This window comes from Pseudomonas sp. GL-RE-26, from assembly GCF_019956275.1.
In the GTDB taxonomy this organism is placed as follows: Bacteria; Pseudomonadota; Gammaproteobacteria; order Pseudomonadales; family Pseudomonadaceae; genus Aquipseudomonas; species Aquipseudomonas grandcourensis.
The window spans coordinates 1-55,714 of sequence record NZ_JAHBDI010000055.1; the positions used below are offsets into that span (position 1 = coordinate 1).

Consider the following 55,714-nt stretch of genomic DNA (forward strand, 5'->3'; position numbering starts at 1 on the left):
TTCTTGACGACCATAGAGCGTTGGAACCACCTGATCCCATCCCGAACTCAGCAGTGAAACGATGCATCGCCGATGGTAGTGTGGGGTTTCCCCATGTGAGAGTAGGTCATCGTCAAGATTAAATTCCGAAACCCCAATTGCGAAAGCAGTTGGGGTTTTGTTTTTGTCCGCAGGAAAGCCACGGCTGCTGGATTTCTATGCAATCGCTCGATGCGTGGCTATCATGCGGGCCTCATTGTGAGGCGAGACCTGCATGCTGACGTTGTTAAAGCTTCTTAAAGATGGCCGATTCCATTCGGGTCAAGCATTGGGCGCCGCCCTGGGCGTCAGTCGTAGTGCTGTGTGGAAGCAGCTTCAGCATTTGGAAGCTGAGCTGGGTTTGTCTATTCATAAAGTTCGTGGGCGCGGCTATCAATTGTCCGCGCCATTAGCGCTGCTCGATCCTGCCGAGATAAGCGCTCAGGCGCATTCTTGCGCCTGGCCCGTCCAGGTTTACGACTCAATCGACTCCACGAATGCCGAGGCACTGCGCGCTATCGAGCGGGGGCAGGCGGCACCGTTTGTGGTGCTTTCGGAGCGGCAGACAGCCGGACGCGGGCGACGTGGTCGCGAGTGGGTGAGTCCATTCGCAGAAAACGTCTATTACAGCCTGGTGCTACGCATTGATGGCGGGATGCGTCAGCTGGAGGGTTTGAGTCTCGTCGTTGGACTCGCTGTCTTGCAGACGTTGCGCGAGCTCGGTATTGCAGCCGCTGGATTGAAATGGCCTAACGATGTTCTTGTAGGTCAGAAAAAGATCGCGGGAATACTGCTCGAGTTGGTTGGTGATCCTGCTGACGTGTGCCACGTGGTCCTGGGGGTGGGGATCAATGTGAACATGCAGTCCGCTGATGAGGTGGACCAGCAGTGGACATCCCTGCGGCTCGAGTCGGGCAAATTGTTTGATCGCAACCAATTGGTCGCGATGCTGGGGGAGATGCTGCAGCGATACCTGGCTCGTCACCAGGCGGGTGGTTTTTTGGCCATCCAGTCAGAGTGGGAGCAAAATCACCTGTGGCAGGGGCGAAGCGTGTCGTTGATTGCCGGCGTCAATCAGATTGATGGTGAAGTGCTTGGTATTGATGGCCAGGGCGCTTTGCGCCTGAAGGTGGATGGTGTGGAGAAAGTCTTCAGTGGTGGTGAGTTGAGCCTGAGGTTGCGTGATGATTCTTGAGCTCGATTGTGGGAATAGTTTCATCAAGTGGCGTGTGCTTGCCGCTAATGCCGGGCAGGTGCTGGGTGAAGGGGTCGTCGATTCCAATCTCGCGTTGCTGGAGGGGGTGGGGGCGCTCAAAGGGCTTGCCCTCACGTTTTGCCGGTTGGTGAGCGTCAGGACCGCAGAGGAAACCGCTGCGCTGACGTCTTTGCTCGGCGATACCTTTGATTTGCCGGTTGTATGCGCAACGCCTGCGCGAGAAATGTCAGGCGTGCGCAATGGGTATGAAGAGTTTGAGCGGCTGGGTCTGGATCGGTGGCTTGCAATGCTCGGAGGCTTTCATCTGGCTTCAGGTGCGTGCCTGGTACTCGATTTCGGTACGGCCGTGACCGCTGACTTTATCGCGGCGGATGGAGAGCACCTGGGTGGTTTCATCTGTCCGGGGATGCCGTTGATGCGCAACCAGTTGCGCACCCACACCCGCAAAATTCGTTATGGGGATCTGGCGGCCGAGCAGGCTCAGGAAAGTCTTGTTCCTGGTCGCGCGACTGTCGAGGCAGTAGAGCGTGGTTGTCTGTTGATGTTGCGCGGCTTCGTGCTGACCCAGCTCGAATTGGCGCGCAGTTACTGGGGTGAGGACTTTGTCGTGTTCCTCACCGGGGGGGATGCGAGCCTGGTTGCTGAGGTCGTGCCTCAGGCCAGGGTTGTTCCGGACTTGGTGTTTGTCGGATTGGCCATGGCCTGTCCCTTGTCCTGAGGTTTTTATGCGTTGGTTGTTTCTGCTGCTGCTTGTCCTCAATGGCTTCTACTACATCTGGAATCAACAAGAGGCTCCTTTGCGCGCGAAGGATGTCACGCCTTTGAGTCTGTATCGCGGATCTCAACAAGATATTCGCTTGTTGAGCGAAGCAAGTGACGTATCCAAGGATAAGGGGAAAGCTGTCTCGACAGACAATGGCTGCCTTTATCTGGGCGGCTATACGCGCCAGGAGGCCGCGCAGGCGGTTGAGCGTCGTTTGAGCGGGATGGAGGTCAAGTTTCAGTCTCTGCCGAAAGCTGCGGCTGAAGGGGCAGGGTATTGGGTGCGTATCGCACCGGAAAGCCGGCGTTGGCTGGACGATTTGCAGCTGCAAAACCTTTCTAAAGAATTCAATGAGTTAAAACATAAAATAATGCCGTGCGAGGGGGTTGCACCCACCGAATAGTTTGCATAGAATGGCGCCCGCTCCACAGCGAACACCGGAAACGGTTAACGGTGTGAGGCGAGGTCAACGCAGCTAAGCTCAGGTTTTTAATGAGAAAAATGCTTGACAGAAGGCTGGCATGATGTAGAATGCCGGCTCGCTTAGGAGGGGTTCCCGAGCGGCCAAAGGGATCAGACTGTAAATCTGACGTCTACGACTTCGAAGGTTCGAATCCTTCCCCCTCCACCATTTTTAGCGAGAGCTGTAAGCCTCGCGGGTATAGTTTAGTGGTAGAACCTCAGCCTTCCAAGCTGATGATGCGGGTTCGATTCCCGCTACCCGCTCCAAGTTTACAGGTTTTGCACAGTGTTACGCTCTTGTAGCTCAGTTGGTAGAGCACACCCTTGGTAAGGGTGAGGTCAGCGGTTCAAATCCGCTCAAGAGCTCCATATAACAAGGCAGATATGAAAATATCTGCCTTTGTTTTAGGTGGTAGTGGTTGCGCCTGATTGTGTTTCTGAAGGTTGCCGGTGTCGTGAATGCCGGTGTTGCAGCCAGGGTTGCCTAGTAAGTGTTGTAAAGTCTTTTTCGGGTCGGCATAATGGTCGGCCTGATTTTGTTTTAGGTCAGTAGCTCAATTGGCAGAGCGACGGTCTCCAAAACCGTAGGTTGGGGGTTCGATTCCCTCCTGACCTGCCAGATTCACTCGGTGTGTCTGGCTTTCTTTTCACAGGATCTTCATAGATGACTCCTAAAGCTGAAGCTCAAGGCTCTCGTTTCGACCTCCTCAAGTGGCTTGTAGTAGTCGCTCTGGTGGTTGTTGGCGTTGTTGGCAATCAGTACTTTTCTGCTTCGCCGATCCTGTACCGTGTACTCGCATTGCTTGCTATTGCTGCCGTAGCTGCCTTTGTAGGCCTGCAGACGGTCAAGGGCAAGTCTTTCTTTGTACTGGTTAAGGAAGCGCGTACCGAAATTCGTAAAGTCGTTTGGCCAACTCGCCAAGAAACCACGCAGACCACGTTGATCGTTGTGGCTGTTGTCCTGGTTATGGCGTTGCTGTTGTGGGGGCTTGATTCCCTGCTCGGCTGGCTTGTTTCCTTGATCGTCGGCTAAGGGTGTCCCGTGGCTAAGCGTTGGTATGTTGTGCATGCTTACTCCGGTTACGAGAAGCATGTAATGCGCTCGCTGGTCGAGCGCGTAAAGCTGGCCGGTATGGAAGATGGCTTCGGCGAGATTCTGGTTCCCACTGAAGAAGTGGTTGAAATGCGCAATGGCCAGAAGCGCAAGAGCGAACGCAAATTCTTCCCTGGCTATGTGCTGGTGCAGATGGATATGAACGAGGGTACTTGGCACTTGGTCAAGGACACTCCTCGGGTGATGGGTTTCATTGGCGGTACTGCCGATAAGCCTGCGCCAATCACCGATAAAGAAGCAGAAGCGATTCTGCGCCGCGTTGCCGATGGTAGCGACAAGCCGAAGCCGAAGACGTTGTTCGAGCCGGGTGAGTCGGTGCGCGTCAATGATGGTCCGTTCGCAGACTTTACCGGTGTTGTTGAAGAAGTTAACTACGAAAAGAGCCGGATTCAGGTCGCAGTGCTCATTTTCGGTCGCTCTACTCCGGTGGAGCTCGAGTTCAGCCAGGTCGAAAAGGTCTAGTTGAGCAAAAATCCCAACCCCGCAGCCGTAGGCTGTGGGGTTTTGTCGTCACTGGGATAAACGCGCAAGTAACCGGGGAGCCTCTCGAGGCGTTCGAACCCGTAATTGGAGTGCCTCATGGCCAAGAAGATTACCGCTTACATCAAGCTGCAAGTGAAGGCCGCTCAGGCTAACCCAAGCCCACCTGTTGGTCCTGCTCTGGGTCAGCACGGCGTGAACATCATGGAATTCTGCAAGGCTTTCAACGCCCGTACTCAGGGTCTTGAGCCAGGTCTGCCGACTCCAGTGATCATCACTGTCTACAGCGACCGTAGCTTCACTTTCGAAACCAAATCCACCCCTGCTTCGGTTCTGCTGAAGAAGGCGGCCGGTCTGACCAGCGGTTCCGCTCGTCCGAACACCGTTAAGGTTGGCACCGTGACTCGTGCACAGCTGGAAGAAATCGCGAAAACCAAAAACGCGGATCTGACTGCAGCTGATATGGAAGCAGCCGTGCGTACTATCGCCGGTTCTGCTCGTAGCATGGGCCTTAACGTGGAGGGTGTGTAATGGCTAAGCTGACCAAGCGTCAAAAGGCTATCGCCGGCAAAATCGAAGCAGGCAAGGCCTACAACTTTGTAGACGCTGCTGCCCTGCTGGCTGAGCTGTCGACTGTCAAGTTCAGCGAGTCGTTCGACGTAGCTGTAAACCTGGGTGTTGACCCGCGTAAATCCGACCAGGTCGTTCGTAGCGCTACTGTGCTGCCACACGGCACTGGCAAGACCGTTCGCGTTGCTGTGTTCACCCAGGGTCCAGCTGCTGAAGCCGCTTTGGCTGCCGGCGCTGACCGTGTAGGCATGGACGACCTGGCCGCCGAAATGAAAGGCGGCGACCTGAACTATGACGTAGTGATCGCATCCCCGGATGCAATGCGCGTTGTAGGTCAGTTGGGTCAGATCCTCGGTCCACGTGGCCTGATGCCTAACCCTAAAGTCGGCACCGTAACTCCAGACGTAGCTACCGCGGTTAAAAACGCCAAGGCTGGTCAGGTTCGTTATCGCACCGACAAAAACGGCATCATCCACACTTCCGTTGGCAAGATCGGCTTCGACGCCGTCAAGCTGAAGGAAAACGTTGAAGCCCTGATCGCTGATCTGAAGCGTATCAAGCCAGCTGCCTCGAAAGGCATTTACGTCAAGCGCGTTACCCTGAGCACCACTATGGGCCCAGGTCTGGTCATCGACCAAAGCTCGCTCGACGCGTAAGACACAGATTGGCGCAAGCGATTGCGCCAATTGAAAAATTGGGGTCCCTGCCTGGCGGGGGCTATCCAAGACCGTAGGCGACGCAAGTCTTAAACCTCAAGCCTACGCAGATGGTGCTCCCGGTTCCTTACCGAATCAGACACCAAAACGACATCCGGTTTCGACCAGATGAAACGGTAACAAGCAGGAGTTAAACCCGTGGCAATTAAACTCGAAGACAAGAAGGCCATCGTCGCTGAAGTCAACGAGGCTGCCAAAGTCGCTCTGTCCGCTGTCGTGGCTGATGCCCGTGGCGTAACAGTAGGCGCGATGACCGGACTCCGTAAAGAGGCTCGTGAAGCTGGCGTTTACGTACGTGTTGTACGTAACACCCTGCTCAAGCGCGCTGTTGCTGACACTGAATTCAGTGTCCTCAACGACGTGTTCACTGGCCCTACCCTGATTGCGTTCTCCAAAGAACATCCAGGCGCTGCTGCCCGGATCTTCAAGGAATTCGCAAAGGGTCAGGACAAGTTCGAGATCAAGGCAGCTGCGTTCGAGGGCAAGTTCCTCGCAGCTAACCAAATCGACGTACTGGCAACTCTGCCGACCCGTGACGAAGCAATTTCTCAGCTGATGAGCGTGATTCAAGGCGCTACCAGCAAGTTGGCTCGTACTCTGGCGGCAATTCGCGACCAGAAAGAAGCTGCTGCAGCCTAAGGCTCGTCAACTTCTCGCGTTTTTTGTTTTTTTCGATGGTCGCGTAGGCCGTCCCCAATATCAGGAATTAGATTCATGTCTATCTCTCAGAACGATATCCTTGAAGCAGTTGGCAGCATGTCCGTAATGGAAGTTGTTGAGCTGATCAAAGCTTTCGAAGAAAAATTCGGTGTTACCGCTGCTGCTGCATCGGCAGGTCCTGCCGCTGCTGCCGCTGTTGTTGAAGAGCAAACTGAATTCAACGTCATGCTGCTGGAAGCTGGCGAGAAGAAAGTTAACGTGATCAAGGCAGTACGTGAACTGACCGGTCTGGGCCTGAAAGAAGCCAAGGCTGTAGTTGACGGCGCTCCTGCCATGGTTCTGGAAGCAGTGACCAAAGATGCAGGCGACAAAGCCAAAGCAACTCTGGAAGAAGCAGGCGCTAAAGTCGAGCTGAAGTAAGCATCGACTTTGCGTCTCCAGCCCGAGCGTTAAGCGACAGGCTGATGGCTGGTGGCTCTTGCCACCGGCCTTTTTCCGTTATTGGCAGCCGACTGGGTCGGTGCCGATAACGTGCTGTAACCACCCGATGCGGTGGCGCAAACCATGGGGTTTGCACGATTTTCTGGCTGCTCCCGTCGGGAGGGGCCAAACAAGCAGGTGACCAAGCTGGGGAACGCTGATGGCTTACTCATATACTGAGAAAAAACGTATCCGCAAGGACTTTAGCAAGTTGCCGGACGTCATGGATGTGCCGTACCTCCTGGCCATCCAGCTGGATTCGTATCGTGAATTCTTGCAAGCGGGAGCGACTAAAGATCAGTTCCGCGACGTGGGCCTGCATGCGGCCTTCAAATCCGTTTTCCCGATCATCAGCTACTCCGGCAATGCTGCGCTGGAGTACGTCGGATATCGTCTGGGCGAACCGGCATTTGATGTCAAAGAATGCGTATTGCGCGGTGTAACTTACGCCGTACCTTTGCGGGTAAAAGTGCGCCTGATCATTTTCGACAAAGAATCGTCGAACAAAGCGATCAAGGACATCAAAGAGCAAGAAGTCTACATGGGTGAAATCCCCCTGATGACTGAAAACGGTACCTTCGTAATCAACGGTACCGAGCGTGTAATCGTTTCCCAGCTGCACCGTTCCCCGGGCGTGTTCTTCGACCACGACCGTGGCAAGACGCACAGCTCCGGTAAACTGCTGTACTCCGCGCGCATCATTCCTTACCGCGGTTCGTGGCTGGACTTCGAGTTCGACCCGAAAGACTGCGTATTCGTGCGTATCGACCGTCGTCGCAAGCTGCCTGCATCGGTACTGCTGCGCGCGCTGGGCTATACCACTGAAGAAGTGCTGGACGCGTTCTATACCACCAACGTATTCCACGTGAAGGGCGAGACCCTGAGCCTGGAGCTGGTGCCTCAGCGCCTGCGCGGTGAAATCGCTGTCCTCGATATTCTGGATGACAAAGGCAAGGTTATTGTCGAGCAGGGTCGTCGTATCACCGCTCGCCACGTCAACCAGCTGGAAAAAGCCGGGATCAAAGAGCTGGATGTGCCTCTGGACTACGTCCTGGGTCGCACAACCGCCAAGGTCATCGTGCACCCGGCAACCGGCGAAATCCTGGCAGAGTGCAACACCGAGCTGAACACCGAGATCCTGGCCAAAATCGCCAAGGCTCAGGTTGTTCGCATCGAAACTCTGTACACTAACGATATCGACTGCGGTCCGTTCGTCTCCGACACCCTGAAGATCGACTCCACCAGCAACCAACTGGAAGCGCTGGTCGAGATCTATCGCATGATGCGTCCTGGCGAGCCGCCAACCAAAGACGCTGCCGAGACCCTGTTCAACAACCTGTTCTTCAGCCCTGAGCGCTATGACCTGTCTGCGGTCGGCCGGATGAAGTTCAACCGTCGTATCGGTCGTACCGAGATCGAAGGTTCGGGCGTGCTGTGCAAGGAAGACATCGTCGCGGTACTGAAGACCCTGGTCGACATCCGTAACGGTAAAGGCATCGTCGATGACATCGACCACCTGGGTAACCGTCGTGTTCGCTGCGTAGGCGAAATGGCCGAGAACCAGTTCCGCGTTGGCCTGGTACGTGTTGAGCGTGCGGTCAAAGAGCGTCTGTCGATGGCTGAAAGCGAAGGCCTGATGCCGCAAGACCTGATCAACGCCAAGCCAGTGGCTGCGGCGGTGAAAGAGTTCTTCGGTTCCAGCCAGCTGTCCCAGTTCATGGACCAGAACAACCCGCTGTCCGAGATCACCCACAAGCGTCGTGTCTCTGCACTCGGCCCTGGCGGTTTGACTCGTGAGCGCGCCGGCTTCGAAGTTCGTGACGTACACCCGACTCACTACGGTCGTGTATGCCCGATTGAAACGCCGGAAGGTCCGAACATCGGTCTGATCAACTCCCTGGCCGCTTATGCGCGCACCAACCAGTACGGCTTCCTGGAAAGCCCGTACCGTGTGGTGAAAGACGCTCTGGTCACCGACGAGATCGTGTTCCTGTCCGCCATCGAAGAAGCCGATCACGTGATCGCTCAGGCTTCGGCCACGATGAACGACAAGAAAATGCTGATCGACGAGCTGGTAGCTGTTCGTCACTTGAACGAGTTCACCGTCAAGGCGCCGGAAGACGTCACCTTGATGGACGTTTCTCCGAAGCAGGTAGTTTCGGTTGCAGCGTCGCTGATCCCGTTCCTCGAGCACGATGACGCCAACCGTGCGTTGATGGGTTCGAACATGCAGCGTCAAGCTGTACCAACCCTGCGCGCTGACAAGCCGCTGGTCGGTACTGGCATGGAGCGTAACGTAGCTCGTGACTCCGGCGTTTGCGTCGTGGCTCGTCGTGGTGGCGTTATCGATTCCGTCGACGCCAGCCGTATCGTGGTTCGTGTTGCTGATGATGAAGTTGAAACCGGTGAAGCTGGTGTCGACATCTACAACCTGACCAAATACACCCGCTCCAACCAGAACACCTGCATCAACCAGCGTCCGCTGGTGCGTAAAGGTGATCGGGTTCAGCGTAGCGACATCATGGCTGACGGCCCGTCCACCGACATGGGTGAACTGGCGCTGGGTCAGAATATGCGCATCGCGTTCATGGCCTGGAACGGTTACAACTTCGAAGACTCCATCTGCCTGTCGGAACGAGTTGTTCAAGAAGACCGCTTTACCACGATCCACATTCAGGAACTGACCTGTGTGGCACGTGACACCAAGCTTGGGCCAGAGGAAATCACTGCAGACATCCCGAACGTGGGTGAAGCTGCACTGAACAAGCTGGACGAAGCCGGTATCGTTTACGTAGGTGCTGAAGTTGGCGCAGGCGACATCCTGGTCGGTAAGGTCACTCCGAAAGGCGAGACCCAGCTGACTCCGGAAGAAAAACTGCTGCGTGCGATCTTCGGTGAAAAAGCCAGCGACGTTAAAGACACTTCCCTGCGTGTACCTACCGGTACCAAAGGTACTGTCATCGACGTACAGGTCTTCACCCGCGACGGCGTTGAGCGTGATGCTCGTGCACTGTCGATCGAGAAGTCCCAGCTGGACGAGATCCGCAAGGACCTGAACGAAGAGTTCCGTATCGTTGAAGGTGCTACTTTCGAACGTCTGCGTTCCGCTCTGGTCGGCCACAAAGCCGAAGGCGGCGCCGGTCTGAAGAAAGGCCAGGACATCACCGACGAAGTTCTCGACGGTCTTGAGCACGGCCAGTGGTTCAAACTGCGCATGGCTGAAGATGCTCTGAACGAGCAGCTCGAGAAGGCTCAGGCTTACATCGTTGATCGTCGCCGTCTGCTGGACGACAAGTTCGAAGACAAGAAGCGCAAACTGCAGCAGGGCGATGACCTGGCTCCAGGCGTGCTGAAAATCGTCAAGGTCTACCTGGCAATCCGTCGTCGCATCCAGCCGGGCGACAAGATGGCCGGTCGTCACGGTAACAAAGGTGTGGTCTCCGTGATCATGCCGGTTGAAGACATGCCGCACGATGCCAATGGCACCCCGGTCGACGTCGTCCTCAACCCGTTGGGCGTACCTTCGCGTATGAACGTCGGTCAGATCCTTGAAACCCACCTGGGCCTCGCGGCCAAGGGTCTGGGCGAGAAGATCAATCGCATGATTGAAGAGCAGCGCAAAGTTGCCGAGCTGCGCAAGTTCCTGCACGAGATCTATAACGAGATCGGCGGTCGTCAGGAAAGCCTCGATGACTTCTCGGACCAGGAAATCCTGGATCTGGCTCAAAACCTGCGTGGCGGCGTTCCAATGGCCACTCCAGTGTTCGACGGCGCCAAGGAAAGCGAAATCAAGGCCATGCTGAAACTGGCGGACCTGCCAGAAAGCGGCCAGATGCAGCTGACCGACGGCCGTACCGGCAATAAGTTCGAGCGCCCGGTTACCGTTGGCTACATGTACATGCTGAAGCTGAACCACTTGGTAGACGACAAGATGCACGCTCGTTCTACCGGTTCGTACAGCCTGGTTACCCAGCAGCCGCTGGGTGGTAAGGCGCAGTTCGGTGGTCAGCGTTTCGGGGAGATGGAGGTCTGGGCACTGGAAGCATACGGTGCCGCTTACACTCTGCAAGAAATGCTCACAGTGAAGTCGGACGATGTGAACGGCCGTACCAAGATGTACAAAAACATCGTGGATGGCGATCACCGTATGGAGCCGGGCATGCCCGAGTCCTTCAACGTGTTGATCAAGGAAATTCGTTCCCTCGGCATCGATATCGATCTGGAAACCGAATAACACGTGACGCGAATCGAGAGCGGGGCAGGATTGCCCGCTCTCTGCTCCGCCAGGAGGAAAGGCCTTGAAAGACCTACTGAATTTGCTGAAAAACCAGGGTCAAGTCGAAGAGTTCGACGCCATCCGTATCGGATTGGCATCGCCTGAGATGATCCGTTCGTGGTCGTTCGGTGAAGTTAAAAAGCCGGAAACCATTAACTACCGTACGTTCAAACCTGAGCGTGACGGCCTGTTCTGCGCCAAGATCTTTGGCCCGGTAAAGGATTACGAGTGCCTGTGCGGTAAGTACAAGCGCTTGAAGCACCGTGGTGTGATCTGCGAGAAGTGCGGTGTTGAAGTCGCGCTGGCAAAAGTTCGTCGTGAGCGCATGGCGCACATCGAACTGGCCTCGCCAGTTGCCCACATCTGGTTCCTGAAATCGCTGCCGTCCCGTATCGGCTTGCTGATGGACATGACCCTGCGTGATATCGAACGCGTTCTCTACTTCGAGAGCTACGTCGTTATCGATCCAGGCATGACCACCCTTGAAAAAGGTCAGCTGCTGAACGACGAGCAGTACTTCGAAGCGCTGGAAGAGTTCGGCGACGATTTCGATGCCCGCATGGGTGCCGAAGCTGTCCGCGAACTGCTGCACGCTATCGACCTGGAGCACGAGATTGGTCGCCTGCGTGAAGAGATTCCGCAAACCAACTCCGAAACCAAGATCAAGAAGCTGTCCAAGCGTCTGAAGTTGATGGAAGCCTTCCAGGGTTCCGGCAACCTGCCAGAGTGGATGGTGCTGACCGTTCTGCCGGTTCTGCCGCCAGATCTGCGTCCACTGGTCCCGCTCGATGGCGGTCGCTTCGCGACTTCCGATCTCAACGATCTGTATCGTCGAGTGATCAACCGTAACAACCGTTTGAAGCGCCTGCTGGATCTGTCCGCTCCGGACATCATCGTGCGCAACGAAAAGCGTATGTTGCAGGAAGCTGTCGACGCACTGCTCGACAACGGTCGCCGTGGCCGCGCTATCACCGGTTCGAACAAGCGTCCTCTGAAATCCCTGGCTGACATGATCAAGGGTAAGCAGGGTCGTTTCCGTCAGAACTTGCTCGGTAAGCGTGTTGACTACTCCGGCCGTTCGGTAATTACCGTAGGTCCGACCCTGCGTCTGCACCAGTGCGGTCTGCCGAAGAAAATGGCTCTCGAGCTGTTCAAGCCGTTCATTTTCGGCAAGCTGGAAATGCGTGGTCTTGCTACCACCATCAAGGCTGCCAAGAAGATGGTCGAGCGCGAGCTGCCAGAGGTCTGGGACGTTCTCGCTGAAGTGATTCGCGAACACCCGGTACTTCTCAACCGTGCACCGACCCTTCACCGTCTGGGTATCCAGGCGTTTGAACCGGTACTGATCGAAGGTAAGGCTATCCAGCTGCACCCTCTGGTCTGCGCCGCGTACAACGCCGACTTCGACGGCGACCAAATGGCCGTGCACGTACCGCTGACGCTGGAAGCCCAGCTCGAAGCGCGTGCGTTGATGATGTCGACCAACAACATTCTGTCGCCAGCCAACGGTGAGCCAATCATCGTTCCGTCGCAGGACGTTGTATTGGGTCTGTACTACATGACTCGTGAAGCGATCAACGCCAAGGGCGAAGGTCGTGTGTTCGCGGATCTGCAGGAAGTTGACCGTGTGTTCCGTGCCGGCGAAGCCGCACTGCACGCCAAGGTTAAAGTCCGGATCAACGAAACCGTCAACGACCGTGATGGCGGCAGCGTGAGCAACACCCGTATCGTCGACACCACTGTCGGCCGTGCTCTGTTGTTCCAGGTTGTGCCAAAGGGTCTGTCGTACGACGTCGTCAACCTGCCGATGAAGAAAAAGGCGATCTCCAAGCTGATCAACCAGTGCTATCGCGTGGTTGGTTTGAAAGAGACTGTGATCTTCGCTGACCAGTTGATGTACACCGGTTTTGCTTATTCGACCATTTCCGGCGTTTCCATCGGTGTTAACGACTTCGTTATCCCGGATGAAAAAGCCCGCATCATCAATGCTGCTACTGATGAAGTGAAAGAGATCGAAAGCCAGTACGCCTCCGGCCTGGTAACCCAGGGCGAGAAGTACAACAAAGTGATCGACCTTTGGTCCAAGGCGAACGACGAAGTTTCCAAGGCGATGATGGCCAACCTCTCGAAAGAGAAAGTCATCGACCGTCATGGCGTCGAAGTCGACCAGGAATCCTTCAACTCGATGTACATGATGGCCGACTCGGGTGCGCGGGGTTCCGCAGCACAGATTCGTCAGCTGGCCGGTATGCGTGGCCTGATGGCCAAGCCGGACGGTTCCATCATTGAAACGCCGATTACTGCGAACTTCCGTGAAGGTTTGAGCGTACTTCAGTACTTCATCTCCACTCACGGTGCTCGTAAGGGTCTTGCGGATACCGCGTTGAAAACGGCTAACTCCGGTTACCTGACTCGTCGTCTGGTAGACGTTGCACAAGATCTGGTTGTAACCGAGATCGATTGCGGCACCGAACACGGTCTGCTGATGACTCCGCACATTGAAGGCGGTGACGTTGTAGAGCCGCTGGGTGAGCGCGTATTGGGTCGTGTTATCGCCCGTGACGTATTCAAGCCAGGTACCGAGGACGTCATCGTTCCTGCCGGCACCCTGGTAGACGAAAAGTGGGTCGAGTTCATCGAGCTCAACAGCATCGACGAAGTGATCGTGCGTTCGCCGATCAGCTGCGAAACCCGCTTCGGTATTTGCGCCAAGTGCTACGGCCGCGATCTGGCTCGTGGTCACCAGGTGAACATCGGTGAAGCGGTCGGCGTTATCGCTGCCCAGTCCATCGGTGAACCGGGTACCCAGCTGACGATGCGTACGTTCCACATCGGTGGTGCGGCAAGCCGGACCTCCGCAGCCGACAGCGTTCAGGTGAAGAATGGCGGTACCGTCCGTCTGCATAACCTGAAGCACGTTGAGCGAGTGGATGGTTGCCTGGTTGCTGTGTCCCGTTCCGGTGAGCTGGCCATCGCTGATGACTTCGGTCGTGAGCGTGAGCGTTACAAGCTGCCGTATGGTGCCGTGATTTCGGTTAAAGAAGGTGACAAGGTCGAAGCTGGCGCCATCGTGGCCAAGTGGGATCCGCACACTCACCCGATCGTTACCGAAATGAAAGGTACCGTGACCTACGTGGGCATGGAAGAAGGCATCACGATCAAGCGTCAGACTGACGAATTGACCGGTATGACCAACATTGAAGTACTCGACGCCAAGGATCGTCCAGCTGCCGGTAAGGACATCCGTCCTGCCGTGAAGATGGTCGACGACAACGGCAAGGATCTGTTGCTGCCAGGCACTGACGTTATCGCTCAGTACTTCCTGCCAGCCAACGCCCTGGTCGGTGTGGCGGATGGTGCGAAGATCGCGATCGGTGATGTTATCGCTCGTATCCCGCAAGAGACTTCGAAAACTCGCGACATCACCGGTGGTCTGCCGCGTGTTGCCGACTTGTTCGAAGCCCGTCGTCCGAAAGAAGCGTCGATTCTGGCTGAAGTCAGCGGCACCATCGCGTTCGGTAAAGAGACCAAGGGCAAGCGCCGTCTGGTTATCACCCCGAACGACGGTACCGATCCGTACGAAGAGCTGATTCCGAAGTGGCGTCACCTGAACGTGTTCGAAGGCGAACAGGTAAACCGCGGCGAAGTTATCTCCGACGGTCCAAGCGATCCACACGACATCCTGCGTCTGCTGGGTGTGAGTGCGCTGGCCAAGTACATCGTCAACGAGATCCAGGACGTTTACCGTCTGCAAGGCGTGAAGATCAACGACAAGCACATCGAGACCATCCTGCGTCAGATGCTGCGTAAAGTTGAGATCGCTGAATCCGGCGATTCCAGTTTCATCAAGGGCGACCAGATGGAATTGACTCACGTACTGGTAGAGAACGAGCGTCTGAGCGGCGAAGACAAGTTTGTCTCCAAGTTCACTCGCGTTCTGCTGGGTATCACCAAGGCATCGTTGTCCACCGAATCGTTCATCTCGGCGGCTTCCTTCCAGGAAACCACTCGCGTACTGACCGAAGCGGCGGTAACCGGCAAGCGCGATTACCTGCGCGGCCTGAAGGAAAACGTGGTCGTGGGTCGTCTGATCCCGGCTGGTACCGGCCTGGCTTATCACAGCGAGCGTAAGCGCCGCCGTGAAGCAGACAAGCCGTTGCGCGTAAGCGCCAGTGAAGTGGAAGCTGCACTGACCGAAGCGCTGAACTCGAGCGGTAACTGAGTTCTGCGGTAAATGAGTGTGAGGCCCTGGTCACTCCGTTCATCGAATCGAGACAATTTGTCGAGATTGGATGAGCGGGGAGGGCGGGGCCTTGCCTTGACTGGGGACAAGATCCTCTTTAGACTCTTGTACCCCTAAATTTGGCGGGAACTCGTTCCTGCCATTTTGCTTTTCTTGCAAGACAATAGCGTCGCAAGACAACAGTGGAGCTAGTAGATGGCAACTATCAACCAGCTGGTACGTCAGCCGCGTAAGCGTATCGTCGAGAAATCCGACGTGCCTGCGCTGCAGAACTGCCCGCAACGCCGTGGCGTGTGCACCCGTGTGTACACCACCACGCCGAAAAAACCTAACTCGGCACTGCGTAAAGTATGCCGTGTGCGTCTGACCAACGGTTTCGAGGTTTCCTCGTACATCGGCGGTGAAGGCCACAACCTGCAAGAGCACAGCGTGGTACTGATCCGTGGCGGTCGTGTAAAAGACTTGCCAGGTGTTCGTTACCACACCGTTCGCGGTTCGTTGGATACTTCCGGTGTTAAAGGTCGTAACCAGGGTCGTTCGAAGTACGGTACCAAGCGTCCGAAGTAATCGGCCGTTTTGCAGTTTTTCATTTTATTGAGTCGATAAGAGTAAGGTCGGGCACGCATCCATAGGAGCTGTCCCGGGCTAACCTGAAGACCGTTTGAGGGCTTATCAATGCCAAGACGTCGCGTAGCAGCCAAGCGTGAGATTCTGGACGATCCGAAATACGGAAGCCAAATCCTCGCCAAATTCATGAACCACGTAATGGAAAGCGGCAAGAAAGCCGTTGCCGAGCGTATCGTTTATGGTGCCCTGGATACCGTGAAGGCTCGTAAGGCCGGCACCGATCCCCTGGAACTCTTCGAAAAAGCACTCGACGCCATCGCTCCGCTGGTCGAAGTGAAGTCGCGCCGCGTTGGTGGTGCTACTTACCAGGTTCCGGTCGAAGTTCGTCCTTCCCGTCGTAACGCTCTGGCAATGCGCTGGTTGGTAGACTACGCCCGCAAGCGCGGCGAGAAGTCTATGGCTCTGCGTTTGGCTGGCGAACTGTTGGACGCTGCCGAAGGCAAAGGTGCTGCAGTTAAGAAGCGTGAAGACGTTCACCGTATGGCTGAAGCCAACAAGGCTTTCTCGCACTACCGCTTCTAATTTTAGCGTCACTAATTTTGCGAGGGCTTTATGGCTCGTACAACACCGATTAATCGCTACCGTAACATTGGTATCGTTGCACACGTGGATGCTGGTAAAACCACCACCACTGAGCGCGTCCTTTTTTACACTGGCAAAAGTCACAAGATGGGCGAGGTGCATGACGGCGCCGCGACCACAGACTGGATGGTGCAGGAGCAGGAGCGTGGTATTACCATTACTTCTGCTGCCATTACCGCCTTCTGGCAGGGTTCCGCCAAGCAGCACAAAGACCAGTACCGTTTCAACGTCATCGATACCCCGGGCCACGTAGACTTCACTATTGAAGTTGAGCGTTCCCTGCGTGTACTCGACGGCGCGGTCGTTGTGTTCTGCGGTACTTCCGGCGTTGAGCCTCAGTCCGAAACCGTATGGCGTCAAGCCAACAAGTACGGTGTTCCACGTATCGTTTACGTGAACAAGATGGACCGTGCTGGTGCTAACTTCCTGCGCGTGATCGCTCAGATCAAGCAGCGTCTGGGTCACACTCCGGTGCCTATCCAGTTGGCTATCGGTTCCGAAGACAACTTCCAGGGTCAGATCGATCTGATGACCATGGAAGCGGTTTACTGGAACGATGCCGACAAGGGTATGACTCCTCGTCGTGAAGCCATCCCTGCTGAACTGCAGGAACTGGCTGAAGAGTGGCGCAACAACATGGTTGAGGCTGCGGCCGAAGCCAGCGAAGAGCTGATGAACAAGTACCTTGAAGGTGAAGAGCTCACCATCGAGGAAATCAAGGGTGCTCTGCGTCAGCGTACTATCGCTGGTGAGATCGTCCTGGCTGTTTGCGGTTCTTCCTTCAAGAACAAGGGTGTTCCCCTGGTTCTCGACGCCGTTATCGACTACCTGCCGGCTCCAAGCGACATTCCTGCCATCAAGGGTACTGACCCGGATGACGAGGAAAAGCAAATGGAGCGTCATGCAGACGACAACGAGCCGTTCTCGGCTCTGGCGTTCAAGATCGCTACCGACCCATTCGTGGGTACCTTGACTTTCGTCCGTGTTTACTCGGGCGTGTTGGCCTCCGGCGACGGCGTGATCAACTCGGTCAAAGGCAAGAAAGAGCGCGTGGGTCGTATGGTGCAAATGCACGCAAACGCCCGTGAAGAGATCAAGGAGGTACGCGCTGGTGACATCGCGGCCCTGATCGGCATGAAGGACGTCACCACTGGTGAAACCTTGTGCAACGCTGACAAGCCAATCATCCTGGTTCGCATGGACTTCCCGGAGCCGGTTATTTCGGTTGCCGTTGAGCCTAAGACCAAGGATGACCAGGAAAAAATGGGTATCGCTCTGGGCAAACTTGCTCAGGAAGACCCGTCTTTCCGCGTCAAGACTGATGAAGAGACTGGTCAAACGATCATCTCTGGCATGGGCGAGTTGCACCTGGACATCCTGGTTGACCGGATGCGCCGTGAGTTCAACGTCGAAGCCAACATCGGTAAGCCTCAGGTTTCGTATCGTGAGCGCATCACGAAGAATTGCGAAATCGAAGGCAAGTTCGTTCGTCAGTCCGGCGGTCGTGGCCAGTTCGGCCACTGCTGGATCCGTTTTGCTCCTGCTGACGAAGGTCAGGAAGGTCTGCAATTCGTGAACGAAGTAGTGGGTGGTGTGGTTCCTAAGGAATACATCCCGGCTATCCAGAAGGGTATCGAAGAGCAGATGAAGAACGGCGTAGTTGCCGGCTATCCGCTGATCGGCCTGAAGGCTACCGTGTTTGATGGTTCTTACCACGACGTCGACTCGAACGAGATGGCGTTTAAGGTGGCTGCTTCCATGGCGACCAAGCAACTGGCCCAGAAGGGCGGTGGTGAGTTGCTCGAGCCAATCATGGCGGTAGAGGTTGTTACGCCTGAAGACTATATGGGTGACGTGATGGGCGACCTTAACCGTCGTCGCGGCATGATTCTGGGTATGGAAGACACGGTCTCCGGTAAGGTGATCCGTGCTGAAGTTCCGTTGGGCGAGATGTTCGGTTATGCGACCGACGTTCGTTCGATGTCCCAGGGTCGCGCAAGCTACTCTATGGAATTCAAAAAATACAATACAGCTCCGTCGCACATCGTCGAAACTGTAACCAAAAAACAAGGCTGATTCAGTCCTTTAGGCAAGGAGTTAATTGTCGTGGCTAAAGAAAAATTTGATCGTTCCCTACCGCACGTCAACGTTGGCACTATCGGTCACGTTGACCACGGTAAAACCACTCTGACCGCAGCTCTGACTCGCGTTTGCTCCGAAGTTTTCGGTTCCGCAATCGTTGATTTCGATAAAATCGACAGCGCTCCAGAAGAAAAAGCTCGTGGTATCACCATCAACACCGCGCACGTCGAGTACAACTCGAAGATCCGTCACTACGCTCACGTTGACTGCCCAGGTCACGCTGACTATGTGAAGAACATGATCACTGGTGCTGCCCAGATGGACGGCGCGATCCTGGTTTGCTCGGCCGCTGATGGTCCGATGCCGCAAACCCGTGAGCACATCCTGCTGTCCCGTCAGGTAGGCGTTCCGTACATCGTGGTTTTCCTGAACAAGGCTGACCTGGTAGACGACGCTGAGCTGCTGGAACTGGTCGAAATGGAAGTTCGCGACCTGCTGTCCACCTACGACTTCCCGGGCGATGACACTCCAATCATCATCGGTTCGGCTCGTATGGCGCTGGAAGGCAAAGACGACAACGAAATGGGCACCACTGCCGTTCGTAAGCTGGTTGAAACTCTGGACAGCTACATCCCAGAACCAGAGCGCGCTATCGACAAGCCATTCCTGATGCCAATCGAAGACGTATTCTCGATCTCGGGTCGTGGTACTGTTGTGACCGGTCGTATCGAGCGCGGTATCGTTCGCGTTCAAGATGCACTGGAAATCGTTGGTCTGCGTGACACCACCACCACCACCTGCACCGGTGTTGAAATGTTCCGCAAGCTGCTCGACGAAGGTCGTGCTGGCGAGAACTGCGGCGTTCTGCTGCGTGGTACCAAGCGTGACGACGTTGAGCGTGGCCAGGTTCTGGTTAAGCCGGGTTCGGTTAAGCCGCACACCAAGTTCACCGCAGAAGTTTACGTTCTGAGCAAGGAAGAAGGCGGTCGTCACACTCCGTTCTTCAAAGGCTACCGTCCACAGTTCTACTTCCGTACTACTGACGTGACTGGTAACTGCCAGCTGCCAGAAGGCGTTGAAATGGTAATGCCAGGTGATAACATCCAAATGGAAGTTACCCTGATCAAGACCATCGCAATGGAAGACGGCCTGCGTTTCGCTATCCGTGAAGGCGGTCGTACCGTCGGCGCTGGCGTCGTAGCCAAAATCATCGAGTAAGCATCTCTTTTGAGATAGCTTCGATGCTTTGAAAGGCCCCCGCTCAGCGGGGGCTTTTTTATTGGGTTGACACCCATCTGGGGCGTCTATAGAATTGCGCCTCCTTTTAACGGGCGTATTGCGCCCGGTGGGAATAGCAGCCGGAGTCTGAAATCCAATGCAAAATCAGCAAATCCGTATCAGGTTGAAGGCTTTCGACCATCGCCTGATCGACCAATCAACCCAGGAAATCGTGGAAACCGCGAAACGTACTGGTGCTCAAGTGCGTGGTCCAATTCCACTGCCTACCCGTAAAGAGCGGTTCACCGTTCTGGTCTCCCCGCACGTCAACAAAGACGCGCGTGACCAGTACGAGATCCGTACTCATAAGCGCGTTCTGGACATCGTCCAGCCAACGGATAAAACCGTTGATGCTCTTATGAAGCTTGATCTTGCGGCCGGTGTGGAAGTGCAGATCAGCCTCGGCTAAGACTCGGTCTTAGTCGTGTAACGCTCTGAAATGGGCGGCCATAGCGGGTGAAAGCCCCGTACACTCATGAGGTTTACAACATGACTATTGGTGTAGTCGGTCGTAAATGCGGTATGACCCGTATTTTCACCGAAGAAGGTGTCTCCATTCCGGTCACGGTCATTGAGATCGAACCGAATCGCGTCACCCAGTTCAAAACTGAAGAGACCGATGGCTATCGTGCAGTGCAAGTCACTGTCGGCGAGCGTCGTGCTTCGCGTGTAACAGCAGCTCAGGCTGGCCACTTCGCTAAAGCGAACGTTGCCGCTGGTCGTACCGTAATGGAATTCCGCCTTGAAGAAGGCGAGTACCAGGCCGGCGATCTGATCAACGCTGAAATCTTCGCCGCTGGTCAACTGGTTGATGTAACCGGTCAGTCCAAGGGTAAAGGCTTCCAGGGTACGATCAAGCGTTGGAATTTCCGCGGGCAAGATAACACCCACGGTAACTCCGTATCCCACCGCGTTCCAGGCTCTATCGGCCAGTGCCAGACTCCTGGTCGTGTATTCAAGGGCAAAAAAATGTCCGGTCATATGGGCGCTGAGCGCGTGACCGTGCAGTCCCTCGAAGTAGTGCGCGTGGACGCTGAACGCAATCTGTTGTTGGTCAAGGGCGCTGTTCCTGGCGCTACTGGCGGCAACTTGGTTGTACGTCCAGCAGCCAAGGCTCGCGGTTAAGGGGAAGCTGACATGCAATTAAATGTAAATGACGCTCAAGCGATCGAAGTTTCCGAACTGACATTTGGCGGCGAATTCAACGAGACGCTGGTTCACCAAGCAGTCGTGGCCTACATGGCCGGCGGCCGTCAGGGTTCCAAGCAGCAAAAGACCCGTTCCGACGTTCGTGGTGGCGGCAAGCGCCCATGGCGTCAGAAAGGTACTGGCCGTGCTCGTGCCGGTACTATCCGTAGCCCAATCTGGCGTGGCGGCGGTACCACTTTCGCAGCTCGTCCTCAGGATCACTCCCAGAAGCTGAACAAGAAGATGTATCGCGCAGCAATGCGTTCCATCCTTGCTGAGCTGGTGCGTACTGATCGTCTGGTCGTGGTTCAGGATTTCGCCGTTGAAACGCCGAAAACCAAAGACCTGCTGGGCAAACTGAACAACATGAGCCTGACCGACGTTCTGATCGTGTCCGACGCTGTTGATCAGAACCTGTACCTGGCTGCTCGTAACCTGCCACACGTAGATGTACGTGACGTGCAAGGTTCCGATCCAGTTAGTCTGATCGCATACGACAAGGTGTTGATCACCGTGTCGGCCGTGAAGAAATTCGAGGAGCTGCTGGGATGAACCAGGAACGCGTATTTAAAGTTCTGCTTGGCCCGCACGTTTCCGAGAAGGCTACGGTTCTGGCAGACAAGAAAGGCCAGTTCGTTTTCAAGGTTGCTACCGACGCAACCAAGCTGGAAATCAAGAAGGCCGTCGAAAGCCTGTTCAGCGTGAAAGTAGAGCGTGTTACTACCCTGAATGTTCTGGGTAAGAGCAAGCGCACTGCTCGCGGTCTGGGCAAGCGTAATGACTGGAAGAAGGCAGTTATCTCCCTTCAGCCAGGCCAAGATCTCGATTTCAGCAGCAGTGCTGAGTAAGGAAGGGGTGCATCATGGCAATCGTTAAATGCAAACCGACTTCCCCTGGCCGCCGTTTTGTGGTCAAGGTGGTCAACCAGGAGCTGCATAAAGGCGCTCCTCACGCACCGCTGCTCGAGAAGAAATCGAAGACTGGTGGTCGTAACAACAATGGCCGTATTACCACTCGTCACATCGGTGGTGGTCATAAGCAGCATTATCGTCTGGTCGACTTCCGTCGCAACGACAAAGATGGCATCTCTGCCACTGTCGAGCGTATCGAATACGATCCAAACCGTACTGCTCACATCGCTTTGCTGCTGTACGCAGATGGCGAGCGTCGCTACATCATCGCCCCTAAAGGCGTGAGCGCTGGCGACCAGCTGATCGCAGGTGCCCTGGCACCGATCAAGCCGGGCAACGCTCTGCAACTGCGCAACATTCCAGTTGGTAGCACCGTACACGGCATCGAATTGAAGCCAGGTAAAGGCGCTCAGATCGCTCGTTCCGCTGGTGCTTCGGCTCAGCTGATCGCTCGTGAAGGCGTGTACGTTACCCTGCGTCTGCGTTCCGGTGAAATGCGTAAAGTCCTGGCTGAATGCCGTGCGACCCTGGGCGAAGTCTCGAACTCCGAGCACAGCCTGCGTTCGCTGGGTAAAGCTGGTGCCAAACGCTGGCGTGGCGTTCGCCCAACCGTTCGTGGTGTTGCCATGAACCCGGTTGACCACCCACATGGTGGTGGTGAAGGTCGTACCTCTGGTGGTCGTCATCCGGTATCGCCATGGGGCTTCCCGACTAAGGGCGCGAAGACTCGTGGTAATAAGCGTACCGACAAAATGATCGTCCGTCGTCGCAAGTAAATAGAGGGATACGACAGTGCCACGTTCTCTGAAAAAAGGTCCTTTTATCGATCTTCACCTACTGAAGAAGATCGAAGTGGCGGCGGAAAAGAACGATCGCAAACCGGTGAAAACCTGGTCGCGTCGTTCGATGATCCTGCCACAAATGGTCGGTTTGACCATCGCAGTACACAACGGTCGTCAGCACGTCCCAGTTCTCGTGAACGAAGACATGGTCGGCCACAAACTGGGCGAGTTCGCCGGTACCCGCACTTATCGCGGGCACGTGGCAGACAAGAAAGCCAAGCGTTAAGGGGTTAGGAAATGGAAGTAGCCGCTAAGTTGTCGGGCGCTCGAATCTCCGCCCAGAAAGCCCGCTTGGTCGCCGACCAGATCCGCGGGAAGAAGGTGGGCGAAGCGCTCAACCTGTTGGCTTTCAGCAGTAAGAAAGCCGCCGAGATCATGAAGAAAGTGCTGGAGTCGGCCGTAGCCAACGCCGAGCATAACGAAGGCGCGGACGTTGATGACCTGAAGGTCAGCACCGTTTTCGTCAACGAAGGGCGTTCGCTGAAGCGCATCATGCCACGTGCCAAAGGCCGTGCTGATCGCATCGTCAAGCGGTCTTGCCATATCACTGTCAAGGTTGCTGACAAGTAACGGAGTCGAAGAGATGGGTCAGAAAGTACATCCCATTGGCATTCGCCTGGGAATCGTCAAGGAGCACACCTCCGTCTGGTACGCAGACGGTCGGACTTATGCGGACTATTTGCTCGCAGATCTGAAGGTGCGTGAGTATCTCCAAGACAAACTAAAAAGCGCGTCCGTAAGCCGTATCGATATCCATCGTCCGGCCCAAACTGCACGTATCACCATCCACACCGCTCGTCCAGGTATCGTTATCGGGAAGAAAGGTGAAGATGTTGAGAAACTGCGTCAGGACCTGACCAAGCAAATGGGTGTGCCTGTGCACATCAATATCGAAGAGATCCGCAAGCCGGAGCTCGACGGTATGCTGGTTGCGCAGAGCGTAGCTCAGCAGCTGGAGCGTCGTGTAATGTTCCGTCGCGCTATGAAGCGCGCCGTACAGAACGCCATGCGCATTGGTGCCAAAGGCATCAAAATCCAAGTGAGCGGTCGTCTCGGCGGTGCTGAAATCGCACGTACTGAATGGTATCGCGAAGGTCGTGTGCCATTGCACACCCTGCGTGCCGACATCGACTATGCCAACTACGAAGCTCACACCACTTACGGTGTGATCGGTGTAAAGGTTTGGATCTTCAAAGGCGAAGTAATTGGTGGTCGCCAAGAAGAACTGAAACCACAAGCACCAGCGCCTCGTAAAAAAGCTGCTAAGTAAGGGGTACGCCAAATGTTGCAACCAAAGCGTACGAAGTTCCGCAAGCAGATGACAGGCCACAACCGTGGTCTGGCACAGCGCGGTAGCAAAGTCAGCTTCGGCGAGTTCGCGCTGAAGTCTGTAGCTCGTGGTCGTCTCACCGCTCGTCAGATCGAGTCAGCGCGTCGTGCTCTGACCCGTCACGTTAAACGTGGCGGCAAGATCTGGATCCGTGTATTCCCGGACAAGCCTATTTCCAAAAAACCACTCGAAGTTCGGATGGGTAAAGGTAAGGGTAGTGTGGAGTACTGGGTTGCCCAGATTCAGCCAGGCAAAGTCCTGTATGAAATCGAGGGTGTTACTGAAGAGCTGGCGCGTGAGGCTTTTGCCCTGGCTGCTGCAAAGCTGCCGCTCGCCACCGCCTTTGTTAAACGGACGGTGATGTGATGAAAGCGAATGAACTTCGTGAAAAATCCGCACAGCAGCTGAACGAGCAACTGCTCGGCCTGCTGCGCGACCAGTTCAATCTGCGTATGCAGAAAGCAACTGGCCAGTTGGGGCAGTCTCATCTGCTCTCGCAAGTTAAACGTGACATCGCTCGCGTGAAGACTGTGCTTAACCAGCAGGCAGGTAAGTAATCATGGCTGAAGCCGAAAAAACTGTCCGTACGCTGACTGGCCGTGTTGTCAGCGACAAGATGGACAAAACCATCACCGTTCTGATCGAGCGTCGCGTTAAGCACCCGATCTACGGTAAATACGTTAAGCGTTCGACTAAGCTGCACGCACACGACGAAACCAATCAGTGCCACATCGGCGACAAAGTCACTATTCGTGAAACTCGTCCGCTGGCCAAGACCAAGTCTTGGGCATTGGTTGATGTTCTCGAACGCGCTGTGGAAGTCTAAGGACTAGGGGTCGGAGAAATTATATGATTCAGACTCAATCCATGCTCGATGTGGCCGATAACAGCGGCGCTCGCCGTGTTATGTGCATCAAGGTGCTGGGTGGCTCCCATCGTCGTTACGCTGGTATCGGTGACATCATCAAAGTTACCGTGAAGGAAGCAATTCCTCGCGGTAAAGTGAAAAAAGGCCAAGTGATGACTGCTGTTGTAGTCCGCACTCGTCACGGCGTACGTCGTGCTGATGGCTCCATTATCCGCTTTGATGGCAACGCTGCTGTTCTTCTGAACAACAAGCAAGAGCCGATCGGCACCCGTATCTTTGGGCCAGTGACCCGTGAACTTCGTACTGAGAAGTTCATGAAGATCGTCTCGCTCGCCCCAGAAGTGCTGTAAGGAGATCCGACATGCAAAAGATTCGTCGTGACGACGAGATCATCGTGATCGCCGGCAAAGACAAAGGTAAGCGCGGTAAGGTGCTTAAGGTTCTCGCTAACAACCGTTTGGTTATTGGTGGTCTGAACCTGGTCAAGCGTCATACCAAGCCTAACCCGATGTCGGGCGTGCAGGGCGGTATCGTCGAAAAAGAAGCTCCACTGGATGCTTCTAACGTCGCCATTTTCAACGGCGAAACCAACAAGGCTGACCGCGTTGGTTTCAAAGTAGAAGACGGCAAGAAAATTCGTGTCTTCAAGTCGACCCAAAAAGCGGTTGATGCTTGAACACTGCTAGGTAGATGAGACCATGGCACGACTAAAAGAGATTTACTGGAAGGAAATCGCACCGAAGCTTAAGGAAGAACTTAAGCTTTCGAACGTGATGGAAGTTCCACGCGTTACCAAAATCACCCTGAACATGGGTCTGGGCGAAGCGGTCGGTGACAAAAAAGTCATCGAGCACGCTGTTGCTGACCTGGAAAAGATCACCGGCCAGAAAGTCGTTGTGACCTACGCTCGCAAATCCATCGCTGGCTTTAAAGTCCGTGAAGGTTGGCCGATCGGCGTCAAAGTGACCCTGCGCCGTGAGCGTATGTACGAATTCCTGGATCGTCTGCTGTCGATCTCCCTGCCTCGGGTCCGCGACTTCCGCGGCCTGAATGCCAAGTCCTTCGATGGTCGTGGTAACTACAGCATGGGCGTTAAAGAGCAGATCATCTTCCCGGAAATCGACTACGACAAGATCGATGCTCTCCGCGGTCTGGACATTACCCTGACCACCACTGCCAAGAACGATGATGAAGGTCGCGCGCTGCTGCGTGCTTTCAAATTCCCGTTCCGCAACTGATTGGAGTAGGAAAATGGCCAAGATGAGCATGAAAAACCGCGAGCTGAAGCGTCAGCTCACGGTTGCCAAGTACGCCAAGAAGCGTGCAGCACTGAAAGCTATCATCGTTGATCTGAACGCAAGTCCAGAAGCACGTTGGGAAGCTACAGTAGCTCTGCAGAAGCAGCCACGTGACGCAAGCGCTTCGCGCATGCGTAACCGCTGCCGCCTGACCGGTCGTCCACACGGCGTTTACCGCAAGTTCGGCCTCGGCCGTAACAAACTGCGTGAAGCTGCAATGCGTGGTGACGTACCTGGTCTGGTTAAAGCCAGCTGGTAAGCACTGTCAAAGTCTCGGTGGTCCGGATCGCAAGATCCTGACCACCGGTGACCTTGAACTTGAATCAAGCCCCTTTTGGGGCTTGATTCATTTGTGGGGTGTGTCTAGAATACCCGGCTCGCCTGAGCCCGTGCTTTTTCCGCATGGATGAGCTCGGCGACAAGTAGTAGCCGCAAGGCTAATTTTTTTGTATTAGGAGCGTCTAGCCCATGAGTATGCAGGACCCGTTAGCGGACATGCTAACTCGAATCCGTAATGCCCAGATGGCTGAAAAGTCCGTCGTAAGCATGCCATCTTCTACTTTGAAGGTAGCTGTTGCCAAAGTCCTGAAGGACGAAGGTTACATTGCGGGTTATCAGATCAGCAGCGAAATCAAACCACTGCTGTCCATCGAGCTGAAGTACTTCGAAGGCCGTCCGGTCATCGAAGAAGTGAAGCGCGTTAGCCGTCCAGGCCTGCGTCAGTACAAGTCCGTCGATGATCTGCCAAAAGTTCGTGGCGGTCTCGGTGTGTCTATCGTCTCCACCAACAAAGGTGTGATGACGGATCGTGCTGCGCGCGCTGCCGGTGTCGGCGGCGAAGTTCTTTGCACTGTGTTCTAAGGGGGGATAAGCATGTCACGCGTCGCTAAGAACCCCGTTAAGCTGCCAGCCGGTGTCGAAGTAAAATTCGCAGGCCAACAGCTTTCGGTGAAGGGTGCCAAGGGCACTCTCGAACTGAACATCCATTCGTCCGTTGAGATCGTTGAAGAAGCTGGTGAGCTGCGTTTCGCTGCTCGCAATGGCGATCAACAAACTCGCGCAATGGCTGGTACCACTCGTGCGTTGGTAAACAACATGGTCCAAGGCGTAAGCCAAGGCTTCGAGCGCAAGCTCCAGCTGGTCGGTGTTGGTTACAAAGCGCAAGCAAAAGGCACAGTGCTGAACCTGGCTCTTGGCTTCTCGCACCCAGTGGATTATGAACTGCCGGAAGGCATCACCGCTGAGACTCCTAGCCAGACCGATATCCTGATCAAGGGCATCGATAAGCAGCTGGTAGGTCAAGTGGCCGCCGAGATCCGCGACTTCCGTCCACCAGAGCCGTACAAAGGCAAAGGTGTGCGCTACGCGGACGAAGTCGTCCGTCGTAAAGAAGCCAAGAAGAAGTAGGGCATAGCAAATGACCGACAAAAAAGTTACTCGACTGCGTCGCGCTCGCAAAGCACGCCTGAAAATGCACGAACTCGAAGTCGTGCGTCTCTGCGTGTTCCGCTCGTCGCAGCACATCTACGCCCAGGTCATTTCGGCCGACGGCAACAAAGTCCTGGCATCTGCCTCGACTTTGGATAAAGAACTGCGTGATGGCGCCACTGGCAACATCGACGCGGCCACTAAGGTTGGCCAGCTGGTCGCTACGCGTGCTAAAGCCGCTGGCGTCTCGCAGGTGGCTTTCGACCGCTCTGGCTTCAAGTATCACGGCCGCGTCAAGGCGCTGGCTGATGCTGCTCGTGAAGCTGGGCTGGAGTTCTAAGTTATGTCAAATAACGACCAAAAGCGCGACGAAGGCTACATCGAGAAGCTGGTTCAAGTTAACCGCGTAGCCAAAACCGTTAAAGGCGGCCGTATCTTCACTTTCACCGCGTTGACCGTGGTGGGTGATGGTAAAGGGCGTGTTGGCTTCGGCCGTGGCAAGTCGCGTGAAGTGCCTGCTGCGATCCAGAAGGCAATGGAAGCTGCTCGCCGCAACATGATCCAAGTTGATCTGAACGGCACCACTCTGCAGTACGCAATGAAGTCCGGTCACGGCGCTTCGAAGGTGTACATGCAGCCTGCTTCTGAAGGTACCGGTATCATCGCTGGCGGCGCTATGCGTGCTGTCCTCGAAGTTGCTGGTGTTCAGAACGTTCTGGCCAAGTGCTACGGCTCGACTAACCCGGTAAACGTGGTTCACGCCACTTTTAAAGGTTTGAAAGCTATGCAGTCTCCTGAATCCATTGCCGCCAAGCGTGGCAAAAGCGTCAAGGAGATCTTCTGATCATGGCTACCGTAAAAGTTACGCTGATCAAAAGCATGACCGGCCGCATCCCTAACCACAAATTGTGCGTTAAGGGTCTGGGTCTGCGTCGCATCGGTCACACTGTAGAAGTACTTGATACTCCCGAGAATCGCGGGATGATCAACAAGGCTTACTACATGCTGCGTGTCGAGGGTTAATCGATGAAACTCAATGATCTGAGTCCAGCGCCGGGTTCCCGTCGCGAAAAGCATCGTCCGGGCCGTGGTATCGGTAGTGGTTTGGGCAAGACCGGTGGCCGTGGCCACAAAGGTCAGTCCTCCCGCTCCGGTGGCACCATTGCTCCAGGCTTTGAAGGCGGTCAACAGCCGCTGCATCGTCGCCTGCCGAAGTTCGGTTTCGTTTCCCTGAAGGCCATGGACCGCGCAGAAGTGCGTCTGTCCGAGCTGGCTAAAGTGGAAGGCGACATCGTCACCGTGCAGTCCCTGAAAGATGCCAACGTGATCAACGTCAACGTACAGCGTGTGAAAATCATGCTGTCCGGTGAAGTGACTCGCGCTGTCACTATCGGCAAGGGAATCGGCGCCACCAAAGGTGCGCGTGCGGCTATCGAAGCAGCTGGCGGCAAGTTCGAGGAATAAATGGCTAAGCAAGGTGCTCTCTCTGCGCTCGGCAAAGGCGGTATGTCTGAACTCTGGGCTCGTCTGCGTTTTCTGTTCCTGGCGATTATCGTCTACCGAATAGGCGCACACATCCCGGTTCCAGGTATCAACCCGGACCGACTCGCGGACCTGTTTCGACAGAATGAGGGGACCATTCTTAGCTTGTTCAACATGTTTTCCGGCGGCGCGCTGGAGCGGATGAGCATCTTTGCACTGGGGATCATGCCGTACATCTCGGCATCGATCATCATGCAACTGATGACAGCCGTCAGCCCGCAGCTGGAGCAGTTGAAGAAGGAAGGTGAAGCTGGCCGTCGCAAGATCAGCCAGTACACCCGCTACGGCACTGTCGTCCTCGCTCTCGTCCAGGCCATTGGCATGTCCATTGGTCTGGCGGGGCAGGGCGTTGCGTTCACTGGTGACTTTGGCTTCCATTTCGTCGCGGTATCCACTTTTGTGGCTGGTGCGATGTTCATGATGTGGCTGGGTGAGCAGATTACTGAGCGTGGTGTTGGCAACGGTATCTCGATGTTGATTTTTTCGGGTATCGTCGCCGGTCTTCCGAGAGCGATCGGGCAGTCTTTCGAGTCTGCACGTCAGGGTGATATCAACATCTTCGCCCTGGTTGCCATCGGTTTGCTGGCAGTAGCGATTATCGGTTTCGTGGTGTTCATTGAGCGTGGTCAGCGTCGTATTGCTGTTCACTACGCCAAGCGTCAGCAGGGCCGCAAGGTCTTCGCTGCGCAGACTAGCCACTTGCCGCTGAAGGTGAACATGGCCGGTGTTATTCCGGCTATTTTCGCGAGCAGCATTTTGCTGTTCCCGGCTTCGTTGGGTGCCTGGTTCGGTCAGTCTGAAGGTATGGGCTGGTTGCAGGACATCTCGCAGTCGATCGCTCCTGGTCAGCCGTTGAATATTCTGCTGTTTAGTGCAGGGATTATTTTCTTCTGCTTCTTCTATACGGCGTTGATGTTCAATCCGAAAGACGTAGCGGAAAACCTGAAGAAGTCCGGTGCCTTTATTCCGGGCATCCGTCCAGGTGAGCAGTCTGCGCGCTACATTGATGGCGTTCTGACTCGCTTGACCATGTTCGGTGCTCTTTACATGACGGCCGTCTGCCTGTTGCCCCAGTTCCTGGTGGTTGCAGCCAACGTACCGTTCTACCTTGGCGGGACCTCGTTGCTGATCGTCGTCGTGGTTGTGATGGACTTCATGTCCCAAGTACAATCGCACCTCGTTTCGCACCAGTACGAATCCCTGATGAAGAAAGCCAACCTGAAGGGTTACGGCAGCGGCATGCTGCGCTGACCCATAAGGTTCGAGGAGTTGGTGATGAAAGTTCGTGCATCGGTGAAAAAGCTGTGCCGTAACTGCAAGATTATTCGCCGCGAAGGTGTTGTTCGAGTAATTTGCAGCGCGGAACCGCGTCACAAACAGCGCCAAGGCTGAGTGTGATTGTGCTTCAAGCCCGGCAGCTAGTGCGCTGCCGGGTTGATTATTTGTTATTACAGCGATATTATCTCGCGCCCTATTTCTTGGCTTCCGGGGCGTAGGTAGCTGTCAATTGGAGTCCCACTGAATGGCCCGTATTGCAGGCGTTAACATTCCAGATAACAAGCATACTGTTATCTCGCTGACCTACATCTATGGTGTTGGTCGCACTACTGCACAGAAAATTTGTGCAGAGACTGGGGTAAACCCAGCAGCAAAGATCAAAGATCTGAGCGACGAGCAAATTGAACAGCTGCGTGGCGAAGTGGCGAAGTTCACCACTGAAGGTGACCTGCGTCGCGAAATCAACATGAAAATCAAGCGCTTGATGGACCTCGGTTGCTATCGCGGTCTGCGTCATCGTCGCGGTCTTCCAGTGCGCGGTCAGCGTACCAAGACCAACGCGCGTACCCGTAAAGGTCCGCGTAAGCCGATCCGCAAGTAATCGCCCCAGCGAATCGACAGGAAATTAATCATGGCAAAACCTGCTGCTCGTCCTCGTAAAAAAGTTAAAAAGACAGTGGTTGATGGCATCGCCCACATCCATGCATCTTTTAACAACACCATCGTGACCATCACCGACCGTCAAGGTAACGCTCTTTCCTGGGCTACCTCCGGTGGTTCGGGTTTCCGCGGTTCCCGCAAGTCCACCCCGTTTGCTGCTCAAGTAGCTGCTGAACGTGCTGGTCAAGCTGCGCTGGAATACGGCCTGAAAAACCTCGACGTCAATGTCAAAGGTCCAGGTCCAGGTCGTGAATCCGCAGTCCGCGCTTTGAACGGCTGTGGCTACAAGATCGCCAGCATCACCGACGTGACGCCAATCCCGCACAACGGGTGCCGTCCGCCGAAGAAGCGCCGCGTGTAATCCAGGAGATTGTAAAGAATGGCTCGTTACATTGGTCCAAAATGCAAACTCGCTCGTCGCGAAGGCACCGATCTCTTCCTGAAGAGCGGCGTGCGCGCGATCGAATCGAAGTGCAACATTGAAGCAGCACCTGGTATCCACGGCCAACGCCGCGGTCGCCAGTCCGATTACGGCACCCAACTGCGTGAAAAGCAGAAGGTCCGTCGTATCTACGGCGTTCTCGAGCGTCAATTCAGCGGCTACTACAAAGAAGCTGCTGGCAAGAAAGGTGCAACCGGTGAAAACCTGCTGCAACTGCTCGAATGCCGTCTGGACAACGTTGTATACCGTATGGGCTTTGGTTCGACTCGTGCCGAATCCCGTCAGCTGGTATCGCACAAGTCGATCAGCGTAAACGGTCAGACCGTTAACGTTCCGTCCTACCAGGTTCGTGCTGGTGACGTGGTCGCTGTTCGCGAGAAAGCAAAAAATCAACTTCGCATTGTCCAAGCTCTCGATCTGTGTGCCCAACGTGGCCGCGTAGAATGGGTAGAAGTAGACACTGAGAAGAAGTCGGGCGTTTTCAAGAACGTTCCAGCTCGCAGTGATCTGTCCGCCGACATCAACGAAAGCCTGATTGTCGAGCTCTACTCCAAGTAAGGGCTAGAAAATAGGTGCATCCATGCAGATTTCGGTAAATGAGTTCCTGACACCCCGCCACATTGATGTGCAGGTTGTCAGTCCAACCCGCGCCAAGATCACTCTCGAGCCTCTCGAGCGTGGCTTTGGCCATACCCTGGGCAACGCGCTGCGCCGCATCCTGTTGTCCTCAATGCCCGGCTGTGCAGTAGTCGAGGCCGAGATTGACGGTGTGCTCCACGAGTACAGCGCCATCGAAGGTGTACAGGAAGACGTAATTGAAATCCTGTTGAACCTTAAAGGTCTGGCTATCAAGCTGCACGGTCGTGACGAAGTTACGCTGACCTTGTCGAAGAAGGGTTCGGGGGTGGTTACCGCTGCCGATATTCAGCTGGATCATGATGTCGAGATCGTTAATCCCGATCACGTAATCGCTAACCTGGCGTCTAACGGCGCCCTGAACATGAAGCTCGTAGTAGCTCGTGGTCGTGGTTATGAACCGGCAGATTCGCGTCAGAGCGATGAAGACGAAAGCCGCAGCATCGGTCGCTTGCAGCTTGACTCTTCGTTCAGCCCGGTTCGCCGTATCGCATACGTGGTGGAAAACGCCCGTGTCGAGCAGCGTACTAACCTGGACAAGCTGGTTATTGATCTGGAAACCAACGGTACTCTGGATCCTGAAGAGGCAATTCGCCGCGCTGCAACCATCCTGCAACAGCAGTTGGCTGCGTTCGTCGACCTCAAGGGTGACAGTGAGCCAGTGGTTGTCGAGCAGGAAGACGAGATCGATCCGATCCTGCTTCGCCCGGTTGACGATCTGGAACTGACTGTACGTTCGGCTAACTGCCTTAAGGCGGAAAACATCTACTACATCGGTGACCTGATTCAGCGTACCGAAGTAGAGCTGTTGAAGACTCCGAACCTGGGCAAGAAATCCTTGACTGAAATCAAGGACGTTCTGGCCTCCCGCGGTCTGTCCCTCGGCATGCGCCTCGACAACTGGCCGCCTGCAAGTCTTAAGAAGGACGACAAGGCGACTGCCTGATCGTCGTAATCACCGAACGTAGTGTTTGGTAAGGAATGAACCATGCGTCATCGTAAAAGTGGTCGTCACCTGAGCCGCACCAGCTCGCACCGCAAGGCCATGTTCCAAAACATGGCGGTGTCGCTGTTCGAGCACGAGCTGATCAAAACTACTCTGCCAAAAGCTAAAGAACTGCGCCGCGTTGCCGAGCCGCTGATCACTTTGGCCAAGATAGATAGCGTTGCTAACCGCCGTCTGGCTTTCGACCGTACTCGTTCGAAAGCTATCGTTGGTAAGCTCTTCAACGACCTGGGCAAGCGTTACGCTACCCGTGAGGGTGGCTACCTGCGCATCCTCAAGTGCGGTTTCCGCGCTGGCGACAACGCGCCTATGGCGTACGTCGAGTTGGTTGATCGTGCTACTGCTGGCGAAGCTGTATCTGCCGAGTAAGACGTCAGTCTGAAACAAAGAACCGGGCCTAGTGCCCGGTTTTTTGTGCCTGTAAGAAACGCGTCGTTTGTACAAGCGTCTCCTTCGTCCACGCCGGCATTATGTGTTGGGGATGATCATTATCTTTCTCTATCGATGACTGCAAGTTAATGAATTTGTAGCTGTCATATTGATGATCAATACTCCTTCTCAGCCGATAGCCGGCAGTTCAAGACCGACAGAGGAAGGAAGATCGCATGAGCCAAAACAAAACGCTTACCACCGCCAGTGGCGCTCCTGTTGCCGATAACCAGAATTCCCGTTCCGCCGGCCCTCGTGGCCCGCTGCTGCTCGACGACTTTCACTTGATCGAGAAGCTTGCCCACTTCAACCGTGAAAACATCCCTGAGCGCCGTGTGCACGCCAAAGGCTCGGGTGCCTACGGTACGTTCACCGTGACGCGCGATATCACTCAATACACCAGCGCGAAGCTGTTTGAGGCAGTCGGTAAGCAAACCCCGACTTTCCTGCGGTTTTCCACCGTGGGTGGTGAGCGTGGTTCGGCCGATACCGAGCGTGATCCGCGCGGGTTCGCCTTGAAGTTCTACACCGAGGAAGGCAACTGGGACATCGTTGGCAACAACACCCCCGTGTTCTTCATTCGTGATCCACTGAAGTTTCCGGACTTTATCCACACCCAGAAGCGTTTGCCGCAAAGCAACCTGAAGAGTGCCCAGGCGATGTGGGACTTCTGGTCGCATTCGCCCGAGGCGCTGCACCAAGTCACCATCCTGTTCTCCGACCGGGGTATCCCTGATGGATACCGCCACATGCACGGCTTTGGCAGCCACACCTACAGCCTCATCAACGCTCAAGGTGAGCGTCATTGGGTGAAGTGGCACTACAAGACCAAACAGGGGATCAAGAACCTTGCTCCTGCCGAGGCTGCGCGCCTGGCGGGTACTGATCCGGATTACGCCCAGCGCGATCTGTTCAATGCCATCGAGCAGGGTGATTTCCCGAAATGGCGCGTGTGCATTCAGATCATGAGCGAGGCTCAGGCCGCGGCGCACTACGAGAACCCGTTTGATGTCACCAAAACCTGGTCGCAGAAAGAGTTTCCACTGATTGAGGTCGGAGAACTTGAGCTCAATCGAAATCCGCAGAACTACTTCGCGGAAGTCGAGCAAGCGGCGTTCGGTCCCAGCAACATGGTCCCGGGTGTTGGTCTGTCGCCCGATCGTATGCTGCAAGGGCGGGTCTTCGCCTACGCGGACGCTCATCGCTACCGTGTCGGCACCAATCACCAGCAGTTGCCCGTCAACTCTCCACGGAGTCCGGTCAACACTTACCAGCGCGATGGTTCGATGGCTTTTGGCAGCAATGGCGGAGCGGCGCCGAACTACGAGCCGAACAGCTACGTTGAGTCGCCGAAGCAGGCGCCTCGTTACGCTGAGCCCGCGTTGGCCCTCAGTGGTGCCGCCGATCGTTACGATCACCGTGAGGACACGGATTACTACAGTCACGCCGGCGCATTGTTCCGCTTGATGACTGAAGAGCAGAAATCACTGCTGATCAGCAACATCGCCGGTGCGATCTCGGGTGTGTCGAGTGATGTGGTTGATCGCCAGCTGCAACATTTCTACAAGGCTGACCCGGCGTATGGAGAAGCAATTGCAAAACTGCTCAACGTACAGCTTAACGAAGTCTAAATGAGAAGCAGAACCGCCCTTGTTTGGGCGGTTTTTGCGTTATTTCAGCCGATTTTCTCAGAATATCTTCGCTTTTATTGCGTCTTGCGAGTGACGGTATGGGCATGTTGGTTCAAACTACAACTTTCAAGCAGGGAGATGTAGGGCAATGCAAGGCCACCCAGATGTGATCGATTACCTCAACACGTTGCTGACCGGCGAACTGGCCGCGCGTGATCAATATTTCGTCCACTCGCGGATGTATGAGGACTGGGGTTTCACCAAGCTCTACGAACGAATCAACCACGAGATGGAAGAGGAAGCAGGGCACGCTGATGCCTTGATGCGCCGGATTCTCATGCTCGAAGGCACACCGCGCATGCGTCCGGACGATCTCGATGTCGGCACCACGGTGACCGAGATGCTCGAAGCGGACTTGCGTCTGGAATACAAGGTGCGGGCTGCGCTGTGCAAGGGCATCAAGCTCTGCGAGCAGCACAAGGACTATGTCAGCCGCGAAATGCTACGGGTTCAATTGCATGACACCGAAGAAGATCACACCTACTGGCTCGAGAAACAGTTGGGTCTGATCAAGTTGATCGGGCTTGAAAACTACCTGCAATCCCACACCTGATTGCTGCGAATACAAAAAAGCCCCTGTCACTGATGAAGTGACAGGGGCTTTTTCATGGGGGCCGGTTAAGCCCGATCGCGCTCCAGCAGCGGCTTGAGGTAGTAACCAGTGTGGGATTGCTTCATCTCTGACACTTCCTCCGGCGTGCCGACGGCAATGATCTGCCCGCCCTTGGAACCACCCTCCGGACCCAGGTCCACCAGCCAGTCAGCGGTTTTGATCACGTCCAGGTTGTGTTCGATCACTACCACTGTGTTGCCGTGGTCGCGCAGGCGATGCAACACGTCCAGCAGTTGCTGGATATCTGCGAAGTGCAGCCCGGTGGTGGGTTCGTCGAGGATGTACAGGGTCTTGCCGGTATCGCGTTTGGACAGTTCGCGGGACAGTTTCACCCGCTGGGCTTCACCGCCGGACAGCGTGGTCGCCGATTGCCCCAGCTTGATGTACGACAGGCCGACGTCCATCAACGTTTGCAGCTTGCGCGCCAGGGCCGGTACGGCATCGAAGAACACCCGCGCTTCCTCGATGGTCATTTCGAGGGTTTCGTGGATGCTCTTGCCCTTGTACTTGATCTCCAGGGTCTCGCGGTTGTAACGCTTGCTCTTGCACACGTCGCAGGGCACGTAGATGTCCGGCAGGAAGTGCATCTCGACCTTGATCAGGCCGTCGCCCTGGCAGGCTTCGCAGCGGCCGCCCTTGACGTTGAAGGAGAAGCGCCCCGGCCCGTAGCCCCGGGAGCGGGACTCCGGTACGCCGGCGAACAACTCGCGGATCGGTGTGAACAATCCGGTGTAGGTCGCCGGGTTGGAGCGCGGTGTACGGCCGATCGGGCTCTGGTCGATGTCGACGACCTTGTCCAGGTGCTCCATGCCCTTGATGCTGTCGTGGGCGGCCGCCTCAAGCGTCGTTGCGCCGTTCAGCGCCGTGGCGCTCAGCGGGAACAGGGTGTTGTTGATCAGTGTCGACTTGCCGGAGCCGGACACGCCGGTCACGCAAGTCAGCAGGCCGATCGGAATCTCCAGGTCGACACTGCGCAGGTTGTTGCCACGCGCGCCCTTGAGTGAAAGCGTCAGCTTCTTGTTGCGCGGCGTACGCTTGGCCGGGACTTCGATCTTCACCCGGCCCGACAGGTATTTGCCCGTCAGCGAATCCGGATGCGCCATGACCTCGGCCGGTGTGCCTTCGGCGACGATATGACCGCCATGCACACCAGCGCCCGGGCCGATGTCCACCACGTAGTCGGCCAGGCGGATCGCGTCTTCGTCGTGCTCGACCACGATCACCGTGTTACCGATGTCGCGCAGGTGCTTGAGGGTGCCCAGCAGCCGGTCGTTATCGCGCTGGTGCAGGCCGATGGAGGGTTCGTCGAGGATGTACAGGACGCCCACCAGGCCGGCGCCAATCTGGCTGGCCAGGCGAATACGCTGGGCCTCGCCACCGGACAAGGTGTCCGCGCTGCGATCCAGCGACAGATAGTCGAGGCCGACGTTAACCAGGAACTGCAGGCGCTCGCGGATTTCCTTGAGGATCTTGTCGGCGATTTCGCCGCGACGTCCGGTGAGCTTGAGCCCGCCAAAATAATCGGACGCATCGCCAATCGGCAGGTTGGTCACTGCCGGCAGGGTCTTCTCGCCAACCCACACATGCCGCGCTTCACGCCGCAGACGGGTGCCACGGCAATCCGGGCACGACTGGGTGCTGAGGAACTTGGCCAGTTCTTCGCGCACCGATGCCGATTCGGTTTCGCGGTAACGGCGCTCCAGGTTCGGCACGATGCCTTCGAACGGGTGCGAGCGTTTGACGATATCGCCACGGTCGTTCAGGTATTTGAAGTCGACGTTTTGCGAACCGCTGCCGTGCAGGATGAATTTCTGCTGATCGGCTGGCAGTTCGTTGAACGGAACTTCGAGGCTGAACTTGTAGTGCGAGGCCAGCGAGCCGAGCATCTGGAAGTAATAGACGTTGCGCCGATCCCAGCCACGAATCGCCCCTTCGGCCAGGGTCAGTTCGCCATTGACCAGGCGCTTGATGTCGAAGAACTGCTTCACCCCCAAGCCATCACAGGTCGGGCAAGCGCCGGCCGGGTTGTTGAAGGAGAACAGCTTGGGCTCCAGTTCGCTGATCGCGTGGCCGCAGATCGGGCAGGCGAAGCGTGCGGAGAAGATCATCTCTTCACCCGGCTCGTCGTCCATCGGCGCCACAAGGGCGATGCCGTCCGCCAGTTTCAGCGCGGTCTCGAAGGATTCGGCCAGGCGCTGTTGCAGGTCGGCGCGAACCTTGAAGCGGTCGACCACCACATCGATGGTGTGTTTTTTCTGCTTGTCGAGCTTGGGCGCTTCGTCCAGCTCATAGAGCTTGCCGTTGATTCGGGCGCGGACGAAGCCCTGTGCGCGCAGCTCTTCGAAAACCGACAGGTGCTCGCCTTTGCGCTCGCGAATGACCGGCGCCAACAGCATCAGCTTGCTGCCCTCCGGTTCGGCGAGGACCAGGTCGACCATCTGGCTGACGGTCTGCGCTTCCAGCGGGATGTCGTGATCCGGGCAACGGGGAATACCCACGCGTGCATAAAGCAGGCGCAGGTAGTCGTAGATTTCGGTGATGGTGCCGACCGTCGAGCGCGGGTTGTGCGAGGTCGACTTCTGTTCGATGGAGATCGCCGGCGACAAGCCTTCGATGGTGTCGACGTCGGGCTTTTCCATCATCGACAGGAACTGCCGGGCGTAGGCCGACAGCGATTCGACGTAGCGACGCTGACCTTCGGCGTACAGGGTGTCGAAAGCCAGGGACGACTTGCCGGAGCCGGACAGGCCGGTGATGACGATCAGCTTGTCCCGTGGCAGGGTCAGGTCGATGTTCTTCAGGTTGTGGGTTCGAGCCCCACGAATCAGGATCTTGTCCAAAGTGGCCTCGCTTGGCGGGCGTCGAAAACGTAGGAGTATACGGCCAAATACTGGATGGATGCACACTATCGAACGAGTGGGCTACTGTCTTACATGAAGAGTGTGTCAGCAATGCGCGTCAAAGCGTCGCGATATACCCTGCCAATCGATGGGACTGGTAGAATCGCCGCCGGTTCACATGAGGTTTTTCCATGCACGATCCCCACAGCGAGCGCATGAGTGGCAGCGAGACCCGCGCAGCAAGCGGTCTGGCCCTGGTGTTCGCCTTCCGTATGCTTGGCATGTTCATGGTGTTGCCGGTACTGGCGACCTATGGGATGGATCTGGCCGGAGCCACGCCGGCCCTGATCGGTCTGGCGATTGGCGCTTATGGCCTGACCCAGGCAGTGTTCCAGATTCCTTTCGGTTTCATTTCCGACCGCATCGGTCGCCGCCCGGTGATTTACCTGGGCCTGATCGTCTTTGCGCTCGGCAGTCTGCTGGCAGCCAATGCCGACTCGATCTGGGGCGTGATCGCCGGCCGGGTCCTGCAGGGCGCGGGGGCGATTTCCGCGGCGGTCATGGCGCTGTTGTCCGACCTGACCCGCGAGCAGCACCGGACCAAGGCCATGGCCATGATCGGCATGACCATTGGCCTGTCGTTTGCGGTGGCCATGGTGGTCGGCCCGCTGCTGACCCGCGCCTTCGGACTGTCCGGATTGTTTCTTGCTACCGGAGGCATGGCGCTGTTCGGCATCGTGATCGTGATGTTCATGGTGCCGCGCTCCACCGGCCCGTTGCAGCACCGTGAGTCCCGTGTCGCGCGCCAGGCGCTGATCCCGACCCTCAAGCATCCGGACCTGCTGCGCCTGGACCTGGGCATTTTTGTGTTGCACGCGATGTTGATGTCCAGTTTCGTCGCCTTGCCGCTGGCGCTGGTCGAGAAAGCCGGGCTGCCCAAAGAGCAGCACTGGTGGGTGTACCTGACCGCGCTGCTGATTTCTTTCTTCGCCATGATCCCGTTCATTATCTACGGCGAGAAGAAACGCAAAATGAAACGAGTTTTACTCGGCTCCGTCGTGACGCTGATGCTCACTGAGCTATTCTTCTGGCAGTTCGGCGACAGCTTGCGGGCTCTGGTGATCGGTACGGTGGTGTTCTTCACCGCGTTCAATCTGCTGGAAGCTTCGTTGCCGTCGTTGATCAGCAAGGTTTCACCGGCCGGAGGCAAGGGTACGGCGATGGGGGTTTACTCCACCAGCCAGTTCCTCGGCTCGGCACTGGGGGGAATCCTCGGTGGCTGGCTGTTCCAGCATGGCGGTCTGTCGGTTGTGTTCCTCGGATGCGCCGGTCTGGCTGCCCTCTGGCTGGCCTTTGCTGTTACCATGCGCGAACCTCCCTACGTCACGAGCCTGCGCTTGCCGTTGTCGCCTGAGGCGATCCGCGAAGCGGGTCTGGTCGAGCGCCTGAAGGCGGTCGTAGGGGTAACAGATGCAGTCATCGTCGCGGAAGAGGCGGCGATTTACATCAAACTGGACACCGAACTATTGGATCGCACCACCCTTGAGTGCCTGGTGAACAACCCGGCCGGGGCAGCGTGCGTAGCCTAGGAGAACGTTATGGCCCGTGGGGTTAACAAAGTCATATTGGTCGGCACTTGCGGCCAGGATCCCGAAGTTCGCTACTTGCCTAACGGTAACGCCGTGACCAACCTGAGTCTGGCGACCAGCGAACAGTGGACCGACAAGCAAACCGGTCAGAAAGTCGAAAAGACCGAATGGCACCGTGTGTCGATGTTCGGCAAGGTTGCAGAAATCGCTGGCGAATACCTGCGTAAAGGTTCGCAGGTCTACATCGAAGGCAAGCTGCAGACCCGCGAGTGGGAAAAAGACGGTATCAAGCGTTACACCACCGAAATCGTGGTCGACATGCAAGGCACCATGCAACTGCTGGGCGGCCGTCCACAGGGCGACCAGCAGGGCCAGGGCGGCGGTAACAACTACCAGCAGTCCGCGCCACGCCAGCAGGCTCCGCGTCCACAGCAGTCGGCGCCGCAACAGTCGCGCCCGGCTCCACAGCAGGCTGCTCCTCAGCCGGCTCCGGATTTCGACAGCTTTGATGACGATATTCCGTTCTAAAGCAGCTGCCAGCCTCAAGCTACAAGCGGCAAGCTGAAATACAAAACCCGCACTTCGGTCTGAAGTGCGGGTTTTTTATGGGCGGTGGAATTTGGTTGCAGACTCAGGCCGCGAGGAACTCGTTGGTCGACACCACGCTGGCATAGGCAAACGCCAAGGACGCCATGAACGCCGCATGAACCTGCGCCGCCGGAACCGCTACGCCATTGAACTCCAGGTCACGGGTGGCGCAGGCGTCGTGGATCACGGTGACCGTATAGCCAAAATCCGCCGCCGCACGGGTGATGCCGTCGACGCACATGTGGCTCATGCTGCCCACGACCACCAGTTCCTTGATGCCTTGCTCGTCGAGGATCGATTTCAGCTCGGTTTCGCGGAACGAGTTGACGAAGTGCTTGAGTACCACCGGTTCGTCGGCGTGGTTGAGCACTTTCGGGTGCAACTTCGCCCCCTCGGAGTTCGGAGTGAAAAACGGCGCTTCTTCGGAGGTGAATTCGTGGCGGATGTGTACCACTGAATCCCCCGCGTCGCGGAAGGCCTTGATCAGGCGGACGGCGTTGTCTGCGGCGGCGTCGGCACCGACCAGCGGCCACTTGCCTTGGGGGAAGTAGTCGTTCTGGATATCGACTACGATGAGCGCTTGCTTGGCCATGACTGTTTCCTCGAAGTGTGTGTTGGTGTGGAATGAAGTATTGGCTCTGGCAGGTGATCCGGGGATTGGCCGCACCGACAATAGAAGGGGGAAAACTGACAATGGACGCAGAAAGGGCAATCGCTGAACTCGGCGTGCTGATCTATCCCGGTGCGCAGATGGCGGCGGTGCATGGCTTGACGGACTTGTTCGGGGTGGCCAATCGGATCGCTGCCGAGCATCAGTCTGCGCAGTTGCCACTGTTGCGGGTCAGCCATTGGCAGGTCGAAGGCGATCAGCCGCCGGTTCGGGTCTTCGACAGCCATCCAGGCCCGGAGCCCGCCTTGGTGGCCGTGTTGATTCCGCCTTCGATCGGCGGTTTTTCCGAGGGCCAGGCGCCACAGGGATTGATCCGCTGGTTACGTGAACAACATGCCAGCGGCGCGACGCTGGGCGGTGTTTGCGTGGGTTCTATCCTGTTGGCCGAAAGCGGTCTGCTCGATGGTCGCAGCGCCACCACTCACTGGACCTCGGCCAAAGCCTTCGCCGAACGTTATCCGGCGATCAGGCTCAAGGCCGATACGCCGATTGTCGATGACGGCGATCTGATTACCACTGCCGGGCTGATGGCCTGGTCGGAACTGGGTCTGCGCCTGGTCAACCGGCTGCTGGGGCCGAGCATCGCCACCAACACCGCACGTTTTCTGGTGGTGGAACACAGCGACAGCGCCAGTGAGTGCGGCAGCAACTTTGCGCCGATCCTCAGCCACGGCGATGCGGCGATACTCAAGGTGCAGCACTGGCTGCAAAGCACCGGGGCGACCGATGTGTCGCTGGCGGCAATGGCCGAAAAGGCAGGGCTGGAAGAACGCACCTTCCTGCGCCGTTTCCGCGCGGCCACCGGGCTCAAACCCACGGAATACTGCCAGCATCTGCGAGTCGGCAAGGCCCGGGAAATGCTTGAGTTCACCAACGGCACCATCGACCACATCGCCTGGACCGTGGGTTATCAGGACCCCGGGGCGTTTCGTGCGACGTTCAGGAAAATCACTGGGTTGGCGCCGAGTGATTATCGGACGCGGTTTGGAGTGACGCCGGCTGCTGCGGCACGGTAGGCCATTAACAACAAATCCCACATTGGTTCTGTGCCAGTATTGAATCGTGCAAAATGCCGGAATATCAAAGGGCGTCGTGCAGAATAAAACAGGCCACATGCCATCACTTCCTGTGCAACGAGCTGATTTAAACCCCCTTTTCCCTCAACAGGCCTTGGCCTGATCTCTGCACCCCTTCATCTACATTCATCAAGCGTCGATTGAAGGGGGATGCATGACCCCAACAAACCGCAGGAAACTGGTGGTCGCCCATTCGGTGCTCGCCGACGCCCCACTGCACGAAGTTGAAACCAACCGTGCACTGGCCCGCTGGCTGGCGCAGATTTTGGGGCTCAAGTACGGCGGCAGCTATGACCCGCAGTTGCATGACGGGCGAGACCTCTACCTTTTGCCGACCCAGACCCTGGTGGGCGCGGCGGCTGCCCGGCAACTGGGGGTCAAAGGGCCGGAGGACTTGTGGGGCGGTTATGTCGACCACGACTTCATCTGCACCAAGGCCATCAGCCACGGGTTGCTCAACCACCACGCCCACGCGCCGCCAGGCTGGGCGCCGTTGTTTTCCGAGCGGGTGCGCAGCGTGGTGCTCGACGGTTTCAGCGTGTTCTCCCTGAAGGATGCGCGCCCGGCGGCGGAGCATCTGTTGTACACCGGGCCGATCCGTCTGAAGCCGATTCATGCCTGCGCCGGGCGTGGTCAGGAAGTGATCAAAAGCCTCGACGAGTTCGATGAAGTGCTGGCCAGGCCAGAGGCTGAGGCCACGTTCTGCGAAGGCGTGGTGCTCGAACAGGATCTGAACCAGGTGATCACCCACAGCGTCGGCCAGAGTTTTATCAGCGGCAAGGTACTCAGTTACTGCGGTGATCAATACTTGACCGAGGACGCTCAGGGTGAGCAGGTGTATGGCGGGTCCAACCTGTTGGTGGTGCCGGGTGACTATGACCAATTGCTGAAGCTGGATCTGCCGGAAGACGTGCAACTGGCGATCCGTCAGGCACAGGTGTTCGACAATGCGGCGGACGAAGCCTATCCCGGCTTTTATGCCTCGCGGCGCAATTACGACATCGCCCAAGGCCTGGACAGCAACGGCCAGCCACGTAGCGGTGTGCTCGAACAGTCCTGGCGCATGGGCGGTGCCAGCAGCGCCGAGGTGGCGGCCTTGCAGAGTTTCGTCAACGATCCGGGGATGTGCGCCATTCGTGTGTCTTCGGTGGAAGCCTACATCGATCAGCCGCTGCCGGCGGACGCCATCGAGGTGTACCGCGGGCCGGCCCAGACCAGTGACTTTCTCCTCAAGTACGTGACGGTTAAATCCTATGACGGCTAGAAGCGAATCCATTCAGATCGACATCGACGACGAACAGATGAGCGGGACCTTCCTGAGCCCCAAATCGAAAGTCCCCGGCGTGCTCTTCGTGCACGGTTGGGGCGGCAGCCAGGAGCGGGACCTGGAACGCGCAAAAGGTATCGCCGGGCTGGGTTGTGTATGCCTGACCTTCGACCTGCGCGGGCACACCGGTGGTACCGGTATCCCATTGACCCGGGTAACCCGGGAAGACAATTTGCGTGACCTGCTGGCGGCCTATGACCGCTTGCTCGCGCATCCGGCCCTCGATACCTCGGCAATTGCCGTAGTCGGCACCAGTTACGGGGGGTATCTGGCCTCGATCCTGACCTCGCTCAGGCCGGTGCGTTGGCTGGCGCTGCGAGTGCCGGCGCTGTATCGCGACGAGCAATGGCACGCGCCGAAACGCGACCTGGACAAGCTGGATCTGCGTGATTACCGAAGCACCCTGGTGCGTGCCGACAGCAACCGGGCGTTGCATGCCTGCTCGCAATTCACCGGGGATGTCCTGCTGGTGCAGTCCGAGACCGACGACTACGTGCCCCATTCGACGATCATGAGTTACCGCGCGGCGTGCCAGCAGACTCACTCGTTGACCCATCGCATCATCGATGGCGCCGACCATGCGCTGAGCGATCCGGTTTCGCAGCAGGCCTACACCTCGATCCTCGTCGGGTGGATTACCGAGATGGTGGTGGGGGAGCGGTTGAGCATTATTCAATCATCCTGAGATTTGCGCTGGTCCTGCTCGCGATGGCGTCCTCACAACCACCCCATCACTTCGGTTTTTTCTCGATCCGCAACGCCTTGGCCTTGGCCTCCACCAGCAAATACATCACCAGGGCAATCAACAGCGGCAGGATGAAATAAATCGCCCGATAGGCCAGCAGCCCCGCCACCAGACTGCCTCGCGAAACCTCGTGTTGCAGCAACGCCACGAACACAGCTTCCAGCACGCCGAGCCCGGCCGGGATGTGAGTGATGACTCCGGAGATGGCACTGATCAGCAACACACCCAGCACCAGTGGATAATCCAGTTTGCTCGGCAGCAAGGTGAAAATCACCGCCGCCATCAGCGACCAGTTCAGGGCACCGAGGGCCAGTTGCAGCACCGCCATGTGCAGCGAAGGCAGGTCAATCTCGATGCCTCGAATCGCCCACTCCCGACGCTTGGCAAACCGGCACGCCGCCAGGTACCCGGCGCTCAGCAGCAACAGTAAAACCCCCACGCCTTGCAGCGCGCTACTGCTGAGCTTCCAGCCCGGCGGCATGCGCACCAGCCCGCTGCTGAACACGGCACCGGCAATCACCATGTACCCAAACCAGTTGGTTGCCAGGCTCAGGCCGAGGATTTTCGCGATGTTGCTCTTGCTGACCCCGAGCCGCGAATACAGCCGGTAACGCATGGCAATGCCGCCGACCCAGGCGCTCAGGTTCAGGTTGAAGGCGTAGCTGATGATCCCCACCGGCAGGATCTGCTTCCAGGTCAGGTTCTGACGGATGTAGGTGCGGCCGATCAGGTCGAAGCAGGCGTACACCAGAAAACTCACCAGGGTCAGCCCCGACGCAATGATCAGCGTGCGCACCTTGAAATCCGCCAGGTTATCGAACACCTCGTTCCATTCGAGGCGCTGGGCAAGCATCGTGAACAGCACGATCAGTATCAGGAAAAACAGCATCGTCAGCGGTCGTTTCCAGCGGCTCCAGTGCGGCTTGCCAGGGCTTTTGGCGTGAGTTGTCGTGTGGGGTTCAGCGCGGTTCATGGTCAGCGCTCCCGGTCGGAACAGGGAAGGGTTTAAGGCGAGGTTTGTGCGCCGGCAACCAACCGGCCCACGCCGGGAAATGCCGCAGGAAGTGAAACACCAGAAAACCGATGGTCATGTGCCAGACACGCCCGCGTGGCGCGATGTCGTGAGACATGGCCTTGCAATGGTTGTCGCTGAGGTCTTCCAGGCGATCGAACAGAACTCGATTGAAGCAACGGTCGCGGATCAGCACGTTGGCTTCCAGATTCATCGACAGGCTCAAGGGGTCGAGGTTGCTCGAGCCTACGGTGCTCCAGTCTTCATCCACCAGCGCGACCTTGCCGTGCAGCGGGCGGTCGCAATATTCGTAGATCTTCACTCCGGACTTGAGCAAGTACTCGTAGGTCATGCGCGCCGCAAGCCTGGCCACCCGCATGTCTGGCTGGCCCTGCAGGATCAGCCGCACATCCACGCCACGGCGGGCCGCGTTGCGGATCTCGCGCAGCAAGCGGAAACCGGGAAAGAAGTAGGCGTTGGCGATCACCACCCGGCGCTGCGCCTGGCACAATACCTGGCGGTAAACCTCCTCGATGTCGGTCTGGTGCTCTCCGTTGTCGCGGTACACCAGCCGCACCTGGCCATCGTGATCACTGAAGGCCAGTTCCGAACGCCGCTGCCGACGGCGTTGCCACCAGTATTTGGCGTGCACCGGGCGACCGCATTGCAGCAGGGCAAAGTGATGGATATCGGCCACGGCCGGGCCTTGCACTTCTACGGAATAATCCTGTTTGGCCTCGGGGCCGAAGTCGGCCAGATGATCGGCGGAAAAGTTGATCCCGCCGACGAACGCGACGGTGCCATCGACCACCACAATCTTGCGGTGCAGACGCCGGAACCAGTTGGTGCGGATGCCCAGGCGTTTCGGCGCCGGGTCGAACATTTGCAGGTGCACGCCGGCGGCGGTCAGGGCGGTGAGGAACCCGGTACTCAGTTCGCCGCAGCCAAAGCCGTCGAGGCTGACGGTAGTGCGCACGCCACGTTGAGCGGCTTCGATCAGGATCTGCTGCAGCTCATTGCCGACCTTGTCCTCGAACAGAATGAAGGTTTCCAGCAGGATTTCATTTTGCGCCCGGCGCAGGGCTTCAAACACCCGGGGAAAATACGCCTCGCCGTTTTCCAGCAATTCGACCCGATTGCTGCCTTGCCAGCCGTATTCGACATTGACTGCTGTCGGCTCGCGGGTCGGCGGAGCAGGGATATGTTCCAGCGTGGTTTTTTCCATCGACTGGCTGCTCATAGCTCGATCTCCACCGACAGCGGGACGTGGTCGGAAAGGTGCGACCAGGGCCGGGAGGTCAGCACTTGCGGATGGCTGGCCTTGAGGTTGCGCACGTAGATGCGGTCCAGGCGCAATGCCGGCAAGCGCGCAGGGAAACTGCGCGCCGGTTTGCCATGGTGCGCGGCGAAGACTTCGCGCAAGCCGCTGGGTTTGAGCAATGCATCGGCGCGCTGGCGCCAATCGTTGAAGTCCCCGGCGACAATCACCGGGGCGTCTCCGGGCAGGGCGTTCAGGCGCTGGGCGAGCAGCTTCAGTTGCGCGGTGCGATGGGTTTCGCGCAGCCCCAGGTGCACGCAAATGGCATGCACTTCCTGGCCGTCGCCGGGCAAGCGCAACACACAATGCAAGAGCCCGCGGTTCTCGTGGCCGCTGATGGACACGTCGAGGTTGTCGTGGCGGATGATCTGGAACTTCGACAACAGCGCATTACCGTGATCGCCCGCCGGATATACCGCATTGCGGCCATAGGCGAACTGCGGCCACAGACTGTCGGCAAGGAATTCGTATTGCGGCATCGCCGGCCAGTTGGTATAGCGCCTGGGATGCTGCTCGTGGGTACCGTGGACTTCCTGCAAAAACACCACATCGGCAGACACACTGCGCACCGCTTCACGCAGTTCCGGCAGGATGAAACGTCGGTTGAGCGCGGTGAAACCTTTATGGGTGTTGACCGTCAGCACCGTGAAACGACAAGTGACGGACGAATCTTTTACCCGCATGTCGGTTGCGTTTGAGTGTGCGGGAACATCGGTGTGATTCGCTGCCATGTCGCCTCCCGCCTGACGGCTCCTGTCATTGGATGACTCTGGGGCGACGGCGAAAGTTTCGATGGGGCTACGGACGGTACACAGTTAACACATCACAACAGACTCAATGTGGGAGCGAGTCTGCTCGCTCCCACAGGGTTTATCAGTGGCCCGTGATAATGCGGGTAGAGCCCTCAGCCGGTTCGGCATACACCGGGCCGAGGCGATCAAGGCGTCCACTCCACGCGGTCAACGCCAGCGCCACCAACACCACCAGACCACCGATCCACGCGGTGTGAATCAAGCCCATGTGGGCCACGATCAAGCCACCGCCCCAGGCGCCACCGGCAATGCCGAGGTTGAACGCTGCGATGTTCAGGCCGGACGCCACGTCCACCGCCTGCGGGGTGTGATGCTCGGCCTGACGCACCACATACACCTGCAACCCCGGCACGTTGCCGAACGCCACAGCGCCCCAGACCAGCACGGTGGCCAGCGCGAGCCACGGATTGCCGGCGGTGAAGGTCAGCATGAACAACACGGCGGCGAGCAGGGCAAAGATGATTTTCAGGGCGCTGATCGGGCCGCGCTTGTCCGCCAGTTTGCCACCCCAGATGTTGCCGACCGCCACGGAGATGCCGTAGACCAGCAACACCAGGCTGACGGTGCTGGCGCTGAAGCCGGAGAGGTCCTGAAGAATCGGCGCGAGGAAGGTAAAGGCAATGAACGAGCCGCCGTAGCCGACGGCCGTCATGGCATACACCAGCAGCAGGCGCGGTTGCTTGAGTACCTGCAATTGCTGCAACAGCGATGCGGGTTTGCTGTGGGCGATATTTTTCGGCACGTAGATCAGGCTGCCGATGAAGGCGATCACGCCCAGGGCCGAAACGGCGAGGAAGGTTTCACGCCAGCCGAAATGCTGGCCGATGAATGTCCCCAGCGGCACGCCGGTGACCAGCGCAACGGTCAGGCCGGTGAACATGATGGCAATCGCGCTGGCGGCTTTTTCCTTCGGCACTAGACTGGTGGCGATAGTCGAGCCGATCGAGAAAAACACCCCGTGGGCCAGGCCGGTGACGATCCGTGCGAGGATCAACGACTCGTAGCTCGGTGCTTGCCACGCCAGCAAATTGCCGAGGGTGAACAGCACCATCAGCGACAGCAGCAGCAATTTGCGCGGAACCTTGCCGGTGAGGGCGGTCAGCACCGGGGCGCCGACGGCAACGCCAAGGGCATACAGGCTGACCAGCAGGCCGGCGGACGGCAGGCTGACGCCGAGGTCGGCGCCGATGGTGGGTAACAGGCCAACGATGACGAACTCGGTCGTCCCGATGGCAAAGGCGCTGAGGGTCAGCGCGAGCAAGGCAATGGGCATGGCTGCAACTCCGGAGGTTGATTCGATGGAGCGCAGTGTCGGGATTTGGCTCGTTCAGAAAAATACAGGGATGGACATTTGATATTTGCCTTGAGCGCAAAGATCGCGAGCGCGGATGTTAGTCTGTGGCGAGGGAGCTTGCTCCCGCTCGGCTGCGTAGCAGTCGCAAGCTCGTCGAACGCGGTGAATCTGATGAATTTGACTGAAAGGTCTTGGGGGCGCTTCGCACCCCAGCGGGAGCAAGCTCCCTCGCCACATGGGCAATCGCCATCCGGCTATCCAGAGGCAATACCCGAACTTGCCCGGCATTTCTCAATCAGTTCCTTACCGACACAGCCAAAGGAGCGGGTGTTTTGATCAGGCTCAAGACCGCGATACTGCTGGGAGCGTTGCTGTTTGTGGGCAGCGAGCAACTGGAAGCCGCCGCGATACCGGGGCTGCCGGCCACCGCGATCGCCGCGACGCCGCCGGCCCACCCCGAACCGCTGGTGCAAGGCGGATTACTGGGGGCCATCAGTTCAAGCATCGACGAGGTCCAGACCAAACTCGATCTCAACGAAAACCTCGTCGACGTCTGGCGCCTGCGTGCCGACCGCGCGGCCGATGAAGTGGATCAGTTGGTCAATCAGCCTTCGGCCCGTTCGCCCTGGAGCGTCGCCGGCGATTTCCTGCTGCTGACCTGCGTGTGGGCGGCCGTGTTTGCCTGTCTTTGGCTGCTTGGGCGGATGGCCGCCAGGCGTCTGTGCGAGCATCGTCTGCTGCTCAGTCGTGAACGGGGCCAGGCGTTGCTCGGCTACGTGTTGCCCTACACCCTTCCGGCGGTGATCAGCCTGCCCTTGACGATTTATGCCAGTCAGTTTTTGCCGATATCGGCGGGAAGGGCGCTGGCGCTGTGTCTGGCTTATGCCACTAGCGCGGGGATATTTTCCGCGTCATTGGTGCTGTCGCTGGTGGTGGTGTTCAATGCCGGGCACAAGCGGCGGGCGGTGCAGATCATCCGCGAGAACAGTCCCCGACCCTTGTTCGTTATCGGCTTTCTGGTGGCATTGAGCGACGCTCTGACCAGCCCGCAGATCGCCCATCAACTGGGCAACAATCTCACCAGCAGCATCGCCGTGTTCACCGGGTTGGCAGCGTCGATATCCTTCGGCTTGCTGGTGATCCGCATGCGCCGCCCGGTCGCCCATGTGATCCGTATCTTGCCGCTGGCCCAGCGCCTCAAGCAGCCGGCGTTGCGTGAAACCCTGCGGATATTTTCCGGGCTCTGGTATTGGCCGATTCTGTTGATGGTGCTGGTTTCGATCATCAATCTGATCGGTGCCGGGGCCGACAACCAGAGAGTGCTGCGCAGCGCCTTGTTCACCACGGTGTTGCTGATTGCCACGGTGTTTCTCAGCACCACGCTACATCATCTGTTCAAGGCGCGCAGCGAGGCGGACCTGCGCCGCAGCAGCGCCTACAAGGAGCGCTTTCTCAATCTGTCCCACGCCTTGCTACGCATCGGCATGGCCATCGTGTTCATCGATATCCTCGGGCGGATCTGGGGCGTGTCGCTGTTCGAATTCGCAGTGACCAACGCCGTGGGCCGGGCGATCAGTGATTCCCTGAGCCACATCGGTTTGATTCTGCTGGTGACCTGGATGGTGTGGGTGGTGCTCGACACGGCGATTCAGGAAGCCCTGAAACCACCGACCAACAAGCGCTCGGCGCACCAGCCGAGTACGCGGGTGAAAACCATCCTGCCGCTGTTGCGCAACGCGATCAAAATCATCCTGGTGGTGATTTGCGCGATCACCACCATGGCCAACCTGGGGATCAACGTCGCACCGTTCCTGGCCGGTGCCGGGGTCATCGGCCTGGCGATCGGTTTCGGTTCCCAGCAACTGGTGCAGGACGTGATCACCGGGCTGTTCATCATCATCGAAGACACCTTGTCCATCGGTGACTGGGTGGTGCTCGATTCCGGTCACGCAGGCACCGTCGAAGGCCTGACCATCCGTACCTTGCGCCTGCGCGACGGCAAGGGCTTCGTGCACTCGGTGCCGTTCGGGCAGATCAAGGCCGTGACCAACCAATCGCGGCAATTCGCCTATGCGTTTTTCTCGGTTCAATTCACCTACGACACCGATGTCGACAAGGCAATCGAATTGATCCGCGAGGCCGGGCATTCCATCAGCAACGACCCGTTCCTGCGCTACAACCTGCAAGGACCGCTGGATGTGTTTGGCGTCGACAAGATGGACCTCAACGGAGTGGTGCTGACCGCGCAATTCCGCACGGTGTCCGGTGGTCAATACGCGGTGAGCCGGGCTTTCAACCAGCGTTTGAAAAAGCTTGTGGATAACTGCCCGTGGGTGAACTTCGCGCAGACTTATCCACAGCAGGCGCTGGTGCCGAGGCATCCGGTCGAGCCGCCAGCCGAGGCAGGGCATGAGCCGGATCATTCGGCGGTGCTGATGCCGGATCGGCCGCGGTCTCAATAGTTTTTTTGGCCGTGCTGGCGCCTTCGCGAGCCTGCTCGCGAAGGCGCCAGACCAGACACCGTCAATGCCGGATCAATTTGCCGCGCACCTCGGCACTGACTTGCTGATCCAGCTCCCCCCAGAACTGCTGCTTGCCAGCAATCTCGGCAGCAACCGGCAAGCCGTCGCGATAGACCAGCCGATTGCTCGCCAGCGCCGGAACTTTCGCGCCGGGCAATAGCGTGCTGGCGAGGTTCAGCGGATCGACCCCGCACACTGCGACCAGGCTGCCGTCATGGGGCCGACGCCGCACCTCCCGCAACAAGGGAATCGCCTCGGGCAGGGCGAATTGCTCGCCCGCCAGGCCGCTGACAAACCGCCCGCCGCGAATCTCGCCGCGTGCCTCCAGGCGATGGAAAGTGCGCAGCAGTTCGCGCCAGCTCGGCAGCCAGTCCGCCTCACGTTCCAGCAAGCGCCAGAACACCACGCCGTAACGGCGCAGCAAGGTCATGGCGATGTGTTCAAGGGTTTCGGCAGGCGTCCGCTGGTTTTGCACCACCGGCGCGGCAGGCGCGCGTCGCAACAGGGTCCAGCGCCCGGCGTCGTCCATGCCACCGATGAATGCCCCGCGTCCACGCCGACTGTTGCGAGGCTGGCGCTTGCTGGCCGGGGTGATCAGTGCGCGCAATCCGGCGAAGCTGTCGGCATTCACCAGTCCGGCGCCCACCAGTTCCTGCAGGGCGATTTCCAGCTCTGAACGCAGCAGGTGGGCCTCATGGATCAGCTCGTCGAAAAACAGCGCGCCATGCTGGCTGAGGGCGGCGTGGACCTTTTGCGTTTTCGGCGACAGTTCGCTGACCGGCGTCTGTTCGGTCAAGCCGCTCCAGAGGCCGACCCGGTTGCGCGGCAGCAACACAATCGGCGTGCTGCGCAGCGCGGTGCTGGCGCTTTTGTTGTGTGCAGTCAGGCGCGTCCACACCAGTCTGCCACTGCGGCACAACTCATCCAGCCAGGTCGCCGAGTAGTCCTTGATCCGTGCAGGCAGGATGTCGCTGTCCCAGGCTGACGCGGCGGCAGGGTAGCCTTCGAATTGCGCGACGACGACAGTCAGTACCGCCGCACCCTGACCCTGGCTTGCGCTCGACACATGCTGCCAATCGAACAGGAATCGCATGAAATCCTGCAACGCCACCGGTTCGATTTCCCGGCGCAGGCGCTTGACCGTATAGCGGTGAATCCGCGCCAGCAAATGCCGCTCGCACCATTCTTCCTGGGCGGTGCCCGGGGTGAAGCGACCTCGCAGCACGTAGCCTTCGCGTTCCAGTTGCGCCAGGGCCTGGTTGACCTGCGCAGCGGGCAAGCCGAGTGGTTCGGCAATGCGATCGAGGGCCAGCGGCCCGAAGGCGCTGAGCCGCGCGCGGATCAGTTCGAGGATGGCGTCGTCGGGTTCCCAGACCTCGTCGAAGTCCGGCAGCGCTTGTAGCGGTGGCGTCAATTCGGTCTGTGGATAAATCGCCCGCAGGCAGGTCAGGCGCTCCAGCGCCAGCCACAACGATTGGCCGGAGTTAATCTGCAAACGGCTCGCGCGTCCGCTGTCGGCCAGGGTCGTGAGCCAGTCGAGCCACTGCGGATTGGCTCCGGCTTCGGCGTCGGTGATGCACGCCAGGCTCATCAAGGCCTCGTGCATTTCATCGACAGCGGAGGGCGTCGGCCAGGCCTCGTCGCGCACGGCGGCAATCGCCTCTGCGTCCAGGGCACCGAGATCGTCGGTGGATTGCGGGTCGCTCCAGCGGCGGTTGAGCACCGCTTGAGTGCGGCGTTCCTCCAGCGGTGCATCGTCGAGAAAGGTATAGGGCCGGGCACTGAGAATCTCCGCCGCCAGCGGCGAAGGCGCCGGCAAGTCGCGGCTGATCAGGCAAATGTCGCCGCGTTCCATGCGCCGCAACAAGGCCAGCCAGCCTTCGCTGTCCATGGCGTCGTGCAGGCAATCGTCGAGGGTCTGTTCCACCAGCGGATGGTCGGGAATCTCCCGTTCGCCGGCGAGGTTTTCCACGCAGGCGATCTGATCGGGAAACACGCTGGCGATCAGGTCTTCGCTTTTCATCCGCTGGATCTGCGGCGGCACTTTGCGCCCGCCGCTGTAGCGCGGCAGGGCCAGGGCTACACCGGCATTCCAGCGCCAGCGCACGCCGAACAGCGGCGCGTCGAGCACGGCTTGAATCAAGATGTGCTCGGCGCTGTTGCTGTGCAGGTAGCGCCAGACGTCGTCCAGTTCAAAACTGTGGCTGGTGGACAGCGACAGCACGATGGCGTCTTCGCTGGCAGCGGCCTGCAATTCGAAGTTGAAGGTGCGACAGAAACGCTTGCGCAGGGCCAGGCCCCAGGCGCGGTTGATGCGGCTGCCGAATGGCGTGTGAATGACCAGTTGGGTGCCGCCGGACTCGTCGAAAAAACGTTCCATCAGCAGCGTGTCTTGGGATGGCAGGGCTCCCAGCGCTTGTCGCGCGCGGGCCAGATAGTCCACCAATTGTTCTGCGCTGGCGAGGTTCAGTCCCAGGGTCTCGGTCAGCCAGTCGAGCGCTGGTTGCAAGTTGCCTGGCGCAGTACCCAGCAGGTCGTCGAGTTGCGCCTGCAAGCGCGCCACCGCCGAGGACAACTCGGCGCTGCGCCCCGGCGCTTCACCGAGCCAGAACGGAATGGTCGGCGGCTGGCCCTGGGCATCCTCGACCCGGACTTTGCCGGTTTCCACCCGCAGGATCCGATAGGACGTATTGCCCAACTGGAAGACATCCCCAGCAATGCTTTCCACCGCAAAGTCTTCGTTGATGGTGCCGATGTTCAGCCCTTGAGGCTCCAGCAGCACGCTGTAGTCGGCGTTGTCAGGAATGGTCCCGCCACTGGTCACGGCCGTCAGTTTCGCGCCCCGGCGGCCGCGCAGGGTGCGGCTCACGGCATCGCGATGCAGGTAGGCGCTACGGATGCCCTGACGGCCGTTGTAACCCTCGGCGAGCATGTGCAGCAGCGCCTGATAGTGTTTGTCGTCGAGTGCGGCGTAGGGCGAGGCGCGGCGCAGCATCTCCAGCAGTGCTTGCTCCGACCACTCCTGACAACTGACCTCGGCGATGATCTGCTGCGCCAGCACGTCAAGCGGCGCTTGCGGGATCAGCAAGGTATCGAGTTCGCCCTGGCGTACGCAGTCGAGCAGCGCGGCGCATTCGATAAGGTCGTCACGGGTGGTGGCGAACAATCGGCCTTTGGGAGTGCCGCCGACCTGGTGCCCGGAGCGGCCGACCCGTTGCAGAAACCCGGCAATCGAACGCGGCGAGGCGATCTGGCACACCAGGTCGACGTCGCCGATGTCGATCCCCAGTTCCAGCGATGCCGTGGCGATCAGCACTTGCAGGTCGCCGCGCTTGAGTCGCTGCTCGGCATCGAGGCGAAATTCCTTGGCCAGGCTGCCGTGGTGGGCCGCCACGGCAGCCTTGCCCAGGCGCTCGCTCAGGTGCCGGCTCAAACGTTCGGCCAATCGCCGGGTGTTGACGAAAATCAACGTGGTCCGGTGCTCCCGGGCGAGGGCGGCGAGGCGGTCGTAGACCAGTTCCCAGACATCGTTGGCCATCACGGCCGACAGCGGCACGGGCGGCACTTCGATATCCAGGTCGCGGGGGCGGGCGTGGCCGATGTCGACGATCTCGCATGGACGGTCGCGACCGACAAGGAAGCGCGAGACGGCTTCGATGGGCTTTTGCGTGGCCGACAGACCGATGCGCAGCAGCGGCTCCGGGCAGAGTGCTTGCAGGCGTTCAAGGCTCAGTGCCAGGTGGCTGCCGCGTTTGCTGGCGGCCATGGCGTGGATCTCGTCGACGATCACCGTTTGTGTCGTGCCGAGCATCTGCCGGCCGGAATCAGAGCCGAGCAGCACATACAGGGATTCCGGCGTGGTCACCAGTATGTGCGGCGCCGTTTTGCGCATCGCCGAACGATCTTTTTGCGGTGTATCGCCGGTGCGCACGGCGGTGCTGATCTGCAATTGCGGCAGGCCCATCACGCGCAATTGCTCGGTAATGCCCGCCAGCGGGTTTTGCAGGTTGATCTGGATGTCGTTGGACAGCGCCTTGAGGGGCGAGACGTAGACCACCAGGGTGGCGTCGGGCAAGCCTTCGGGGCTTTCCAGGCCGCGGTGCACCAGGTCGTCGATGACGGCGAGAAAGGCGGTGAGGGTCTTGCCGGAACCGGTGGGCGCGGCGACCAGGGTCGAGCGGCGCTGGCGGAT

58 protein-coding genes, 4 tRNA genes and 1 rRNA gene (1 of these 63 cut by a window edge) are annotated in these 55,714 nt (G+C 57.8%); 56 read left to right on the forward strand and 7 right to left on the reverse strand.

Going from position 1 to position 55,714, the window contains the following annotated elements; genetic code table 11:
- Window positions 1-2: 2 nt before the first annotated feature.
- The 50 genes from rrf to bfr all read left to right on the forward strand — a co-directional run bounded on the left by rrf (window position 3) and on the right by bfr (window position 35,669).
- Window positions 3-118 (forward strand): 5S ribosomal RNA (gene rrf / locus KGB07_RS24065).
- Between the two features lie 135 nt (window positions 119-253).
- Window positions 254-1,213, forward strand: a complete 960-nt coding sequence (gene birA, locus KGB07_RS24070; RefSeq protein ID WP_223466749.1) for a bifunctional biotin--[acetyl-CoA-carboxylase] ligase/biotin operon repressor BirA — start codon at window positions 254-256, stop codon at window positions 1,211-1,213.
- Window positions 1,203-1,952: a pantothenate kinase gene (locus KGB07_RS24075; RefSeq protein ID WP_046041608.1), complete on the forward strand. Its 750-nt coding sequence runs from the start codon at window positions 1,203-1,205 to the stop codon at window positions 1,950-1,952. Before birA ends, KGB07_RS24075 begins: the two co-directional genes overlap by 11 nt.
- Before the next feature lie 7 nt (window positions 1,953-1,959).
- Window positions 1,960-2,400: a hypothetical protein gene (locus KGB07_RS24080; protein WP_046041609.1), complete on the forward strand. Its 441-nt coding sequence runs from the start codon at window positions 1,960-1,962 to the stop codon at window positions 2,398-2,400.
- 143 nt (window positions 2,401-2,543) lie between these two features.
- Window positions 2,544-2,628: transfer RNA gene (locus KGB07_RS24085), tRNA-Tyr, on the forward strand.
- Window positions 2,629-2,652: 24 nt separating this feature from the next.
- Window positions 2,653-2,726: transfer RNA gene (locus KGB07_RS24090), tRNA-Gly, on the forward strand.
- A gap of 26 nt (window positions 2,727-2,752) precedes the next feature.
- Window positions 2,753-2,828 (forward strand) — tRNA-Thr (locus tag KGB07_RS24095).
- 174 nt (window positions 2,829-3,002) lie between these two features.
- Window positions 3,003-3,078, forward strand: a tRNA-Trp gene (locus KGB07_RS24100).
- Window positions 3,079-3,123: 45 nt separating this feature from the next.
- Complete coding sequence (secE, locus tag KGB07_RS24105; RefSeq protein ID WP_007984402.1) at window positions 3,124-3,492, forward strand: preprotein translocase subunit SecE; 369 nt, start codon at window positions 3,124-3,126, stop codon at window positions 3,490-3,492.
- Between the two features lie 9 nt (window positions 3,493-3,501).
- Window positions 3,502-4,035 (forward strand): transcription termination/antitermination protein NusG, encoded by a 534-nt coding sequence (gene nusG, locus KGB07_RS24110; protein WP_046041611.1) that lies wholly within the window; start codon window positions 3,502-3,504, stop codon window positions 4,033-4,035.
- A 117-nt stretch (window positions 4,036-4,152) separates the two neighbouring features.
- Complete coding sequence (rplK, locus tag KGB07_RS24115; RefSeq protein WP_007933726.1) at window positions 4,153-4,584, forward strand: 50S ribosomal protein L11; 432 nt, start codon at window positions 4,153-4,155, stop codon at window positions 4,582-4,584.
- Window positions 4,584-5,279 carry a 50S ribosomal protein L1 gene (gene rplA / locus KGB07_RS24120; protein WP_046041612.1) on the forward strand — a complete coding sequence of 232 codons (696 nt, stop codon included), beginning with the start codon at window positions 4,584-4,586 and terminating at the stop codon, window positions 5,277-5,279. Before rplK ends, rplA begins: the two co-directional genes overlap by 1 nt.
- Window positions 5,280-5,477: 198 nt before the next feature.
- Window positions 5,478-5,978: a 50S ribosomal protein L10 gene (gene rplJ / locus KGB07_RS24125; protein WP_007970413.1), complete on the forward strand. Its 501-nt coding sequence runs from the start codon at window positions 5,478-5,480 to the stop codon at window positions 5,976-5,978.
- A 75-nt stretch (window positions 5,979-6,053) separates the two neighbouring features.
- On the forward strand, window positions 6,054-6,419 hold the full coding sequence (gene rplL / locus KGB07_RS24130; protein WP_046041613.1) for a 50S ribosomal protein L7/L12: 366 nt from the start codon (window positions 6,054-6,056) through the stop codon (window positions 6,417-6,419).
- Between the two features lie 220 nt (window positions 6,420-6,639).
- Window positions 6,640-10,713 carry a DNA-directed RNA polymerase subunit beta gene (gene rpoB / locus KGB07_RS24135; RefSeq protein WP_046041614.1) on the forward strand — a complete coding sequence of 1,358 codons (4,074 nt, stop codon included), beginning with the start codon at window positions 6,640-6,642 and terminating at the stop codon, window positions 10,711-10,713.
- Between the two features lie 64 nt (window positions 10,714-10,777).
- Window positions 10,778-14,977 carry a DNA-directed RNA polymerase subunit beta' gene (gene rpoC / locus KGB07_RS24140; RefSeq protein WP_046041615.1) on the forward strand — a complete coding sequence of 1,400 codons (4,200 nt, stop codon included), beginning with the start codon at window positions 10,778-10,780 and terminating at the stop codon, window positions 14,975-14,977.
- A gap of 216 nt (window positions 14,978-15,193) precedes the next feature.
- On the forward strand, window positions 15,194-15,565 hold the full coding sequence (gene rpsL, locus KGB07_RS24145) for a 30S ribosomal protein S12 (protein ID WP_003186084.1): 372 nt from the start codon (window positions 15,194-15,196) through the stop codon (window positions 15,563-15,565).
- A gap of 108 nt (window positions 15,566-15,673) precedes the next feature.
- Window positions 15,674-16,147 carry a 30S ribosomal protein S7 gene (gene rpsG / locus KGB07_RS24150; protein ID WP_007994653.1) on the forward strand — a complete coding sequence of 158 codons (474 nt, stop codon included), beginning with the start codon at window positions 15,674-15,676 and terminating at the stop codon, window positions 16,145-16,147.
- A 30-nt stretch (window positions 16,148-16,177) separates the two neighbouring features.
- The gene (fusA, locus tag KGB07_RS24155; RefSeq protein WP_046041616.1) at window positions 16,178-18,283 is read left to right on the forward strand and encodes an elongation factor G; all 2,106 of its coding nucleotides are present in this window, start codon (window positions 16,178-16,180) and stop codon (window positions 18,281-18,283) included.
- Window positions 18,284-18,313: 30 nt separating this feature from the next.
- Window positions 18,314-19,507: an elongation factor Tu gene (gene tuf, locus KGB07_RS24160; protein ID WP_008053875.1), complete on the forward strand. Its 1,194-nt coding sequence runs from the start codon at window positions 18,314-18,316 to the stop codon at window positions 19,505-19,507.
- A 157-nt stretch (window positions 19,508-19,664) separates the two neighbouring features.
- Complete coding sequence (gene rpsJ / locus KGB07_RS24165) at window positions 19,665-19,976, forward strand: 30S ribosomal protein S10 (RefSeq protein WP_003186070.1); 312 nt, start codon at window positions 19,665-19,667, stop codon at window positions 19,974-19,976.
- An 80-nt stretch (window positions 19,977-20,056) separates the two neighbouring features.
- A complete protein-coding gene (rplC, locus tag KGB07_RS24170; protein ID WP_003186059.1) occupies window positions 20,057-20,692 on the forward strand; it encodes a 50S ribosomal protein L3 in 636 nt (211 codons plus the stop codon).
- Between the two features lie 12 nt (window positions 20,693-20,704).
- Entirely contained in the window at window positions 20,705-21,307 is a 603-nt protein-coding gene (rplD, locus tag KGB07_RS24175; RefSeq protein WP_003228735.1) for a 50S ribosomal protein L4, read from the forward strand.
- Window positions 21,304-21,603, forward strand: a complete 300-nt coding sequence (gene rplW, locus KGB07_RS24180; protein WP_002555488.1) for a 50S ribosomal protein L23 — start codon at window positions 21,304-21,306, stop codon at window positions 21,601-21,603. Before rplD ends, rplW begins: the two co-directional genes overlap by 4 nt.
- Before the next feature lie 14 nt (window positions 21,604-21,617).
- Complete coding sequence (gene rplB, locus KGB07_RS24185; RefSeq protein WP_003176423.1) at window positions 21,618-22,442, forward strand: 50S ribosomal protein L2; 825 nt, start codon at window positions 21,618-21,620, stop codon at window positions 22,440-22,442.
- Between the two features lie 16 nt (window positions 22,443-22,458).
- The gene (gene rpsS / locus KGB07_RS24190; protein ID WP_002555486.1) at window positions 22,459-22,734 is read left to right on the forward strand and encodes a 30S ribosomal protein S19; all 276 of its coding nucleotides are present in this window, start codon (window positions 22,459-22,461) and stop codon (window positions 22,732-22,734) included.
- Between the two features lie 11 nt (window positions 22,735-22,745).
- Window positions 22,746-23,078, forward strand: a complete 333-nt coding sequence (rplV, locus tag KGB07_RS24195) for a 50S ribosomal protein L22 (protein ID WP_003103908.1) — start codon at window positions 22,746-22,748, stop codon at window positions 23,076-23,078.
- Between the two features lie 13 nt (window positions 23,079-23,091).
- Window positions 23,092-23,778 carry a 30S ribosomal protein S3 gene (gene rpsC / locus KGB07_RS24200; RefSeq protein ID WP_008065719.1) on the forward strand — a complete coding sequence of 229 codons (687 nt, stop codon included), beginning with the start codon at window positions 23,092-23,094 and terminating at the stop codon, window positions 23,776-23,778.
- Between the two features lie 12 nt (window positions 23,779-23,790).
- On the forward strand, window positions 23,791-24,204 hold the full coding sequence (rplP, locus tag KGB07_RS24205) for a 50S ribosomal protein L16 (RefSeq protein WP_008145497.1): 414 nt from the start codon (window positions 23,791-23,793) through the stop codon (window positions 24,202-24,204).
- Window positions 24,204-24,395: a 50S ribosomal protein L29 gene (gene rpmC / locus KGB07_RS24210; RefSeq protein ID WP_002555481.1), complete on the forward strand. Its 192-nt coding sequence runs from the start codon at window positions 24,204-24,206 to the stop codon at window positions 24,393-24,395. The genes rplP and rpmC overlap by 1 nt, the downstream gene beginning before the upstream one ends.
- Before the next feature lie 2 nt (window positions 24,396-24,397).
- Complete coding sequence (gene rpsQ, locus KGB07_RS24215) at window positions 24,398-24,664, forward strand: 30S ribosomal protein S17 (RefSeq protein ID WP_003176419.1); 267 nt, start codon at window positions 24,398-24,400, stop codon at window positions 24,662-24,664.
- A 23-nt stretch (window positions 24,665-24,687) separates the two neighbouring features.
- On the forward strand, window positions 24,688-25,056 hold the full coding sequence (gene rplN / locus KGB07_RS24220) for a 50S ribosomal protein L14 (RefSeq protein ID WP_002555479.1): 369 nt from the start codon (window positions 24,688-24,690) through the stop codon (window positions 25,054-25,056).
- An 11-nt stretch (window positions 25,057-25,067) separates the two neighbouring features.
- A complete protein-coding gene (gene rplX / locus KGB07_RS24225; RefSeq protein ID WP_003176416.1) occupies window positions 25,068-25,382 on the forward strand; it encodes a 50S ribosomal protein L24 in 315 nt (104 codons plus the stop codon).
- A 22-nt stretch (window positions 25,383-25,404) separates the two neighbouring features.
- On the forward strand, window positions 25,405-25,944 hold the full coding sequence (gene rplE / locus KGB07_RS24230; RefSeq protein ID WP_003176415.1) for a 50S ribosomal protein L5: 540 nt from the start codon (window positions 25,405-25,407) through the stop codon (window positions 25,942-25,944).
- 13 nt (window positions 25,945-25,957) lie between these two features.
- Entirely contained in the window at window positions 25,958-26,263 is a 306-nt protein-coding gene (gene rpsN, locus KGB07_RS24235) for a 30S ribosomal protein S14 (RefSeq protein WP_003176414.1), read from the forward strand.
- Between the two features lie 209 nt (window positions 26,264-26,472).
- Window positions 26,473-26,865: a 30S ribosomal protein S8 gene (gene rpsH, locus KGB07_RS24240; RefSeq protein ID WP_003186040.1), complete on the forward strand. Its 393-nt coding sequence runs from the start codon at window positions 26,473-26,475 to the stop codon at window positions 26,863-26,865.
- A 12-nt stretch (window positions 26,866-26,877) separates the two neighbouring features.
- Window positions 26,878-27,411 (forward strand): 50S ribosomal protein L6, encoded by a 534-nt coding sequence (rplF, locus tag KGB07_RS24245; protein WP_003176412.1) that lies wholly within the window; start codon window positions 26,878-26,880, stop codon window positions 27,409-27,411.
- A 10-nt stretch (window positions 27,412-27,421) separates the two neighbouring features.
- Window positions 27,422-27,772 (forward strand): 50S ribosomal protein L18, encoded by a 351-nt coding sequence (gene rplR, locus KGB07_RS24250; protein ID WP_003186037.1) that lies wholly within the window; start codon window positions 27,422-27,424, stop codon window positions 27,770-27,772.
- A gap of 3 nt (window positions 27,773-27,775) precedes the next feature.
- Window positions 27,776-28,276: a 30S ribosomal protein S5 gene (gene rpsE / locus KGB07_RS24255; protein ID WP_007943782.1), complete on the forward strand. Its 501-nt coding sequence runs from the start codon at window positions 27,776-27,778 to the stop codon at window positions 28,274-28,276.
- Between the two features lie 2 nt (window positions 28,277-28,278).
- Complete coding sequence (gene rpmD / locus KGB07_RS24260) at window positions 28,279-28,455, forward strand: 50S ribosomal protein L30 (protein WP_003186033.1); 177 nt, start codon at window positions 28,279-28,281, stop codon at window positions 28,453-28,455.
- Between the two features lie 3 nt (window positions 28,456-28,458).
- Complete coding sequence (gene rplO / locus KGB07_RS24265; protein WP_007896782.1) at window positions 28,459-28,896, forward strand: 50S ribosomal protein L15; 438 nt, start codon at window positions 28,459-28,461, stop codon at window positions 28,894-28,896.
- Window positions 28,897-30,225 (forward strand): preprotein translocase subunit SecY, encoded by a 1,329-nt coding sequence (gene secY, locus KGB07_RS24270; RefSeq protein WP_003228718.1) that lies wholly within the window; start codon window positions 28,897-28,899, stop codon window positions 30,223-30,225.
- A 24-nt stretch (window positions 30,226-30,249) separates the two neighbouring features.
- Window positions 30,250-30,366 carry a 50S ribosomal protein L36 gene (gene rpmJ, locus KGB07_RS24275; protein WP_002555468.1) on the forward strand — a complete coding sequence of 39 codons (117 nt, stop codon included), beginning with the start codon at window positions 30,250-30,252 and terminating at the stop codon, window positions 30,364-30,366.
- A 130-nt stretch (window positions 30,367-30,496) separates the two neighbouring features.
- Window positions 30,497-30,853, forward strand: a complete 357-nt coding sequence (gene rpsM, locus KGB07_RS24280; protein WP_009045849.1) for a 30S ribosomal protein S13 — start codon at window positions 30,497-30,499, stop codon at window positions 30,851-30,853.
- A 30-nt stretch (window positions 30,854-30,883) separates the two neighbouring features.
- The gene (rpsK, locus tag KGB07_RS24285) at window positions 30,884-31,273 is read left to right on the forward strand and encodes a 30S ribosomal protein S11 (protein WP_002555466.1); all 390 of its coding nucleotides are present in this window, start codon (window positions 30,884-30,886) and stop codon (window positions 31,271-31,273) included.
- Window positions 31,274-31,291: 18 nt separating this feature from the next.
- Window positions 31,292-31,912: a 30S ribosomal protein S4 gene (gene rpsD / locus KGB07_RS24290; protein ID WP_003176404.1), complete on the forward strand. Its 621-nt coding sequence runs from the start codon at window positions 31,292-31,294 to the stop codon at window positions 31,910-31,912.
- Between the two features lie 22 nt (window positions 31,913-31,934).
- Window positions 31,935-32,936, forward strand: coding sequence for a DNA-directed RNA polymerase subunit alpha (locus tag KGB07_RS24295; protein WP_007970428.1), 1,002 nt, complete (start codon window positions 31,935-31,937; stop codon window positions 32,934-32,936).
- A 42-nt stretch (window positions 32,937-32,978) separates the two neighbouring features.
- The gene (rplQ, locus tag KGB07_RS24300; protein ID WP_046041617.1) at window positions 32,979-33,365 is read left to right on the forward strand and encodes a 50S ribosomal protein L17; all 387 of its coding nucleotides are present in this window, start codon (window positions 32,979-32,981) and stop codon (window positions 33,363-33,365) included.
- A gap of 236 nt (window positions 33,366-33,601) precedes the next feature.
- Window positions 33,602-35,056: a catalase gene (locus tag KGB07_RS24305; RefSeq protein WP_223466751.1), complete on the forward strand. Its 1,455-nt coding sequence runs from the start codon at window positions 33,602-33,604 to the stop codon at window positions 35,054-35,056.
- Between the two features lie 148 nt (window positions 35,057-35,204).
- Window positions 35,205-35,669 carry a bacterioferritin gene (gene bfr / locus KGB07_RS24310; protein ID WP_008053867.1) on the forward strand — a complete coding sequence of 155 codons (465 nt, stop codon included), beginning with the start codon at window positions 35,205-35,207 and terminating at the stop codon, window positions 35,667-35,669.
- Between the two features lie 65 nt (window positions 35,670-35,734).
- Here the strand turns inward: bfr and uvrA are convergent, their stop codons facing one another.
- A complete protein-coding gene (uvrA, locus tag KGB07_RS24315; protein ID WP_046041619.1) occupies window positions 35,735-38,569 on the reverse strand; it encodes an excinuclease ABC subunit UvrA in 2,835 nt (944 codons plus the stop codon).
- 191 nt (window positions 38,570-38,760) lie between these two features.
- Here uvrA and KGB07_RS24320 point away from each other — a divergent pair, with 191 nt between their 5' ends.
- Together KGB07_RS24320 and KGB07_RS24325 are read left to right on the forward strand one after the other, a co-directional pair.
- Entirely contained in the window at window positions 38,761-40,158 is a 1,398-nt protein-coding gene (locus KGB07_RS24320; protein ID WP_046041620.1) for an MFS transporter, read from the forward strand.
- A gap of 9 nt (window positions 40,159-40,167) precedes the next feature.
- A complete protein-coding gene (locus KGB07_RS24325) occupies window positions 40,168-40,686 on the forward strand; it encodes a single-stranded DNA-binding protein (protein ID WP_007984430.1) in 519 nt (172 codons plus the stop codon).
- A 103-nt stretch (window positions 40,687-40,789) separates the two neighbouring features.
- Here KGB07_RS24325 and KGB07_RS24330 read toward each other — a convergent pair whose 3' ends face one another.
- Window positions 40,790-41,338, reverse strand: a complete 549-nt coding sequence (locus KGB07_RS24330; RefSeq protein WP_046041621.1) for a cysteine hydrolase family protein — start codon at window positions 41,336-41,338, stop codon at window positions 40,790-40,792.
- A 101-nt stretch (window positions 41,339-41,439) separates the two neighbouring features.
- On the opposite strand from KGB07_RS24330, the gene KGB07_RS24335 reads away from it, so the two are divergent.
- The 3 genes from KGB07_RS24335 to KGB07_RS24345 all read left to right on the forward strand — a co-directional run bounded on the left by KGB07_RS24335 (window position 41,440) and on the right by KGB07_RS24345 (window position 44,504).
- Entirely contained in the window at window positions 41,440-42,432 is a 993-nt protein-coding gene (locus KGB07_RS24335; protein ID WP_046041622.1) for a GlxA family transcriptional regulator, read from the forward strand.
- Between the two features lie 214 nt (window positions 42,433-42,646).
- Window positions 42,647-43,756: a DUF3182 family protein gene (locus KGB07_RS24340; protein WP_223466753.1), complete on the forward strand. Its 1,110-nt coding sequence runs from the start codon at window positions 42,647-42,649 to the stop codon at window positions 43,754-43,756.
- Window positions 43,746-44,504 (forward strand): alpha/beta hydrolase family protein, encoded by a 759-nt coding sequence (locus KGB07_RS24345; protein WP_046041624.1) that lies wholly within the window; start codon window positions 43,746-43,748, stop codon window positions 44,502-44,504. The genes KGB07_RS24340 and KGB07_RS24345 overlap by 11 nt, the downstream gene beginning before the upstream one ends.
- A gap of 46 nt (window positions 44,505-44,550) precedes the next feature.
- Here KGB07_RS24345 and KGB07_RS24350 read toward each other — a convergent pair whose 3' ends face one another.
- From KGB07_RS24350 to KGB07_RS24365, 4 genes are all read right to left on the reverse strand, one after another.
- Entirely contained in the window at window positions 44,551-45,537 is a 987-nt protein-coding gene (locus KGB07_RS24350; RefSeq protein WP_223466755.1) for a lysylphosphatidylglycerol synthase domain-containing protein, read from the reverse strand.
- Complete coding sequence (clsB, locus tag KGB07_RS24355; RefSeq protein WP_223466756.1) at window positions 45,524-46,816, reverse strand: cardiolipin synthase ClsB; 1,293 nt, start codon at window positions 46,814-46,816, stop codon at window positions 45,524-45,526. Before clsB ends, KGB07_RS24350 begins: the two co-directional genes overlap by 14 nt.
- The gene (locus tag KGB07_RS24360; protein ID WP_223466840.1) at window positions 46,813-47,577 is read right to left on the reverse strand and encodes an endonuclease/exonuclease/phosphatase family protein; all 765 of its coding nucleotides are present in this window, start codon (window positions 47,575-47,577) and stop codon (window positions 46,813-46,815) included. Before KGB07_RS24360 ends, clsB begins: the two co-directional genes overlap by 4 nt.
- 190 nt (window positions 47,578-47,767) lie before the next feature.
- Entirely contained in the window at window positions 47,768-48,979 is a 1,212-nt protein-coding gene (locus KGB07_RS24365) for an MFS transporter (RefSeq protein ID WP_046041627.1), read from the reverse strand.
- Window positions 48,980-49,332: 353 nt separating this feature from the next.
- Here KGB07_RS24365 and KGB07_RS24370 point away from each other — a divergent pair, with 353 nt between their 5' ends.
- Window positions 49,333-51,462: a mechanosensitive ion channel family protein gene (locus KGB07_RS24370; protein WP_223466757.1), complete on the forward strand. Its 2,130-nt coding sequence runs from the start codon at window positions 49,333-49,335 to the stop codon at window positions 51,460-51,462.
- A 61-nt stretch (window positions 51,463-51,523) separates the two neighbouring features.
- Here KGB07_RS24370 and KGB07_RS24375 read toward each other — a convergent pair whose 3' ends face one another.
- On the reverse strand, window positions 51,524-55,714 hold the 3' portion of the coding sequence (locus KGB07_RS24375; RefSeq protein WP_223466758.1) for a DNA glycosylase AlkZ-like family protein. Its footprint extends 117 nt past the window's final position; the window shows 4,191 of its 4,308 coding nt (coding positions 118-4,308); its start codon lies beyond the right edge, outside the window; its stop codon occupies window positions 51,524-51,526.

Excerpts from the sequence above, each read along its gene's own strand:
- birA (WP_223466749.1), top strand. The coding sequence starts at position 254 with ATGCTGACGTTGTTAAAGCTTCTTAAAGATGGCCGATTCCATTCGGGT.
- KGB07_RS24075 (WP_046041608.1), top strand. The coding sequence starts at position 1,203 with ATGATTCTTGAGCTCGATTGTGGGAATAGTTTCATCAAGTGGCGTGTG.
- KGB07_RS24080 (WP_046041609.1), top strand. The coding sequence starts at position 1,960 with ATGCGTTGGTTGTTTCTGCTGCTGCTTGTCCTCAATGGCTTCTACTAC.
- secE (WP_007984402.1), top strand. The coding sequence starts at position 3,124 with ATGACTCCTAAAGCTGAAGCTCAAGGCTCTCGTTTCGACCTCCTCAAG.
- rplK (WP_007933726.1), top strand. The coding sequence starts at position 4,153 with ATGGCCAAGAAGATTACCGCTTACATCAAGCTGCAAGTGAAGGCCGCT.
- rplA (WP_046041612.1), top strand. The coding sequence starts at position 4,584 with ATGGCTAAGCTGACCAAGCGTCAAAAGGCTATCGCCGGCAAAATCGAA.
- rplL (WP_046041613.1), top strand. The coding sequence starts at position 6,054 with ATGTCTATCTCTCAGAACGATATCCTTGAAGCAGTTGGCAGCATGTCC.
- rpoB (WP_046041614.1), top strand. The coding sequence starts at position 6,640 with ATGGCTTACTCATATACTGAGAAAAAACGTATCCGCAAGGACTTTAGC.
- rpsL (WP_003186084.1), top strand. The coding sequence starts at position 15,194 with ATGGCAACTATCAACCAGCTGGTACGTCAGCCGCGTAAGCGTATCGTC.
- rpsG (WP_007994653.1), top strand. The coding sequence starts at position 15,674 with ATGCCAAGACGTCGCGTAGCAGCCAAGCGTGAGATTCTGGACGATCCG.
- fusA (WP_046041616.1), top strand. The coding sequence starts at position 16,178 with ATGGCTCGTACAACACCGATTAATCGCTACCGTAACATTGGTATCGTT.
- rpsJ (WP_003186070.1), top strand. The coding sequence starts at position 19,665 with ATGCAAAATCAGCAAATCCGTATCAGGTTGAAGGCTTTCGACCATCGC.
- rplC (WP_003186059.1), top strand. The coding sequence starts at position 20,057 with ATGACTATTGGTGTAGTCGGTCGTAAATGCGGTATGACCCGTATTTTC.
- rplD (WP_003228735.1), top strand. The coding sequence starts at position 20,705 with ATGCAATTAAATGTAAATGACGCTCAAGCGATCGAAGTTTCCGAACTG.
- rplW (WP_002555488.1), top strand. The coding sequence starts at position 21,304 with ATGAACCAGGAACGCGTATTTAAAGTTCTGCTTGGCCCGCACGTTTCC.
- rplB (WP_003176423.1), top strand. The coding sequence starts at position 21,618 with ATGGCAATCGTTAAATGCAAACCGACTTCCCCTGGCCGCCGTTTTGTG.
- rplV (WP_003103908.1), top strand. The coding sequence starts at position 22,746 with ATGGAAGTAGCCGCTAAGTTGTCGGGCGCTCGAATCTCCGCCCAGAAA.
- rpsC (WP_008065719.1), top strand. The coding sequence starts at position 23,092 with ATGGGTCAGAAAGTACATCCCATTGGCATTCGCCTGGGAATCGTCAAG.
- rplP (WP_008145497.1), top strand. The coding sequence starts at position 23,791 with ATGTTGCAACCAAAGCGTACGAAGTTCCGCAAGCAGATGACAGGCCAC.
- rpmC (WP_002555481.1), top strand. The coding sequence starts at position 24,204 with ATGAAAGCGAATGAACTTCGTGAAAAATCCGCACAGCAGCTGAACGAG.
- rpsQ (WP_003176419.1), top strand. The coding sequence starts at position 24,398 with ATGGCTGAAGCCGAAAAAACTGTCCGTACGCTGACTGGCCGTGTTGTC.
- rplN (WP_002555479.1), top strand. The coding sequence starts at position 24,688 with ATGATTCAGACTCAATCCATGCTCGATGTGGCCGATAACAGCGGCGCT.
- rplX (WP_003176416.1), top strand. The coding sequence starts at position 25,068 with ATGCAAAAGATTCGTCGTGACGACGAGATCATCGTGATCGCCGGCAAA.
- rplE (WP_003176415.1), top strand. The coding sequence starts at position 25,405 with ATGGCACGACTAAAAGAGATTTACTGGAAGGAAATCGCACCGAAGCTT.
- rpsN (WP_003176414.1), top strand. The coding sequence starts at position 25,958 with ATGGCCAAGATGAGCATGAAAAACCGCGAGCTGAAGCGTCAGCTCACG.
- rpsH (WP_003186040.1), top strand. The coding sequence starts at position 26,473 with ATGAGTATGCAGGACCCGTTAGCGGACATGCTAACTCGAATCCGTAAT.
- rplF (WP_003176412.1), top strand. The coding sequence starts at position 26,878 with ATGTCACGCGTCGCTAAGAACCCCGTTAAGCTGCCAGCCGGTGTCGAA.
- rplR (WP_003186037.1), top strand. The coding sequence starts at position 27,422 with ATGACCGACAAAAAAGTTACTCGACTGCGTCGCGCTCGCAAAGCACGC.
- rpsE (WP_007943782.1), top strand. The coding sequence starts at position 27,776 with ATGTCAAATAACGACCAAAAGCGCGACGAAGGCTACATCGAGAAGCTG.
- rpmD (WP_003186033.1), top strand. The coding sequence starts at position 28,279 with ATGGCTACCGTAAAAGTTACGCTGATCAAAAGCATGACCGGCCGCATC.
- rplO (WP_007896782.1), top strand. The coding sequence starts at position 28,459 with ATGAAACTCAATGATCTGAGTCCAGCGCCGGGTTCCCGTCGCGAAAAG.
- secY (WP_003228718.1), top strand. The coding sequence starts at position 28,897 with ATGGCTAAGCAAGGTGCTCTCTCTGCGCTCGGCAAAGGCGGTATGTCT.
- rpmJ (WP_002555468.1), top strand. The coding sequence starts at position 30,250 with ATGAAAGTTCGTGCATCGGTGAAAAAGCTGTGCCGTAACTGCAAGATT.
- rpsM (WP_009045849.1), top strand. The coding sequence starts at position 30,497 with ATGGCCCGTATTGCAGGCGTTAACATTCCAGATAACAAGCATACTGTT.
- rpsK (WP_002555466.1), top strand. The coding sequence starts at position 30,884 with ATGGCAAAACCTGCTGCTCGTCCTCGTAAAAAAGTTAAAAAGACAGTG.
- rpsD (WP_003176404.1), top strand. The coding sequence starts at position 31,292 with ATGGCTCGTTACATTGGTCCAAAATGCAAACTCGCTCGTCGCGAAGGC.
- KGB07_RS24295 (WP_007970428.1), top strand. The coding sequence starts at position 31,935 with ATGCAGATTTCGGTAAATGAGTTCCTGACACCCCGCCACATTGATGTG.
- rplQ (WP_046041617.1), top strand. The coding sequence starts at position 32,979 with ATGCGTCATCGTAAAAGTGGTCGTCACCTGAGCCGCACCAGCTCGCAC.
- KGB07_RS24305 (WP_223466751.1), top strand. The coding sequence starts at position 33,602 with ATGAGCCAAAACAAAACGCTTACCACCGCCAGTGGCGCTCCTGTTGCC.
- bfr (WP_008053867.1), top strand. The coding sequence starts at position 35,205 with ATGCAAGGCCACCCAGATGTGATCGATTACCTCAACACGTTGCTGACC.
- KGB07_RS24320 (WP_046041620.1), top strand. The coding sequence starts at position 38,761 with ATGCACGATCCCCACAGCGAGCGCATGAGTGGCAGCGAGACCCGCGCA.
- KGB07_RS24325 (WP_007984430.1), top strand. The coding sequence starts at position 40,168 with ATGGCCCGTGGGGTTAACAAAGTCATATTGGTCGGCACTTGCGGCCAG.
- KGB07_RS24330 (WP_046041621.1), bottom strand. The coding sequence starts at position 41,338 with ATGGCCAAGCAAGCGCTCATCGTAGTCGATATCCAGAACGACTACTTC.
- KGB07_RS24335 (WP_046041622.1), top strand. The coding sequence starts at position 41,440 with ATGGACGCAGAAAGGGCAATCGCTGAACTCGGCGTGCTGATCTATCCC.
- KGB07_RS24340 (WP_223466753.1), top strand. The coding sequence starts at position 42,647 with ATGACCCCAACAAACCGCAGGAAACTGGTGGTCGCCCATTCGGTGCTC.
- KGB07_RS24345 (WP_046041624.1), top strand. The coding sequence starts at position 43,746 with ATGACGGCTAGAAGCGAATCCATTCAGATCGACATCGACGACGAACAG.
- KGB07_RS24350 (WP_223466755.1), bottom strand. The coding sequence starts at position 45,537 with ATGAACCGCGCTGAACCCCACACGACAACTCACGCCAAAAGCCCTGGC.
- clsB (WP_223466756.1), bottom strand. The coding sequence starts at position 46,816 with ATGAGCAGCCAGTCGATGGAAAAAACCACGCTGGAACATATCCCTGCT.
- KGB07_RS24360 (WP_223466840.1), bottom strand. The coding sequence starts at position 47,577 with ATGCGGGTAAAAGATTCGTCCGTCACTTGTCGTTTCACGGTGCTGACG.
- KGB07_RS24365 (WP_046041627.1), bottom strand. The coding sequence starts at position 48,979 with ATGCCCATTGCCTTGCTCGCGCTGACCCTCAGCGCCTTTGCCATCGGG.